This is a genomic window from Aquimarina sp. Aq78, assembly GCF_900299525.1.
GTDB lineage: Bacteria > Bacteroidota > Bacteroidia > Flavobacteriales > Flavobacteriaceae > Aquimarina.
The window spans coordinates 346,029-403,699 of sequence record NZ_OMKA01000003.1; the positions used below are offsets into that span (position 1 = coordinate 346,029).

The 57,671-nt window shown below is 33.5% G+C and carries 34 protein-coding genes (2 of these 34 cut by a window edge); 14 read left to right on the forward strand and 20 right to left on the reverse strand.

Annotated features, from left to right (window positions below; genetic code table 11):
• Both DG435_RS06470 and DG435_RS06475 read right to left on the reverse strand, forming a co-directional pair.
• Positions 1 to 1,818, reverse strand: the 5' portion of a protein-coding gene (locus DG435_RS06470; RefSeq protein WP_106794151.1) for a leucine-rich repeat domain-containing protein. The gene continues 6,576 nt to the left of window position 1, outside the view; the window shows 1,818 of its 8,394 coding nt (coding positions 1-1,818); its start codon is at positions 1,816 to 1,818; its stop codon lies off the left edge, out of view.
• A gap of 47 nt (positions 1,819 to 1,865) precedes the next feature.
• Positions 1,866 to 8,006: a hypothetical protein gene (locus tag DG435_RS06475; RefSeq protein WP_106794152.1), complete on the reverse strand. Its 6,141-nt coding sequence runs from the start codon at positions 8,004 to 8,006 to the stop codon at positions 1,866 to 1,868.
• 549 nt (positions 8,007 to 8,555) lie between these two features.
• Here DG435_RS06475 and DG435_RS06480 point away from each other — a divergent pair.
• Positions 8,556 to 10,262 (forward strand): helix-turn-helix domain-containing protein, encoded by a 1,707-nt coding sequence (locus tag DG435_RS06480; protein WP_106794153.1) that lies wholly within the window; start codon positions 8,556 to 8,558, stop codon positions 10,260 to 10,262.
• A 237-nt stretch (positions 10,263 to 10,499) separates the two neighbouring features.
• On the opposite strand, the gene DG435_RS06485 is transcribed toward DG435_RS06480, so the two are convergent.
• The 13 genes from DG435_RS06485 to DG435_RS06545 all read right to left on the reverse strand — a co-directional run bounded on the left by DG435_RS06485 (position 10,500) and on the right by DG435_RS06545 (position 29,663).
• On the reverse strand, positions 10,500 to 11,513 hold the full coding sequence (locus DG435_RS06485) for a hypothetical protein (protein ID WP_106794154.1): 1,014 nt from the start codon (positions 11,511 to 11,513) through the stop codon (positions 10,500 to 10,502).
• A gap of 98 nt (positions 11,514 to 11,611) precedes the next feature.
• A complete protein-coding gene (locus DG435_RS06490) occupies positions 11,612 to 13,273 on the reverse strand; it encodes a cadherin domain-containing protein (protein ID WP_106794155.1) in 1,662 nt (553 codons plus the stop codon).
• Between the two features lie 71 nt (positions 13,274 to 13,344).
• On the reverse strand, positions 13,345 to 15,273 hold the full coding sequence (locus DG435_RS06495) for a cadherin domain-containing protein (protein WP_106794156.1): 1,929 nt from the start codon (positions 15,271 to 15,273) through the stop codon (positions 13,345 to 13,347).
• 94 nt (positions 15,274 to 15,367) lie between these two features.
• On the reverse strand, positions 15,368 to 17,284 hold the full coding sequence (locus tag DG435_RS06500; protein WP_106794157.1) for an NHL repeat-containing protein: 1,917 nt from the start codon (positions 17,282 to 17,284) through the stop codon (positions 15,368 to 15,370).
• 9 nt (positions 17,285 to 17,293) lie between these two features.
• Positions 17,294 to 18,955: a cadherin domain-containing protein gene (locus tag DG435_RS06505; protein WP_159025705.1), complete on the reverse strand. Its 1,662-nt coding sequence runs from the start codon at positions 18,953 to 18,955 to the stop codon at positions 17,294 to 17,296.
• Positions 18,956 to 19,751: 796 nt separating this feature from the next.
• Complete coding sequence (locus DG435_RS06510; RefSeq protein ID WP_106794159.1) at positions 19,752 to 20,912, reverse strand: hypothetical protein; 1,161 nt, start codon at positions 20,910 to 20,912, stop codon at positions 19,752 to 19,754.
• A gap of 37 nt (positions 20,913 to 20,949) precedes the next feature.
• Positions 20,950 to 22,635: a histidine kinase gene (locus tag DG435_RS06515; RefSeq protein ID WP_159025706.1), complete on the reverse strand. Its 1,686-nt coding sequence runs from the start codon at positions 22,633 to 22,635 to the stop codon at positions 20,950 to 20,952.
• A 259-nt stretch (positions 22,636 to 22,894) separates the two neighbouring features.
• Positions 22,895 to 23,752 (reverse strand): sensor histidine kinase, encoded by an 858-nt coding sequence (locus DG435_RS06520; protein ID WP_159025707.1) that lies wholly within the window; start codon positions 23,750 to 23,752, stop codon positions 22,895 to 22,897.
• 284 nt (positions 23,753 to 24,036) lie between these two features.
• Positions 24,037 to 25,284 (reverse strand): sensor histidine kinase, encoded by a 1,248-nt coding sequence (locus DG435_RS06525; RefSeq protein WP_108840572.1) that lies wholly within the window; start codon positions 25,282 to 25,284, stop codon positions 24,037 to 24,039.
• 37 nt (positions 25,285 to 25,321) lie between these two features.
• Positions 25,322 to 26,608 carry a sensor histidine kinase gene (locus tag DG435_RS06530; protein ID WP_108840573.1) on the reverse strand — a complete coding sequence of 429 codons (1,287 nt, stop codon included), beginning with the start codon at positions 26,606 to 26,608 and terminating at the stop codon, positions 25,322 to 25,324.
• 5 nt (positions 26,609 to 26,613) lie between these two features.
• Complete coding sequence (locus DG435_RS06535) at positions 26,614 to 27,357, reverse strand: LytTR family DNA-binding domain-containing protein (protein ID WP_108840574.1); 744 nt, start codon at positions 27,355 to 27,357, stop codon at positions 26,614 to 26,616.
• Between the two features lie 82 nt (positions 27,358 to 27,439).
• Positions 27,440 to 28,708, reverse strand: a complete 1,269-nt coding sequence (locus DG435_RS06540; protein ID WP_106792232.1) for a hypothetical protein — start codon at positions 28,706 to 28,708, stop codon at positions 27,440 to 27,442.
• 31 nt (positions 28,709 to 28,739) lie between these two features.
• Positions 28,740 to 29,663 carry a T9SS type A sorting domain-containing protein gene (locus DG435_RS06545; protein WP_106792231.1) on the reverse strand — a complete coding sequence of 308 codons (924 nt, stop codon included), beginning with the start codon at positions 29,661 to 29,663 and terminating at the stop codon, positions 28,740 to 28,742.
• Positions 29,664 to 29,895: 232 nt separating this feature from the next.
• Here DG435_RS06545 and DG435_RS06550 point away from each other — a divergent pair, with 232 nt between their 5' ends.
• Genes DG435_RS06550 through DG435_RS06560 form a run of 3 tightly spaced genes read left to right on the forward strand, consistent with a single transcriptional unit; the run spans position 29,896 to position 31,741 of the window.
• Complete coding sequence (locus tag DG435_RS06550) at positions 29,896 to 30,522, forward strand: trimeric intracellular cation channel family protein (RefSeq protein ID WP_106792230.1); 627 nt, start codon at positions 29,896 to 29,898, stop codon at positions 30,520 to 30,522.
• 56 nt (positions 30,523 to 30,578) lie between these two features.
• Positions 30,579 to 31,049 carry a PaaI family thioesterase gene (locus DG435_RS06555; RefSeq protein ID WP_106792229.1) on the forward strand — a complete coding sequence of 157 codons (471 nt, stop codon included), beginning with the start codon at positions 30,579 to 30,581 and terminating at the stop codon, positions 31,047 to 31,049.
• Between the two features lie 35 nt (positions 31,050 to 31,084).
• Positions 31,085 to 31,741 carry a class I SAM-dependent methyltransferase gene (locus tag DG435_RS06560; protein WP_106792228.1) on the forward strand — a complete coding sequence of 219 codons (657 nt, stop codon included), beginning with the start codon at positions 31,085 to 31,087 and terminating at the stop codon, positions 31,739 to 31,741.
• A gap of 109 nt (positions 31,742 to 31,850) precedes the next feature.
• Here the strand turns inward: DG435_RS06560 and DG435_RS06565 are convergent, their stop codons facing one another.
• Positions 31,851 to 32,246: a helix-turn-helix domain-containing protein gene (locus tag DG435_RS06565; RefSeq protein ID WP_082994864.1), complete on the reverse strand. Its 396-nt coding sequence runs from the start codon at positions 32,244 to 32,246 to the stop codon at positions 31,851 to 31,853.
• Between the two features lie 91 nt (positions 32,247 to 32,337).
• Between DG435_RS06565 and DG435_RS06570 the strand changes: the two genes are divergently transcribed.
• Both DG435_RS06570 and DG435_RS06575 read left to right on the forward strand, forming a co-directional pair.
• Complete coding sequence (locus DG435_RS06570; RefSeq protein WP_106792227.1) at positions 32,338 to 33,159, forward strand: MBL fold metallo-hydrolase; 822 nt, start codon at positions 32,338 to 32,340, stop codon at positions 33,157 to 33,159.
• A gap of 63 nt (positions 33,160 to 33,222) precedes the next feature.
• Complete coding sequence (locus DG435_RS06575; RefSeq protein WP_106792226.1) at positions 33,223 to 33,675, forward strand: GNAT family N-acetyltransferase; 453 nt, start codon at positions 33,223 to 33,225, stop codon at positions 33,673 to 33,675.
• Positions 33,676 to 33,758: 83 nt separating this feature from the next.
• On the opposite strand, the gene DG435_RS06580 is transcribed toward DG435_RS06575, so the two are convergent.
• On the reverse strand, positions 33,759 to 38,837 hold the full coding sequence (locus tag DG435_RS06580; protein WP_106792225.1) for a GEVED domain-containing protein: 5,079 nt from the start codon (positions 38,835 to 38,837) through the stop codon (positions 33,759 to 33,761).
• Positions 38,838 to 39,611: 774 nt separating this feature from the next.
• Here DG435_RS06580 and DG435_RS06585 point away from each other — a divergent pair.
• The 7 genes from DG435_RS06585 (at position 39,612) to DG435_RS06615 (ending at position 47,536) form a co-directional block, all read left to right on the forward strand.
• On the forward strand, positions 39,612 to 39,998 hold the full coding sequence (locus DG435_RS06585) for a hypothetical protein (protein WP_106792224.1): 387 nt from the start codon (positions 39,612 to 39,614) through the stop codon (positions 39,996 to 39,998).
• A gap of 332 nt (positions 39,999 to 40,330) precedes the next feature.
• Positions 40,331 to 42,664 carry a TonB-dependent receptor domain-containing protein gene (locus DG435_RS06590; protein WP_106792223.1) on the forward strand — a complete coding sequence of 778 codons (2,334 nt, stop codon included), beginning with the start codon at positions 40,331 to 40,333 and terminating at the stop codon, positions 42,662 to 42,664.
• A 53-nt stretch (positions 42,665 to 42,717) separates the two neighbouring features.
• Positions 42,718 to 43,959 carry a PepSY domain-containing protein gene (locus DG435_RS06595; RefSeq protein ID WP_106792222.1) on the forward strand — a complete coding sequence of 414 codons (1,242 nt, stop codon included), beginning with the start codon at positions 42,718 to 42,720 and terminating at the stop codon, positions 43,957 to 43,959.
• A 192-nt stretch (positions 43,960 to 44,151) separates the two neighbouring features.
• Entirely contained in the window at positions 44,152 to 44,586 is a 435-nt protein-coding gene (locus DG435_RS06600; protein ID WP_106792221.1) for a hypothetical protein, read from the forward strand.
• A 69-nt stretch (positions 44,587 to 44,655) separates the two neighbouring features.
• Positions 44,656 to 45,480: an OmpA family protein gene (locus DG435_RS06605; protein ID WP_024770303.1), complete on the forward strand. Its 825-nt coding sequence runs from the start codon at positions 44,656 to 44,658 to the stop codon at positions 45,478 to 45,480.
• A gap of 220 nt (positions 45,481 to 45,700) precedes the next feature.
• Positions 45,701 to 46,654: a bifunctional helix-turn-helix transcriptional regulator/GNAT family N-acetyltransferase gene (locus tag DG435_RS06610; RefSeq protein ID WP_106792235.1), complete on the forward strand. Its 954-nt coding sequence runs from the start codon at positions 45,701 to 45,703 to the stop codon at positions 46,652 to 46,654.
• Positions 46,655 to 47,089: 435 nt separating this feature from the next.
• A complete protein-coding gene (locus tag DG435_RS06615) occupies positions 47,090 to 47,536 on the forward strand; it encodes a hypothetical protein (RefSeq protein ID WP_106792220.1) in 447 nt (148 codons plus the stop codon).
• A gap of 88 nt (positions 47,537 to 47,624) precedes the next feature.
• Here DG435_RS06615 and DG435_RS06620 read toward each other — a convergent pair whose 3' ends face one another.
• Together DG435_RS06620 and DG435_RS06625 are read right to left on the reverse strand one after the other, a co-directional pair.
• Entirely contained in the window at positions 47,625 to 51,119 is a 3,495-nt protein-coding gene (locus DG435_RS06620) for an Ig-like domain-containing protein (RefSeq protein ID WP_106792219.1), read from the reverse strand.
• A gap of 218 nt (positions 51,120 to 51,337) precedes the next feature.
• On the reverse strand, positions 51,338 to 54,709 hold the full coding sequence (locus DG435_RS06625; protein WP_106792218.1) for an Ig-like domain-containing protein: 3,372 nt from the start codon (positions 54,707 to 54,709) through the stop codon (positions 51,338 to 51,340).
• 340 nt (positions 54,710 to 55,049) lie between these two features.
• On the opposite strand from DG435_RS06625, the gene DG435_RS06630 reads away from it, so the two are divergent.
• A complete protein-coding gene (locus tag DG435_RS06630) occupies positions 55,050 to 55,760 on the forward strand; it encodes a LytTR family DNA-binding domain-containing protein (RefSeq protein WP_106792217.1) in 711 nt (236 codons plus the stop codon).
• A gap of 356 nt (positions 55,761 to 56,116) precedes the next feature.
• On the opposite strand, the gene DG435_RS06635 is transcribed toward DG435_RS06630, so the two are convergent.
• A protein-coding gene (locus DG435_RS06635; RefSeq protein WP_106792216.1) for a glycosyl hydrolase family 18 protein crosses the window boundary here: on the reverse strand, positions 56,117 to 57,671 show its 3' portion. It continues 1,058 nt past the right edge of the window; the window shows 1,555 of its 2,613 coding nt (coding positions 1,059-2,613); the start codon falls outside the window, past its right edge — the gene reads right to left on this strand; it ends in the stop codon at positions 56,117 to 56,119.

Here is a 57,671-nt window from a genome sequence, read left to right on the forward strand (position 1 = left end):
ATTTCCCTGAAGGTGTAAATATCTAAGATCTCTAAGTTTTGATAAAGAATCTGGAATCCTTCCTGTTAACTTATTATGTCCTAAGTACAGAGATCTTAATTCTCCTAATAGTTCTAATTCTATAGGAATTTCTCCATACAAATCATTTTGATTTAGCGATAGAAACTCCAAATTTATTAACTGTCCCATCTCTATAGGGATAGTTCCTGTAAGCTGATTTGTTTCTAGGTTTAACTTGATCAAATTTGTGAGTCCTTTTACCCCCTGTGGAATGTCACCAACTAAATTATTACTCACTAATTCTACTCTTGTTACTTTATCATCTACTACAGTAACACCATACCAATCACAAACGGGGGTATTGGCATCCCAAGGCTTATTATTGGCTATCGTATTTTTCCAGTTAGGTCCATCTGTCGAATTGTATAAATCTAACAATGCTTGTTTTTCTGCAGCAGAAACTCCACATGTGTCCTGGCTAGTTATAGTAAGAGTTATTGGATGTCGTTCTAAAGCAAGTCCATTTACTACTGTGTTAGTTGTCCTAAAGTGGTATACTCCTGCATCAGTATCGGCAGCATTAGAAATGATCAAATTTTTGCTTGTAGCCCCCGTTATTGCAACCCCATCTTTATACCATTGATAACTATTATTTGTACTTATTAATGCGTTAGTAGTTAAAGTGATGGATTGCCCTGTATTAATATTTTTTGTTTCGGATTGATCTACTTTGGCTTGAGGCGAGTATCTGTATTTGTTCTGGACCTTAGCTTTATAGGATGAGTGATCTTCTTCTATATCAGAAAACACAAATTCATTATAGTGTATAGATAAATACTCAAGTGCTAACGAATTAATAATAGGAAGTTTTCCTTTGAAATGATTATTATTTATAATTAGCCTTTCTAGATTTGAGAGTTCTGAAATTCCTGAAGGAATACTTCCTTCAAAGTTATTTCTATCCAAAAAAACTTTCTCCAAAAGTTGAAGGGTAAATAATTCTGATGGGATTACACCAGATAATTCGTTATTAGATAAAGCTAAATAAGTTAGCTTTATTAACCCTTTATATTCAACAGGAATTGTTCCTGCGAGTTTGTTATTGGACAAAGAAAGATGACGTAGATTAGAAAGCCTTCCTATTTCTGGAGGTAGTCCTCCAGTTAGTTGATTTCCATCTAAAAATAATTCCCATAATTCATCAATCTGTGCCAATTCTTTTGGGATAGTTCCTGTTAATTGATTAGAACGAATTAACATAGAACTCATTTTTGTTAAATTACCTAGCTCTACAGGAAGTGTACCTGTTAGATTGTTTTGATTTAAGGTCAATCGAGTTAGATTCGTCAAATTCCCTATTTCTTTAGGGATACTACCAGATAGTTTGGGATTACCATATATTGCAAGCTGTTTCAGGTTTGTCAATTTACCTATAGATACCGGTATTTCACCTGATAAGTTCTCATTACCAGAAATTGTAAGGTTCTGTAGATAGGACACTCCCTCAATCTCTGAAGGGATATAGCCTGCCAAGTTATTATTCGAAAGTCTAACTGTAACCACTTTTCCATTCGATACAGTAACACCATACCAATCACAAACTGGGGTATTGGCATCCCAAGGCTTATTATTGGCTATCGTATTTTTCCAGTTAGCACCATCTGTCGCATTATATAGATCTAATAATGCTTGTTTTTCTGTTTCGGGAACTTCACAAGAGATTTGATACAGAATGTTTGATGTATCTCCAGAGGTGTGCCCATACATTTTAGTTACAAAAAGAAATAGGAGTATGATATACTTAAATACTGTTTTCATCTATATATTTTTTAATAGTCCTTTTGGATTATTGAGTAGTTATACTGTTATAAACTTGATGGAAATAAAGATTTAGCTCCATGCTCTCCTCCACTTCCTAAATTTCTATACCCTACGGGGTCTAGTCTAATAACTGGACTATTATATACTGGAGTAATACCATCTTGATGAAATACTCTAAAATCAACAGCAACGCGATTAGGGCTTCTCCAAAACCCTCTTCTTTGTGCTCTTGCTTCAAACTGTACAAATGCACGTCCTGTAGGTCCCAATTTTAATGTAATTACTTTATTTGTCATTTTAAAACCTTCTCCATTTACAGATAGCCACGCTCCTTTATTTCCGTAACTTTGTGGCGTAATCTTACAAACCACTTCGGTATTTGGTGTTCCTTGAATTGTAAAGGTTGCTTGTTCTCTCCATCCATAAAACTGTCCAGATTTCTTTATATCCGTAATAAGCGGCACCGCATTATCATCACACGAATCTCCAATCCCATCATTATCATAATCAGTTTGAGAACGATTATAAGTGTAAGGGCAATTATCTTCATCATCCTTCCATCCATCATCATCATAATCGTTATCTGGTACTAGATCTCCTTGTAATTGGGTGGTCATACTGGCTCCATTATTTTTAGGGATCCATAAACTAGTATTTCCCGTATGCGCATGAGTAGTAGAAATGGCTATACCTTTATCTCCATCGCCTGTAACTTGTTCTTTAAAACTATAATGCCCGTTATCGGTATTGAGAAAACTATAGTCTTCAAAATTATCTGCTCCCATATAGCGATATTTACTATTAGAAGTTACCACAACTGGTAGGGTGAAATTATATCCATATTGTGCAGATGAGTAACGACCCAACGCATCTTTATTTTCTATTTCTACTCCAAAAGGGCTGTATTGCGTTACTTCACTAGCAAAGGTCCAATTATCCTGAGCCTGCTCATGTGGTACCCATTTGTCATCTATAAGTGTATAGTAGGGAGTAAAATCTTTAAAGTATCCTTCTTTTCTGGTATTTTTCTTGTTTTCTCCTCCTTGCGTTACTCCAATCCTTTCTGTAAGATATGCATAGGATTGTTTCGCTTTCCAATCTCCTTTTACATTATTTAAGTATGGATTAAATCCATACTCTTCTATACTCAAGTCTGCCAATTGGTCTGAATCTGGAGTGGCAAAAGGAATACTTTCTAATCCATTTTCACACTGGCAGTTCCAGAAATCATCATAAGCTACAGCACTACCATTTATAATCTTTAACTGATCTGTTGGACTGCTATCCCCAGATTGGTAAAAGCTCTGATCTGTAATTTGATTCACCCAATTCCCATTTTTACTTTTTAATGGATTTTTCATCATCGTTATCGAGCCCATCTTTGCTTGCTGTAGGTTTCTGTATCCCGAACGCACTACTTTAAATTTCACTTTTTCTTGTATGGTTTTAGCACTTTTGTTAACTACCAGTCCTTTATCGTCCATTAGTAACACCGCCGTTTGAGTATCGTTAAAACCTACTACCCACAATCGTTCTTCTGTATCTTTACTATAAGATGCTAAAATTTCATCTCCCAACGTAAAGTATTTTTTCACATTAGGTAATGTAAAATAATCCCCAGATGGAGTTAAAACTCCTTTATTTCCTAAGTTTTTGGTAGCTTGCCCCATTCTATCATAGCTCCAATACGCAGGAAAATCAAAATTGTAATAACTATCATCAAACTCATTTACTGTTTTGGTCAGCAACACTTCTCCTGTTTCTGCATCCCAGGCTTCATTAGTTGTAGAAACTTTAGACCCTAAATCGGTTGCTATCTTTTCTTTTAAAATTCCTGTTTGATGTATTACCTTGGTAGTTATAGCACTATGCGCTATATTCTCATGCTCAACATAGGTAGGAAAAGCAGTAAATACAATCACTATAAATATTGGAACAAAAAATGTTACCACATTAACATTCCCTCCAATAGATTTTGAATTTGAATAATTCTCTCTGAAATCATTAATCACATCATAATCTATCCCAATCTGTTGATTATTTTGTATAGTCCCATCTTTATAAATTATAGGAACAGTATTATTTAATTTACTGTTGTCTGATATATTTGTGTGGTATTTATATCTTACAGAAGATATAGGTTTATCCATACCTTCCTGATATACATACTGTCCCTTTTGTTTACCGTCCATATCATTGGTATGTACTGCATACCCCTGAGTCATCGTAAATTCATTTTTAACATTTACCGGTGCTCCAAAAAGTCCTCCTATCAATTGTTTTAATATATTATTCTGATTACTAGGGAATCGTTTATCCATATCGGTATAATCTACCTTAGTAGGAAAATCCCTGGAGGTATAATGCTCTGTAATTATCTTACCTGTAGCATGCTTGGTGATATTTTTACGTTCTAAATTTTTTACGGTTACCCTGCCATAAGTTACCTTTGCATTAGGAAAAAATGCTTTTCCAAAAGGTTTTTCTACATAGCTAACTTCACGAGGTGCTATCAATCGTTTTCCTTGGTCATAAAATGGCTGTACAAAAGGATTTTCTGCGCTATCATTGGGTTCAAAAGTTGCAACCCCACTAGTAGTTCCATCTTCTAATGTATATTCATAGGTTTGACCATACGTTTGGGATTCATTTCCGCCCATTTTATCCCATTGATCGGTCATAACTAATTGTTTCACTCTTACTCCTCCTCCTAGTTTCCTTTTATTAGGTACAGATAAACGAATCCATGATTTTTGAGGAACAAAACGCTGAGCACATAAATGAGAATTACTTCTTAGTTTTCCATTAGGTCCTGAAAATATTTGTCCGATAGCACCAATACTAGAAATTAGTTTTTTAGCAATACTTCCTGCACTTTCTTGTGCTCCATAATCTGCTCCAAGTTCATCATAGACTACGCGGTTTAAATATTTTCTACCAAAATACCATCCTGCTTTAGAAATTGGGTTAACTTTCATTCCTCCATCTACTCCTCCTTCCATCTCACTATGCTTCATAGGGATTGAAGCGTATATTTTCCCATTAGCAGCTTTAAATACCTTTGATTCTCCGTTTCTTTCAAAATAACCAGTTACATAATCAAAATCTGTTTGACTAGCTCCTATGGCACCTGCCTTAGTCATATTTACTAAAAACCTAAAGTATATTGGCTTTTCTTCCTGCCCTTTTAGATATTTTGATCTAAAATCTATGTTAACATCATTTTCATTGGGTAATTCTACATATAAATATTTGGCCTCCCCTATAGCTCCCTTATATAAAATTTGATTAGCTTTAGGATCTGATGTAGTTGAATTATCTTTATTACCTACACCCACTACTTTAAACATCTGCATAGGATCTTTATCCTGTACATATTGATAATCATCACTTTCATAACTTAATGACAAAGTTCCACCAGATGGTAAACCAATATCGCTTAATGACCAAGCTGCGGTGTATTGATCTTGTAGTGCCTTATCGTTTTGATCTACAAAAGGAAATTCTGGTGCAGTTAGTGTAGTATCTGTTGGGATACAACTTCCTTTATTAGGTTTATAATTACCCCAAACATCATATGATTTAAGGTTGTAATCTGGGTTCGCACCATTATACTCAAAAGTATAAGGTGTGTATTTGCCCATTTTAGACCCTCTGTATGTAAAATACACTTTTTTAAGGGTTAGTTTTCCTTTATTTTTTTTCTCTCCTTTCTTATCAAAATAATCTAATTCGTTATCATCGAGATCACCTTCAAAATTATTTTCAACTTTCTGGCATTGAGAATAATCATACACAAAATGTGCAGTTTTAATAGGGGCTAATTGTTGTATTGTTGGATCATTTGAATCCTCATCATCTTCTAAATCTTTCTTATATTTTTCGTATTCAGGTTTGGCATATAATCTAATTTGATCAATTTTGTACATATGTTGTCCTGCAACTGGTTCTCCTCCATTATGATCTTTTACTCCCCTGGCGTCCTTACGTTTGGATAAATCAAAAACTGCTACATGAGTTTTGGTTGTGATTTTACGAATGTATTTAATTTCCTTCTCGCCATAGATATAACTTCCTTTTTGATCTAATCTATGCGAATTGAGTCCTGCGTTATAAGAAGCTTCTTTATAACCATAAGGAATTCTCCATCGATAAGGATCTTTTTCTTTTACCTCATATTCAAATAAGGTATAACTTCCTAAATCATCTTCTGTAGGACCATCTCCTGATCTATCTTCATAATCTGCAGATAAAACCGAAGATAACAAATAGGTATGCGCATAAGCTGGAGTTTCTACCTTATCATAAAAATGATCTATCCCGCTGGTATTGTTAACCGTATTTTCATTAGTATTATTAGTATTATATTTAACAATTCCCTTTACACAATCATATTGAGTAGAATTGGTAGCAAAAGTTACTTCTTGCTTTTTAATATTATAAGCCGTTTCTCCAAAAACATACGTATTCCCATCAGGTTTTAATACTCGAAGTTGTGCTGTATGATGATCTTTTGCATATGTACTAATCCGATCTTTATAATAAGAATCTTTATACAGAGCTTTAACTTCTTTTTTTGTTAATTTTTGAACAGCTTGATTACGAACATCTCGTTTTGTTCTTTTAAAACTGTTCTGAAAACCTAGTTCTTTATCATATTTTGGTTTTTGAGATACTGGATCATAGGTTTTTATTCTAAATTTAGTATCTGCATAGCTATTAAATCCACCGCCACCAATTTTTAAAGCAATTGGTGAATCTCCTCCTAAACGTTCTTTATAGAATTCTGCTTCCTGATCTACTTTAGAAGTTCCTACGTATTTAAAATATACGGGTTCGTTATCTACTGCTTGATTTGGAGCATTTTCGTTTTCATTTTTTAAATATTTTGACGCAGTAGTTTTCCATACACCTGTATGACTTTTGGAGGGCGACATTACAAAATTTGCCCCTACATGAAATCCTGTACCTGCCTCTATTTCACCACCTAAGCTAAACCCTAAACTTTCATCTTTAACATATTCGTCATAAATCTGACCAATCTGTGTTCTGTGCGGACGAAACATACCCCCGATTCCTTGTGCATTAACGCTATACAGATCATACGTGTAGTTGGTATAAGGCAATGCTAATAAACTCTTACTAATTTCCCGGTCATTTTCTCTATTATAATCTAAAACATCATGAGAACTTGCCTGTCCTGTATGCTCATATCCATATGCTTTTTCTATTTTTTGTTTATCTTTTATTTTTTGTACCGAAGCTGATGCAGATAGTTCTACTTCTCCGTCCAACCCCCAGATATCTCCTCCTACAGAAAACGAAAAATTACTATTAATATCCTTAAAAGATGTTCTTTTTCTGGGAGTTACAGTTATATCGGAAAAAGAAAGACTACCAGAAGTTCCTCCTAAAGAATAATTATTTCCTTCAACCCAGTTCTTTACATTAACCCCCGAAGAAGCGCTTAAACTAAACGAAGACAAACCTTTATTAGAATTAAACGAAACCCCAGCGTTTAAACTTCCATTTAAAGCTTGTCCCTCGATGCTTCGAATGTTTTTTTTAGCACTTATATTTGGTGAAATTGTTGCTCCATCTAAAGTAGAAGTTTGTACATTCATCCCCACACTTACATTATCTGATACCGCAAAAGATAACCCATAAGAAGGCTTAAAGGTAATTCCATGATAATTACTATACTGGATACCTAATCCTAGTGAAGCATTTACATAATCCCCTGTTTCCAATCCAAAAACCTGAGGATCAACCTTTGCATTAAGCCCAACAGTTACATGTTTTTTAAGGTTTTTTTCATAATGCAGTGTATCTCCTTTAAAGTCATCAGGAATTCCTCGTACCTGCCTTCTAATTTGTCCTACATTAAGATTCCACCCCAAACCTACCCAACTGGCTTCTTGATCCATAGTTACTCCTGAATCATAAGCAAGATTTAAAGGGTAACCTCCTACATCCATAATTGGAATATTATAGTTAAAATCTCCGCTGGTTAAATCTACCATATCTGATGTACCAATAGGAGTAAAAGAATTAAACTCTGGTTGTGAAGGACCACTGGTTAAAGCATATAGAAAAGTAGGCTGAATTATAGTAACCACAAGTTGTATTGCCAAATAAGTTGCTAGAATTTTTGATGTTTTGCTTTCTCTAATTTTTTGAATCATAATGGTTCTTATAAAATCTTATAAACCTTAAATATTTATTCGTTCTTATTTTTTTGGAAAACACTATACTATCCAACTACAATACTTTATAAAATATATTATATAAAGAAGTGCTTGTAACTTCGTTTCTCGATAAACTAAAGGATTCTCACTCTTTTTCCAAAAGCGAATATACTTTGGTATATATGGTATTAAAATCGCAAGTAGTTAAGATTTATAAATGTTACCCTATATATTACTAAATCTTAACTTATAAACTCAACTCCCTGTTACTATCAGAACCCTTTGTTACACAAAGAGTTTAAGAATTAAACATTAAGACAAACCACAAAATCATGAAGCCTTTTCTTTTAAGAAAAAAGAACGGCATGTCCATTTATGAATAAACATCTAAAAAGATGTAAAAATCAAAATATTTATGTGATTCAGAGTTTTATAATTATAAATTATTACCATAATTTATTCATGGTAATAATTCATAAAAAACATAAAAATTTCTTGTTGTATTCTTTTCTAATTCTATTAATTTTGTCCTGAATTTTACTTTATATGAAATTACTTTACCTTGTATTCTTTTTGATTTTTTCTGCCTACTCGCAAGCTCCATCTAAACCATATTCTTTTTGGTTAAATAAAACAAATGAGTTTTACAGAATACATAATGACAGTACACTATTTTATGCTAAAAAAATGCAATTGTATGCTGATTCTCCTTGTGATTATCTAAATGGATTGATGTTTGAAGCGAATGCTATTTATTTTAAAAGAGATTGTAGTAAATCTAAAGAGGTATCCTTAAAAATTCTAAAAAAATTAAATACTGAAGATTCTACCTTGTATAAAAGTTGTTTTTTAAATATTAAATCTCATGTGCTTGGGCGTCTTTCCTATATAGAAAAATGTTTAGGAGATTACTCTAAAGCTCTAGAATACATAGAGCTAAATGAAAATTTATGTGAAAAGAATAATTTCTATTCTGAAAAATATAAACTAGCATTACAATATCAAACTGCTTTAATTTATATAGAACTTGAAAAATACGAATCTGCGATTAAACTATTAAGCCCACTAAAAAATATCTCGACTGTAAATGAAAACAAATTAACTCTTCCTAGTATAAATGTTGCATTGGGAGATTCCTATTTAAAATCTTATGAGAAATTTCTTAAACCAAATTTTCTGGATTCTGCCAAAACATATTATGGAAAACATTATAAATCGGCTATCCAAATAGAACAGCAAACGAATCACACTCAGAAATTATTTGATATAAAAATGGGGGTTATTGCATTACATCAACAAAAATACGAGCATGCATTATCTCTTTTAAGAAAAGCAAAAAAAATAAAACTTACTGAGGAAAAACATTTTACAAATCAAGAAACATATCTTTATCTAGCTAAAGCATTTTATAATCTAAATCGTCAAGACTCTTGTTTGTATTATGGAAACCTATTTCTAGAAAAAAACATATTGCACCCTAGAAACAATAATCTACTATTAAAAGGGTATACTATATTGGCCAATTCATATAATAAAACGCAACAATTAGAAAAAGCTTACAAATATTCTACCTTGGCATTATCTGAAATTAAAAAGTTAGATACTCTTAAAATTAACGGAATCGAACAGTTAAGTTTTATTGCTTTAAAAAAAATAAACAATACCAATCAAGTACTTTTAAACCAGAAGAAAAACAGATGGTTTGTTTATAAGATATTTTTCATTCTTTTATCTATTTTTTTACTAGTTGTACTAATTCGCTCTTATATTTTACGAACAAAAACAGATAAAAAATATCAAGCTCTTATTTCTCTTGAAGCAGAAAAAAAAATACCTACTCCGCAATCTACAGAAAATAATAGTGCTCCGAAAATTGCTATTCGAGAAGATATTATTAATAAAATTATTTCGGGTTTAGATGAGCTAGAGTTACAAAAAGCCTTTTTAAATCCTGAATTTAGCTTGAAATATGTAGCAAGTAAACTAGATAGTAACACCTCTTACATATCAAAAATTATTAACTCTCATACAGGAGTTTCTTTTACAGAGCACACCAACAATCTTCGTATTCAACACATTACAAAAAGCCTTACAGAAAATCCAGAATTACGAAAACATTCTTTAGATGCAATTGCAAAAGATTTTGGATATTCTAGTGCTTCTTCTTTCTCAAAAATTTTCAAAAAAACCGTTGGCATGAACCCCTCATGTTTTATTAAGAAATTAATTGAAGAAGATGATAAAAATTGCTGATATATCCGAAAATAATTGATTTTCTTTTCCAGTAAATTCAAAGCACAACTAGTACTTTTACAATAGTATATCAACATAAAAGATATGAATATTTTATTATAAATAACAAAAAGGCAGACTATTATTAGGTCTGCCTCTGGTTATCCATCTCAATTACTTTATAGGAAAATTTTATCTCTAATAAGTAAATTCAAATCAGGGTAGGATTATCAATTATAAAAACTATTACTGTTATCTTTAATTTACATTTACAGTTGTACCACAGCTTTGGTTTGCTCCAACAATTAAGGTTCCATTACTTGCAGACGAATTTCCACTAAAACTATAATATTGGTTTTTCTTACAATTAAAAGTACCTCTTCCATTTGCCGAAACTCGTGATCCATTGCTAGAGCCTTCTGCATAAATATAAATGTCCTTTCCTGTATTATTGTTAATAGTCACTTCACTTTCTAGGCTGCTTTGTCTTGCAGATGCATTTCTTTCTTTAATACGCTTATACTCTGCAGAATTATACCAATCATCTCTTTGCTTATTAATAGCTCCTATTATAAATTCTCTAATCTGATCTATATTTTCAATAAGTGCTGCGTTTTTAGGATTCTTTATCCATTTTGCATATACTTCTTGTTGTTTATTATATGCATTATCCAAATATTCCTGAAGCATCTTATGTGGCTGCATTGCCTTCATTTTTTTAGGAGATTTCATCACTTCCTTCATCTTTTTTAAACCTCCCATTTTTTTTACTTGATACTCTAATACAGCTTCAAGTTTGTAATTATCTTTATCCACCCAGTCTTCAATCATAAAGATTTTTCCATCAATAAAAACTATTCGATTTCCATCAGACAGTCTATTAATCCTGGGAGAATATCCTATCTCTTTTTGCATTGCCGGGCTTCCTTCATAAACTTTTTGAACATAGGTTATCGGGAATGCTTCATTATCTGGTAAAAACATGGTTTCTTTATGATCATCAGGACGATCAGGATCTTCTCCAAATAACATATATACCTCCTTATGAACACCAGGTTGAACTGTATACTCTTTAAAATTGGTGATTTTATATAGTAATACATCCAAACCTCCTTCATAGTCACCACTACTACTTTGCTGTGTTAAATATGCTGTATAATTTCCTAGCTGTATAGATTCTAGTTGTTGGGTTTGATGTTTTATTTCTCCCTGTGCTTTTAGGCTATGGCTAAAAAACAGTATGCATAATCCCAAGAGTGTTATTTTTTTCATTTTAGTTTTCTTTAAATAATTAGTGTGTAAAAATGGTATGGTTACATAATAACACCATCCCAAGTTCTATGATTTGGGATGGTGTTTTATTATCTTTTTTAAGGAGTATTAGAAATAACAATTTTACGAATACGACTACTTCCATTATCGGTTACATAAAAAATTCCTGAACCTGCAGAAGCGATACCATAAGCTGAATTAAATGTTGCAACTGTCCCATCACCATCTGTAGAACCTGTAGATCCATTACCTGCTAAAGTAGTAACTACTTTAGCAGGAGTAATTTTACGAACTCTACGATTACCAAAATCTGTCACATACAAATTATCATTGGCATCTACGGTGATATCTCTAGGGTAGCTAAATCTTGCAGAAGTACCTGTATTATCAAGAAAACCTGCGGTACCATTCCCTACAATAGTAGCTACTACTCCTGCTGGAGTAATTTTACGAACACGATGATTAGAGTTATCACATACGTATATATCTCCGTTACTGTTTACTGTTAATCCAGATGGGTGATTAAACCTTGCATTAAGTCCTGTACCATCTGCAAAACCTGGAGATCCTCCTGCAAGATTTGTTACTACTCCCGTTGGAGTAACTTTACGAATACGATGATTACCATAGTCTGAAACATAGACATTTCCTGAAGCGTCAACTGCTACCCCTCTAGGACCATTAAATCTTGCTGCTGTACCTGTACCATTTGCAGAACCGGATATCCCAGAACCTGCAAGCGTGGTTACTACTCCTGCCGGAGTAATTTTGCGAATACGATTATTATTAGAATCTGCGACATAAAGGTTATCATTTGCATCTATAGCAATATCATATGGAAAATTAAATTTTGCTGCAGCACCTGTACCATCGGCATATCCAAAAGTACTCCCTGCAAAGGTAGTAACGACTCCTGCTGGGGTAATTTTACGAATACGTTGATTAGATACATCTGCGACAAAGAGATTACCATGGCTATCTATTGCACACCCCGAAGGAAGGGCAAATCTTGCCGCGGTACCTGTAGCATCTACATACCCAGAAAAGCTCCCAGCAAAAGTACTCACTGTTACGGTACTTGTTTCTACGACATCCGTAACATTAATAGTAATCTGTGCAGATGCAGTAAGTGTTCCATCACTTGCTGTAATGGTTACAACATGGCTAGTTGTAGTTTCAAAATCTAACGACTCTCCTTGGGATAGTTTTATTTTATCATCTTCAATAATAAATGCCGTTGTAGGATTATCTGGGTTAGTGAGTGTATAAGTCAAATTATCGCCATCTGGATCAGTTGCTACAATAGTACCTATTACATCTGTTGCATTTATATTTTCTGCCACACTAAAAGTTTGATCTGCAATAACAGGGGGCATATTTTCATCTACATCGATAACCGTAATTGTTATTTTTGCAGCTGCTTTGGCTTTATCATCGGTTACTTCTACAGTGATTTCATGTGTAGTTTTGGTTTCAAAATCTAATGTTTTTCCTGTTACCAGGCTTAATGCTCCTGCTTTAGTGATTTCGAATAGATCATCACTGTTTGCAGTAATGCTATAGCTTAGCTCCTCTTTATCTGCATCGGTAGCTTCTACAGTACCTAATACATCTGTATCTGTTACCGACTCTGAGGCATTAAAAGATTGTGCCTTGATCTCCGGGGCATTATTAACCGGTGTAATAGCAGGGTCATCATCTTTACTACAGGATAGTAGTAATATTGCTGTACATAGCAACAGTAGTTTTATAGTTTTCATAATATCATCTTATTTAAGTTAAATAGGGTTTGTTGTAAAACTTTTACAGTAAACTCTATTTGTGTTATTATTTATTGAACAAATATTTTTCGGATATAATCATTTTGATAATCGGTGACATAAATAGTTCCCGAACCATCTATACACAGATTAATCGGCTCATTAAATTGAGCAACATTAGCATTACCATTGGTAAAGCCCATAGTACCAGAACCCGCATAGGTAGACACGACTCCTGCAGGAGTAATTTTACGAATACGATGATTATCTTTATCGGCTACATATATATTACCGTTTGTATCTCGAGTAACTCCATACGGAGAACTAAATTGAGCCACAGTACCTATACCATCTGCATATCCCTGAGTAGATCCTGCAAGAGTGAGTACAGATCCAGTATCGGTAATCTGGCGAATCACATGATTAGAAGCATCTGCTATATATAGGTTTGTGGATAAACCTATTATCACATCTATAGGTTCATTAAACTGGGCTGTGGTAGTGTTCCCATTAATCAAACCACTGATACCAGTACCTGCATACGTAGATACTACACCAGCAGGAGTAATATGTCGAATACTATGATTGCCTGTATCTGCTACATATAGATCACCATTTGCATGCACATCTATCCCATACGGAGAATCAAACTGAGCTACAGTACCTGTACCATTTACAAAACCGCTAACACCCGACCCTGCAATAGTAGATACTACTCCGGTAGGGGTAATTTTTCTAATTCGATGATTATCAGTATCTGCTACATAAAGATTTCCTGAAGCATCTATGGCCAAACCATTAGGGTTATCAAACTGAGCGGTTATACCGCTACCATCTGCAAACCCGGCAACTCCTGATCCTGCAATAGTCGTAGTTCCTCCCGAAGAAAGGTATTTAAGAATACGGTGTTTTCTAGTGTCTGCTACATATATATTTCCCGAAGCATCTACCACTATTCCTGTTTGCAGTTTATTAAGAGCTAAAATGCTCCCTACATTTACATCAGAAACATTAGTTATGTTTATGGTTACTGTAACGGGGGTTGCGTTTAATGTTCCATCACTTACATGAGCTTGGAATGAGTAACTTGTCCTGGTTTCAAAATCTAAACTCCCTCTGGATTTTAGGCTTATTTCACCAGTATTCACATCAATTTCAAAATTATCACTGTGTACATTATTAGCCAACCTATAGCTAACCGCATCAGCCTCTGGATCTGTTGCACTCAAAGTACCTATAACAACAGTTTCTGCTATATTTTCGGCAGCAGTAAATGTAGTAGAGCTATTCCCAAAAACAGGGGCTTCATTTACATCAGTAACCGTAATAGTAACCTCTGCAGATGTTGTAAATGTTCCATCGTTTACAGTAACTGTTACCGTATGTCTTGTAAGAACTTCGTAATCTAAAAATCCTGATTTTAGTTTGATTTCATTACCTGTAATTTCAAATTTGGCCAAAGCACCGGTAAGATTCGTAATTGTATAGGTAAGATCATCATTATTAGGATCGGTAGCAACTACAGCTCCCAGTACAATACTTGATGTTGGATTTTCTGCCACACTAAAAACCTGATCTGCAATAACAGGTGGCATGTTTTCGTCTACATCAATAACAGTAATCGTTATTTTCGCAGCTGCTTTGGCTTTACCATCGGTTACTTCTACAGTGATTTCATAAGAGGTTTTGGTTTCAAAATCCAATGTTTTTCCCGCTACCAGGCTTAGTGCTCCAGCTTTAGTAATTTCAAATAAATCATCACTATTTGCAGTAATACTATAGCTTAACTCCTCTTTGTCTGCATCGGTAGCTTTTACAGTACCAAATATATCTGTATCGGCTGCCGATTCAGATACGTTAAAGGATTGCGCTTTAATTTCTGGCGCTATATTGGCTGGAGGAATTACAATCGTTGTTGCCTCATCATCTTTGCTACAACTATTAAGGAGTAATACTACACCAATAGTAAAAAGCATGAAGATTTTATATCTATTTTTCATTTTGTTATGGCTATTTTGGGTATATCATTGTTTTATTAAACATCAACCTCATCTCAGGTCCTAAAACCTGAGATGAGGGTTGCTGTACGTATGTTTATTGAATGATGATCTTACGGAGGAAGTGATTGCGTTCATCAGCAACGTATACAGTTCCTGATCCATCAACAACTATTCCTGAAGGAAGATTAAATTGTGCTACTGTACCTATCCCATCGGCCCAACCTCTACTAGATCCTGCCAAAGTAGATACTACTCCAGCTGAAGTGATTTTACGAATACGATGATTTATCCTATCGGCCACATATAAATTACCTGATCCATCTATAGCTACTCCAGTAGGTTTAAAAAACCGGGCTGATGTACCCGTACCATCTGCATACCCATCATTAGATCCTGCTATTGTAGATACTACTCCGGATGGAGTAATTTTACGGATGCGACTATTACTTTCATCGGCTACATATATATTTCCTGAACTATCTACAGCCAACCCTGCAGGATTATCAAATCGAGCCGTAGTACCTGTCCCATCAGCAAAACCTTCATTTAATCCTGCAAAAGTTGAGACTACTCCTGTTGGAGTAATTTTACGAATACTATGATTAGACCAATCCGACACAAAAATGTTCCCTGATCCATCAACAACTATTCCCGTAGGGTGATTAAATCGAGCTGTAGTCCCTGTACCATCTGCATATCCCTGAGTAGACCCAGCCAAAGTAGTTACTACTCCTCCCGGAGTAATCTTGCGAATACGATAATTGTTTCGATCGGTTACGTATACATTACCCCCTCCGTCTACTGCTACTCCGTAAGGAAAATTAAAGCGAGCTGCAGTTCCTGTACCATCCGCATATCCCTGAGAACCTCCTGCAAGAATAGTTACCGTACCATTTGTATTGACCTTACGAATACGATGATTAGCATAATCCGCTACATATATATTTCCAGACCCATCTATAGCAATTCCAATTGGAGTATTATAAAATTGAGGAACACCTCCGTTAGGTAATGCTCCTACAGTAGTTACACTTACATCAGTTACATCGGTTACATTAATTTGCACTCCATGCTGCAAGGCAGTAAGGTTTCCATCGGTTGCTTGCACTGTTATGGTATGACTGGTTTGGTTTTCATAATCTAGAAACTTCCCTGTTGATAAACTAATTTCTCCAGCACTGTTGATCTCAAAAAGACTGCCCGGGTTATTATTAAGCGTATAAATTAGATTATCCCCTTCAGGATCTGTAGCCGTTACCGTAGCAATAATAACCGTATCATCAATATCTTCTGGTTGACTAAAAGTATAATTCCGATCCGGGAATGTTGGCGCTTCATTTACATCTGTAACATTAATAGTAATCTGAGCAGATGCCGTAAGTGTTCCATCGTCTACAGTAACAGTAACATTATGTTTTGTAAAATCTTCATAATTTAAAACACCTGATTTTAGCTTGATCTCATTACCTGTAATTTCAAATATGGCTACTGTACCAATAGAGTTAGTAAGTGTATACGTTAGCGTATCACCATTGGGATCTGTAGCAACTACGGTTCCAAGTACAGTACTTGATGTTGGATTTTCTGCTACACTAAACGTTTGATCCACAATAACGGGTGGCATGTTTTCATCTACATCGATAACTGTAATCGTTATTTTTGCAGCTGCTTTAGCTTTACCATCGGTTACTTCTACAGTGATCTCATGAGAAGCTTTGGTTTCAAAATCTAATGTTTTTCCTGCCACAAGACTTAATGCTCCTGTTTTAGTAATTTCGAAAAGATCATCACTATTTGCAGTAATACTATAGCTTAGCTCCTCTTTATCTGCATCGGTAGCTTTTACAGTACCAAATACATCTGCATCTGTCACCGATTCTGAGGCATTAAAAGATTGTGCCTTGATCTCAGGAGCATTATTAGCCGGTGGAGAAGTTGTTGCATCATCATCTTTACTACATGATAGTGCCAGTATTGCTACAAAAAGCAACAGTAGTTTTATTGTTTTCATACTATGTTTTTAATTATTTGAAAAAGGTTCTATTTTACGAACACTGTGATTTGATTCATCTGTTACATAAAAAACTCCGGATGCATTTACTGTAATCCCGGCAGGTTGTCTGAATCGCGCTGTTGCTCCGGTACCATTTACAAATCCAAAATCATTTGACCCTGCAAGAATACTTACCACACCTGTAGATGTAATCTTGCGGATACAGTGATTACTCCTATCGGTTACATATAGATTTCCTGAATTATCAATAGTTATACCTTCTGGGGTATTAAACCTCGCTTGCGTACCTGTACCGTCTGCAAAACCTTGATTTGTTCCTGCAAACGTAGTAACTACACCTGCTGGAGTGATTTTACGAATACGGTGATTAAAGCCATCTGTTACATATACGTTATCATTATTATCTACTGCAACATCATGTGGGGCTTTAAACATCGCTGCAGTACCTGTGCCATCTGCAAAGCCACGAGAGCTTCCTGCAAGGGTAGTCACTACACCAGCGGGGGTAATTTTACGAATACGGTTGTTTCCATAGTCTGCTACATAAACATTGCCATTACTATCTACATCCAACCCATAAGGTTCATTAAACTGTGCAACGGTACTCGTACCATCTGCAGAACCTACAACACCAGAACCTGCTAGCGTAGTGACTACACCTGCTGGAGTTATTTTACGAATACGGTGATTAAAGTAATCTCCTACATATATGTTATCATTTGCATCTATTGTTATACCGTATGGAGCGCGAAACTTTGCTGCGGCACCAGTACCATCTGCATATCCATAAGTACTTCCTGCAAAAGTACTCACTACCCCTGCAGGGGTAATTTTGCGAATAACATTATTGTTTCGATCTACTATGTAGATATTACCATTACTATCAACATCTACCCCTATTGGAGTCGAAAACTGTGCTGATGTACCTGTACCGTTTGTAAAACCAAGTGTGCCATTACCAGCTAGAGTACGTACTCGAAATCCTTCACTCCCTGCTTCTAAAACATCTGTTACATTAATGAGTATTTGAGCAGAACTTTCTCCTCCATTTCCATCAGAAACTGTTATGGTAATTGAATGGTTAGTATTTGATTCGTAATCCAAAACCTTATTAGGGGCAAGACTTAGTATCCCATCTCCTGTAATTTCAAATAAGTTATTATCATTACTTTCAACTCTATAGGTTAATGTATCCCCTTCCGGATCTGTTGCGGTTACGACATCAATAACAGTATTTGTAATATCTTCGGCTACTGTAAATGTTTGATCGTCAATCACTGGTGGTTGATTTTCGTTTACATCTGTCACGGTAATCGTTATTTTTGCAGCTGCTTTGGCTTTACCATCGGTTACCTCTACAGTGATTTCATGAGTCGTTTTGGTTTCAAAATCTAATGTTTTTCCTGCTACCAAACTTAGTGCTCCCGCTTTTGTGACCTCGAATAGGTTATCACTGTTTGTGGTAATACTATAGCTTAATGCATCTTTGTCTGTATCGGTTGCTTTTACGGTACCAAATACATCTGTATCTGTTGCTGATTCTGATACGGTAAAGGATTGCGCCTTGATCTCTGGGGCTTTATTAACTGGTGGTACTGCATCATCATCTTTACTACAGGATAGTGCTAGTATCACTATAGATAGCAATAGTAGTTTAATTGTTTTCATAGTACAGTTTTTCATTATTATGGGTTACTTTTTTTGATGTTTGTTTTCGATGTATCCTTGAGTGTGTTAGAAAAGGAAGGGATTCCTTCTAATAGTTTTTTAAGAATGTTTTGTTTCCAAATAGTTACCAATTACTAAAACATTGATATAGCTATGTTTTGGTTTAGAAAAGTGCAATACATTCTGAAGTAAATATTCAAATCGGAGTAGTTGTTTTACCATATTTTATTTTTTTGAATTACTAATCATTGGCAAGAATACAGACAACTGGGCAGAAGCAAACAAATGAGTTTGTGAAACGCTATTTGAGTTTGTGAATGGAAAATTTTGCTATAAAAAAAAAGGTATGCTACTGATAATATGAAGTATATCATTCTATAAATGAAGTGGCAATCTATATTTTGAAAGCTATAAAAAATGAAGTCGTTTAAACTTTTTTAGGATAAAACAGTATACCAGGGGGTACTTATCAAGTACCCTCCCCCTACTGCAGAAGTACCCCTCCCCGTGTGCAAACACAGGGACATCCAATGTTCAACACAAGTACTACCTCTGTTCAACATAGGACACACCTCTCTTTTAAGTACCCCCTCCCACTAATCGAAGTACCTCTAACCAGAGTTACAGGCAGCAGCACCCACTACCATAAGTCCCCCTCTAACGTATATACCATCAACTTACCCACTTATATAAGTACCCTCCCCCACTTAGGTAAGTGGGGTTTAGCCCATTTTGTATGGTATAATACCATTTAGTTCTTATCCTGATAATGCGTGTACATACCTCCAAGCTGATTTTAATTTTCGGTAATCAGTTTTTCAATTATTGAATTAAAATTATTTTGGTTGAGCCCTATTAATTCGTTTGTTTTCTTTAAAAAGCTTTCTAATTTATTTTGTCTTCCTGCATTGATTAATTTTAAAACTCCTTCAATACCTTGTTTCTTCTGCACCAAGTTAACTATCAAACCCGAAATGGTAGAACGAACTGAGACTTCGGGTGCTATATGATCAAAGATTTTTACATTTTCACTAAACAGTTCAAAAAGATTTGTATTCGTATTTTTTGACAGATACTCTTTTAATTCATCTACAAGTCTATTATGAGTAATCATTTCCCCATTTGTATCTGTATAATAGGCATTACCCCAGCTATATGCCACTCCTTCTTCTGTAATCCAATTTCGGTTTTTTCGTTCATTTATTTTTCCCGAATAGTAATGTAACATATCATGTGAGAAATCTTCGTTATTCATTACAGAAAATATTGTTTTGTCGACAACACCATAACCATCTTTATATTTACCTTTTTCTTTAACCGAATATACTATCCCTCGTAGGTTTAAAATTTCTTGAAAATTATCACACATATAAAAATCAATCTTTTCAGGTTTCAAACCTAAATTATTAGCAATTTGAGTATTCTTCTTATCAAATAACTGAGCTCTTTCTTTATTTATCTTACCTCTATAATGATATGTGATATTACCGATTTCTTCTGTATGCCAATATTTTGTTTGATACTCTAATGGGATTGAAAATGTGATTTTTTTATCCCTTTCTGTTGCAACAAGGTTTACAACATATACAATTGTTGGCAAGGAACTGTTCTTTTGCAAAGTATAACTAATAGATAATGCATATTCATGATTCGAAATTGGATACATATTAATCAATTGTTTGCCCTTAACATTAGAAGTAAGTGTATCCTTTTGTAATTCATAATTCATCAATTTATGAAGGGTTACCATTGTTAAGGTCTGTTTTTTAGCTGTAAGAAAATCAGGGTTTATGTTGCCTTGCTCGATTTCTGAAAAAAGCAACTCTAAAGTATTGCTAATCTTCTCTTTTGTTATAGCACCAATTGGATATTTTGCAAACTCAGATTTCACAATAGTTTCCTGAGAAATTACAGTAGAAAAAGTAAAAAGCAGGCTGGCTATTATATATTTTTTCATCATTTTTTTATTACAGTACATAGAACTACATCACCAATTAATACTCTTTTTGATATGGCATTCTGATCTCTACTCGGGTACCTATAGCCAATTGATCATTATATAAATCAAATATCTGGTATCCCACATCTGTACCATACTGATCTTTTAGGATTTCTAATCGCTGTTGTATAGCATTTAGGGCAAAAGATTCATGGTGATTACCTTGTCGCTCCTGGATTTTCTTTGCTCCCTTCCTACCAATACCATTATCAATAATAGTACATAACAAGTGATCTGTAAAAGTAAAATCTATAGTAAGTTGTTTTTTACCTGCTTTATGTAGCAAGCCGTGTAGTAATGCATTTTCTATAAAGGGCTGTACTATTAAAGAGAGTACAGATAAGCCCTCTGTATTTATGCTTTGTATAGTGTATGTAAAATCATCTTCGAATCTCAATTTCTCTAATTGAAGATATACATCTAAGAACTCTAGTTCTTTTTCTATTGCTATAAAATTTTTACTAGAATAGTTTAAGGTGTTTCTAACCAACTGCGCAAACAAAACGATATAATCATAAGAAGAATCTGTATTTTGCTGAAGGATTAAATCCTGAATAGAATTGAGAGAATTAAATATAAAATGAGGATTCATTTGAGATTTTAAAGCTTTTAATTCGCTTTCTTTATATTGCTTTTCTATCTCTAATCGTTTTTGGGTTTCTTGAAATTCTAAGGTTATTAATTCCATTTTCTTTCTGGTACGTAATCTTCCAATTAAAAACAATGCACTCATTAATATTAAAATTGAAATAATAATGGCTCCAATAAGGTAATTTTTATTTTGTCTTGATGTAGCTTCAGCAAGTTTGGTTTTGGCTTCTGCAGCATCTTTTTGGGCTGCTATTTTATCTGTTTCGTAAGCTACCTTTAGTTTTTCGGTAAGTGCTTTACGTTCATTCGAATCTATAGAATCCTTTAACTTCTTGTATGCCGTATTAAACTCTGTAGCCTTTTCCTGATCTTGCAATATGCTATAAGCTATAAATAAATTTTGAAGGATATGCTTTTTAAAGTGTAAACTAGCTCCCGAATCTTCATAATTTTGTAATGCATTTAAATATATAGGGACAGATTCTTCATGTTTTCCTTGCAAAGATTTGATTTGTGCTATCTGCATATAAGCACTGCCTATACGCACGATCTGTTTTGTTTTTATATAATATACTAACGGTTCATTAATAAACTCCAATGCCTTCTCATATCTTTTTTGCCTTTTATATAAGTTGCTTAAAGACATTTTCATTACCATTTCCCCGGGTTTAAACCCTACTTCACGACACATTAGAACACCTTTGGTATAATATTCTTCGGTTTGATCTAATTTTCTAAGTTTTAAATAGAGATTTCCAATATCAAAATATGTTCTGGCTCTTGCAGGAGAAGGAGGATCTTTCTCGGTTAATGTCAAATTTTCTAAAGCTAATTCTATACTTTTTTTATCATCTCCAGAATTGGCATATACAATTTGCAAACCACTATTTGCTATTAGTTTTTGCTGTTTTGTACCAAAAGCATCTGCTTCTTTTTTAGCAATAATAGCTTGTTTCATCGCATTATCCCATACTCCCTTAGCTCTATAATATCGAGCCATTTCATTTTGTATACTTATGCTGTGATATTTAGCATCTATAGTTTTAGATATTTTGAGTGCTTCCTGAAGATAAGGTAGTACTTTCTCCATATCTCTATCTATATAATAATAGGCTATTTTGATCAAGGAATTAACCCTTACAGTATCTTGTTTAACATTATTATTTAGAACGGTAATAAGGCTGTCAATCGATTTTTCCTGAGAAAAAACATTGAACGAAATTAGGATAGCCAGAAGGAAGTTGCTTTTTTTGAACATCTTGAATTAATAATCACCGGCAAGAATACAGATGACTATATAGAAGAGTACAAATGAGTTTGTGAAACTCAATTTGGGTTTGTGAACAGGATTAATATTTCTTTTTGTAGGGCATTCTGATTTCTACTTTTGTACCTGTGGCGAGCTTATTATCATATAAATCTTGTACATGATATCCTACCGCTATACCATATTGTTCTTTTAAGATTTCTAATCGTTGTTGTATAGCTTCTAGGGCAAAAGATTCATGATGTCCTCCTTGTCGCTCCTGCATTTTCTTTGCTTCTTTTCTACCAATACCATTATCGGTTATAGTACATAAAAGATGGTCTGTAAATGTAAAATCTATGGTAAGTTGTTTTTTACCTGCTTTATGTAGTAAGCCATGGATCAGCGCATTTTCTATAAAAGGTTGTACTATTAATGAAGGAACAGATAAACCTTCTGTATTGGTATGTTGAATAGTATATGTAAAATCATCTTCGAATCTTAATTTCTCTAATTGAAGGTATATTTCTAAGAATTCTAGCTCTTTATCAATAGTAATAAAGTCTTTATTAGAATAGTTTAACGTATTTCTAACCAGTTGTGAGAACAAAACCACATAATCGTATGATGAATCAGTGTTTTGCTGAAGAATTAAATCCTGAATAGAATTAAGGGAGTTAAATATAAAATGTGGGTTCATTTGAGATTTTAAAGACTTCAATTGTAAAAATGCCAACTCATTCTTTTTACTTAGCTCTAATTCTTTATAGGCCGCTTCAAGATCTTGTTTGTTTTTTTTTAATTCAATTTCCTTTTTCCTATTTAATGATTGCGAATAATTTAATATAACATAACTCGCAACAAAAATGGATAATATCAAAATAGGATTCATCGTTTTCTCTGGATACAGACCTGTAGTTATCACAAAAGGGACGTAATATAATCCCCAACAAAGTAACATGATTGATAATGTTATCCACTTATTATCAATTAACACAAGAGCTATCAAAGGACATAAGAAGTAAAAATTCTCCATCAAAATAGAGGACTCAATAAAGTTTGCAAAAACGAATATGACCAAAATGAGCACCAAAATAAATAAGACACGAGCCATGTTAAACAAAAAGCATTTAATAATCGTATTCTTTTATGCTCTACCTTATTATCTTGATAGATACCCGTATTTATAAGTTGTTTATATAGCCTCTTTATTTTAGTCAATTTATACATGATTATAAAACCTCATCAATATCTCTTTTGAAAAGGCATCCTGATTTCTACTTTGGTACCTGTACTTATTTGATTATCATATTCATCAAATACGGTATACCCAACCTCATTTCCATATTGTTCTTTTAGGATTTCTAATCGTTGCTTTATAGCTTCCAGGGCAAAAGATTCATGACGACCTCCTTGTCGCTCCTGGATTTTCTTTGCTTCTTTTCTACCAATACCATTATCGGTTACTGTACATAATAGATCATCTGTAAATGTAAAATCTATAACGAGTTCTTTTTTACCCTCTTTGTGTAATAAACCATGGATCAGCGCATTTTCTATAAAAGGTTGTACGATTAGTGAAGGAACAGATAAACCTTCTGTATTGGTATGTTGAATAGTGTATGTAAAATCATCTTCGAACCTTAATTTCTCTAGTTGAAGGTATACTTCTAAAAACGCTAATTCTTTATCAATAGCAATAAAGTTTTTATTAGAGTAGTTTAAGGTATTTCTAACCAGTTGTGAGAATAACACTACATAATCGTATGATGAATCGGTATTTTGTTGAAGGATTAAATCCTGAATAGAATTAAGCGAATTAAATATAAAATGAGGATTCATTTGAGATTTTAAAGACTTCAATTGTAACAAGGCTAATTCACTCTTCTTAGATTCTTCAAGTTTTTGATATGCCTGGGCTAATTTTTCTTCATTACGTATATTTAGTTTTTTAAAATAATTAACTATTGCGTAAATACAATAAAATAAAATTATGACCACTACACCGTTCATTCTGTTTGGGTGATCTACTGGATATATATCGAGATAATAGTAAGGAATAAAAAAGCAAACTATACTTACCAATGTAAATATTATAGGTAAAGTTTTTTTTTGATAAATCGATAAACAAATACCTGGAATTAGAAGGAAGTAATACTCTGTATAAATCCCAGGGTTAACCATTACGGTAGATAAATTTATAAAAATGAATAAATATAAAATCCACAACATTTTTGCGAACCCAAAAAACCTTTTCTTATTACATACCAATACAGAAATTAAATAAAACTGGGATATATAACTTATGATATGCGAACTTAGAGGTTTTTGAATAAAAATTAAATCTCCTATATAAAAAAGTATACTGGTATGTAAAGCAATCAGTATATAAATATTTACCAGTCTTGTATGCTTATTTTGTATCGCACTAAATTCATCGTGGGTACCAATAGCTATTATTTTTTTGTACCAGGCTGTTATTCTTTTTATCATCCTTTATCCCTTTATAAAATCAAATATCCCTACCGATTCAGTATTTTTTCTGAAAAGGCATTCTAATTTCGACTTTTGTCCCTGTAGCATACCCATTATCATATAAATCAAATACCTGGTAACCTACCGCTGTACCATATTGTTCTTTTAAGATTTCTAATCTCTGTTGTATAGCTTCTAACGCAAAGGATTCATGACGACCTCCCTGTCGCGCCTGAATTTTCTTTGCCTCTTTTCTACCAATACCATTATCGATAACCGTGCATAGTAGATCATCGGTAAATGTAAAATCTATAGTGAGTTGCTTTTTACCAGATTTGTGTAGTAACCCGTGAATCAGGGCATTTTCTATAAAAGGTTGTACGATTAGTGAAGGAACAGACAAACCTTCTGTATTAGTATGTTCGATAGTATATGTAAAATCATCTTCGAACCTTAATTTCTCTAACTGAAGATATATTTCTAAAAATTCTAATTCTTTATCAATAGCAATAAAATCTTTATTAGAATAGTTTAATGTATTTCTAACCAATTGTGCGAATAAAACGATATAATCATAAGAGGCATCTGTATTTTGCTGAAGAATTAAATCCTGAATAGAATTAAGTGAATTAAAGATAAAATGAGGATTCATTTGAGATTTTAAAGACTTCAATTGTAAAAATGCCAACTCATTCTTTTTGCTTACTTCTAATTCTGAATACGCCTTTTCTAACAGTAGTTTTTGCGTTTCTATAATACTATTTTGTTTCTGTAATTTATCATTATTCTCTTTTAATGCTAGTTCATTCTTTATGTTTAGATTTTTAAAGAGATTCACAATAAAAAATACTCCAACAAACATAAATACAACATTGGTGTATCCAAAGTATTTTTCAGGGTAAATAGAATATAAATAATTAGGAAGATAAAATGCTATAATAGATAGAATTAAAAATATATAATGAATGTTTTTTTTATCAAAAAATAATATAGAAAATAAAGGGATTACTATGTACTGATACTCTGCATAAAATCCTTTAAAAGTAACATTAGAGTGCAAAAAAAGGATAAGCATTACAATAGATATAAATACTAACCTAGATAGAAAAAGGTATTTCCGTTTTTGTAGATATAATATCCCACAAAATATAACAATTTCGGCCACTAGAATAATCATTCGAGAAGTAGTTAATTGTTGTATTGCAAAATCAAAACATAAAAAGAACAACGAAGCAAATAAAGAGATCAAAGAACATAAATTAAGAACTTTAGAGCGTTTTTTCTCTAATGGAGTACTATTTTCAGTTATCCCAAGATTAATTAATTGTAGTAATATATTCATAAAGTCTATCGTATGGTATTCTCAAAAGAACTAAAACGGGTTCTTGATATTTTGGCAGTTATATTTTGTGCCAATATTATAGTTAAGCTAGATTTATTAATAACCTCAATATACTTTAAATTTATCATCCAGGTTCTGTGAGAGCGAAAAAAAGAGGTGTCTTCGGGTAGTAAATTTTCAAAGTATTTCAGGTTCTTACTTGTAGTTACCGGTTTGTTTTCGGTTGTATAAATCTTACTATACGATCCATCTGCTTCAATAGCAATTATAGTATTAATAGCGATAATACGTCTATTGCCTAATTCGGGAAGTATAATTTGTTTAAACTCTTTTTCTTTTATGGTGTTTAGTAAAATCTGATAATCTTCTATCTTTTTTTGTTTTTCTATTTTGCTTTGCAGTTTTTCTACGGCTTCTATTAATCGTTTTCTATCTATAGGTTTTACCAGGTAATCTATAGCAGATAACTCAAAAGCTTTTATAGCATACTCATCAAAAGCAGTTACAAAAATGATATCAAAATTCATTTCTTCAAAGAAATTTGCGATCTCATATCCTGCATAGTTAGGCATCTGAACATCTAAAAATACGACATCAGGTTGTAGTTTTTTAATCTCTTCGACAGCATCTTCAAGGCAACTGCACTGAGCAAGAATATCTATATTCAGATTACAACGCTTTATCAAATTAGATAAAACATTTCTAGCTCTTTGCTCATCATCTACCAGTATTGCCTTAATTACATTCATGTAACAAAAATAGGTAGTTTAGAATTAGTGATCATAAAGCAGTTTGTGAATCACAATTTGAGTTTATAAGTCTTATATAGTTTCAGTTAACATAGGTACATTCTAAAACATTCTGTCCTCGAGCGATACCTTCTGTAAATACTTTTTGGTAATCATTACCATTATATTGTTGAGCAAACGTCGCATACTGAAAACTGCATTTACCATCTTTACGTCTCATTACAATAACACCCGAAATTCGTCTACCAAGCTGTACACCGGTTAGCGTATTTCTGTAAATACTCCAGTCGTTATCAGCAAAGTATGCTTTGGTTATAGTTTCTTCCCAACCATATTGATTTGCCCATAATTTTGCTGCTAGTGTCGCTTGTTTTTCTAATGCTGAGTTACTTAACCCTTTTGATGGTAGTCGTCTGTTTTTTATGTCTTTTGCTACTTTGGCTGCATAGGTCTTTTCGGCGTACTCTTTTGCTTTTAATGACCAATCTGCCAGTTTTGCATCTATTTTATCCTGACCTTCTTTACTTACCAGTAAATTTCGTATTACTTTTTGATCTTTATGGAAATAATTAAAGGTTTCGTATGTACCCCATGTAGATTTCCCTAAATCATTTCCCGAACTGTATTTTGCCCATATAATCGAAAGCGGACTTTCTACAAACATATATTCTCGCCTATTACCTCCAACATCATAAATATCAACTTCCAAAACCTTACTCAATTCTACCATATAGTTATAACGCTCACCATGGCCATTAGGAAAATTAAGATGTATCTCTTTTCCTTTTGTAATATCTATAGTAACAGAATTAAACGACTCTCCATTGTGTAGTTCTTTTGCTGCTGGATAATAAAGGTTACTTTCACTATCAACAGGTTGTGCACCAACTCCTCCTGTCATAATCTGTTTTGAAAAATTTATCGCCCAATCTTCTACTTTCTTTTTAGTCATACTAGCAATCTTAGCTTTATCTGCACTAAAGAAATTAGCATATAGAAAAGTCTCCCAAATACCTTCTCCTATGGCCACTGCTGGTGATTTAGGAGCTACAGACACATAACTATTTTCATCATAAGGTATCACATAGATACCCGAGGTGCCATAAATAGTTTTCCCCGATGCTTTACTAGCCTCTGGATTATAAGTGTAAACAGCGGGCATACATTGTTTACAAGAAGCCATCGCTAATAACTTTACACCATTGTTCTCACCAATTTGCAAAATCTGTTGTTTTTTTCCATCTCGTGAGGGTTCTAATAAATGAACCATTTGATCTTGTGCAAAGAGCTGATTAAAAAAAGAGAAGTTTAATACTAAAACTAATATCTGTAAGTAGTTTTTTATTTTCATAATATACAATTTAAATAGGCAATGGAATATGTTATTCCTTTATGACTTTTTTTCTTAGTGTTTTGCTTTTTGTCTCTATTACAAGCCAATATACTCCTCTATTCACCTCAGAGATATCTAATTTAGGAGTATTTTGTTTCTGTAAAACTTGCTCACCAACAAACGTGTACAAAGTAAGTTTCTTTATTTTTTCTTTAGATCGAATATTAACAAAGCTATTTGCCGGGTTTGGGTATACGATGATATCATTGCTTACTTCTTTACCTGATTCTGGCACCTCATCAGAAAGAGGCCCTAAATCTATCAATCCTCCTGTGCTACTTTGTACGCATATGTCGCTATAACTGGCAGATGTATCTTTTTTCCAATACCAATGGTTTATTGGTGGTGTAAATCCCGAATCTATGTTTATACATGTTAGTTTTGGATTGTCATTTGCCCAACAAAAAAAGTTACTTCCGTAATTATTTCCATTTGCTATATCCAATGTTTTAAGATCTGGATTATTGCGGCAATCCACTAAACTTAAAACAGGATACTTACTTACATCTATATCGACCAACTCATTAAATGAACAATACAATGCTTCTAAAACAATATTGTTACCTAAATTGATTTTGCTTATTCTATTATCATCTACCTGAACTACTCTTATATTTAGGTTATTGCTTAGATCCAATTCGGTTATTAAATTACTTCTCATGTATAGACCGGATATATTTACAAAAAATTCAATTCCTGTTAGATCAGATATATCCTGTCCGCCACCAATAAAAAGATTTCCATGATAATTTTGTGCTTCTGTAACATCAATCTCTCCATCATTATTTGTATCTATTGAAGTAGAATAATGTGTTAAATCATATTTAAAGTTAGGGTCAGGAAAATTAATAATCTGGCAATAACTATTTATGGCCATAAAAAATAGACCTAGCGTAAGTAATTTTTTTTTCATTTTTATCGTGTTTTAAGTAGTATATTATTTACTAAAAGTAACAGTTAAAATTTCATACCAATAAAACGATTTGTGAAGAGTAATTTGAGTTTGTAAATAGTACAGATCGCTATCTTAGATATCCTAAATGGTTTCTAAAACAATATGTTTTTTCTTATTACTCAAACAACATAAAATTTTAATGTTTTAAAATCAGACAAGATATATTACATTTAACCACAAAATAAACGAGATGACAATTTTTAATATCTTAGATATTTTAGGAACCATTGCATTCGTAATATCGGGTTCATTAAGCGCAATGAATCGAAAATTAGATCTCTTCGGTATTTTTATCATTGCATTTGTCACGTCTATTGGCGGAGGTACTATTCGAGATATCCTTATAGGCAATACTCCTGTTTCCTGGATGCAAAATACGACCACCATGTATTTGATAGGCGGAGTTACTGTATTTTCTATCATTTTTAGAAACAAACTCGATTATCTTAAAGGATCAATTTTTTTATTTGATACCATTGGTTTGGGAGTTTTTACTATCGTAGGAGTCGAAACAGGGATTAATGCAGAATTAGAACCTATTGTTTCTATTGCTCTTGGAGCTACAACCGGTTGTTTTGGAGGAGTAATTCGTGACATTTTATGTAATGAAATCCCTGTACTCTTCAGAAAAGAAATATATGCCACAGCCTCTATCGCGGGTGGGATATGTTTTATGGTTTTATATTCATTTGATTTGGATCAGAATATCACATATATCTCTACTGCCTTGTTAATCATTTTAATTCGATTACTAGTAGTAAAATATAAAATATCATTACCATTATTCACTACAGCAAACAAAGATCTCACTAATTGATTTTTTTTAGATAATTAGTATTTTATCAGGCATAATTTTGTTATTTTTCACATAGAATGAAATTTGAACCTAAGTCAGATATTTACAAGAAAAAAGTTAAAGAAAGCTTTGAGCGTCAACAGTTCATGAAACTAATCAATGCACAATTGATAGACGTTCAACCGGGATATTGCGAGATCCATGTACCTTATCATTCGAGTTTAACACAGCAACATGGTTTTTTTCATGCAGGCATAATTAGTACAATTGCCGATAATGCAGCTGGATATGCTGGATTTTCATTAATGGAAGAAAACTCCTCTGTTTTAACAGTAGAGTTTAAGATCAATTTAATGGCACCGGGAGATGGAGAATTGTTAATAGGAAAATCAAGTGTCTTAAAAAATGGAAGAACATTAACTATCTGTAAATCTGAAGTATTTATCATTAAAAACGGAAATAAAAAGCTATGTGCTGCTGCACAACTAACATTAATTGAACTCAAAAACAGTAGTGATCAGAAAAGTAGTAGTACAGACAAGAAATAGATTAAATTATTACACACCTTTTTTTAAACCCAAAAATGACAGAAGAACAACTTAAAAACATAGCCCTACAACTACGAAAACCCGAAGGAGATTGGGGGATAGAAATGGGAGAAAAGATGAATGTCGGTAATAAATTTATCAACCTTCATACTATTGATGTATTGAACCCAAAGGCAAACGATGTTATATTAGAAATCGGTATGGGAAATGGTTTTTTTGTGAAAGATATTTTTAAACTAGAAAATACAATTCAATATAAAGGTTGTGATTATTCTAAGGAAATGGTGAGCAAGGCAACTGCATTGAATGAAAAACTAATAAAAGAGGGAAAGGTTAATTTTTTCATAGCCAATGCAGATAAAATACCTTGTGAAGACGCAGAGTTTAATATAATTTTCACCATTAACACTATTTATTTCTGGGAGGACCCTAAACGTGTTTTAAAGGAGATTAGAAGGGTTTTAAAACCTAAAGGAAAACTGATCATTTCTTTAAGGCCAAAATCAAGTATGGCAGCATACCCCTTTGTAAAATATGGATTTGATATGTTTAACAAATCAGAAGTTATCCAATTATTACACAGTAATAACTTCGTAGTTACAGAACATATTGAAAAAGAGGAACCAGGGCAAGAAATTAATGGAAAAACAATGAAAGTGGAAACCTTGATTATTTGTGCTCAAAAAAACTAATACATGGTATAATGAGTATCATTCAATCCATAAAATTATTTATCGCAATACATCAGGGAATAGTAGGTAGGTCTAATAACAGAAGGTTTCTTTTAATAAAACACATAAATTATCGTAAAGATTTAGAATTATCCATAAACCAATTGCTTAAGTCTATGATTTTATCTGATAACTCAAAACCAAATTTCGTAAGAGAATATTCGACTTTGGGAGGAATTTCTGGATAAACCTTGCGTTCTACAATATCATATCCTTCTAATTTCTTCAAGGTAACGGCTAACATTCTTGAGGAAATTCCATCTATATTTTTTTTTAATTCATTAAACCTAAGAACTTCATAATACCCCAAATTAAAAACACATAACAAGCTCCACTTATCTAAAGTAGTTGCTAGTAGGTTTTTTGTCGGGCAAAACCCTTCTTTTAAGTATGGAGCAGTAGAAACAAAATATTTTTCAATTTTTTTCTTCAATCTAACCTGTTGTTTATCAGTATTAGTTATCATAATGTTACTTAATTACTAATTTGTAAGTTATTGTTTATCAGTGTATTTTAAATTATTTTTGGTTACTTAAAGTAACTTAAAATGTAAATATATGAAAAATTTGAACATAGATTTTAAATGGATTGGTGCTTCAACATGGATATTAAAAGTTGGAGATCTTAAAATTGCTTGCGACCCTATTCTTTGCGACATAAATACTATAATTGATTTGAAGTTTTTTAAAGCTAAAAGACGGACAAAACCTCAATTTGTAAATTCGGATTTTGAGAATATTGATATTTGGTTATTAACTCATAATCACTCAGATCACATTGATGAATTGGGAATGTCTAAAATATCGTCGAGCTCAAAAGTATATTCGCATAAAAACATAAAGCCTTGGTTTATGAATAGGTCTTTAGAAAATGTTTCGTTCATGAACTGGGCAGATAAAACACATACAAATAGTAAAGGTTATGAGATTGAAATTGAAGCAATAACTTGTGTTCATGGTTCTAACTATATATCAGCTATATTATGTGGAGGAGTCAATGGTTATTGGATAAAAATAAGGAAAGATGGTCAACCTCTAGAGATTTATGTAACCGGAGATACTATCAATCATTCTAAAATGAAAAAACACATTAAAGCACGTAAAGCAGATATTTTGATTCCCAATATGGGAGGAGGAGGTTTAGACAAATTTGGTGGTCCTTTTTCATATACAGCCGATCTTTTAAAAGACACCGTAACAATCACCAGGCCATCTGTTATCTTACCTGTACATCATACATCATTTTCATTATTTAAGGAACCGATTGAAGAACTATATAAATGGAATGATGATAGAATTATAAAATTTGGTGAAGGGCAAACTATAAATCTTCAAGAGTATATATTCAAAAACAATACCCGTTTTACTTCTAAAATATAAGATAGTATTACTTTTATAAAAGGATAATTATATGAGCCAAAGTGTTCTGTATATACACATACCATGAATTTTAGAAAAGCAACCCAACAAGATGTTCCTTCAATCGTACAAATGATTGCTAATGATGAACTAGGAAAAACCAGGGAGAACTATCAAATTCCTCTCCCAAAAGAATATTTTGAAGCTTTTACAGCTATTAATACTGATCCAAACCAAGAATTGATCGTAATAGAGAATAATGATTTTGAAATTATTGGCACTTTACAATTATCTTTCATACAATATTTAACGTATCAAGGAGGAATACGAGCACAAATTGAGGCTGTGAGAATTAGAGAGGATCAAAGAGGTAAAGGAATTGGGCAAAAAATGTTTGAATGGACCATAGAACGGGCAAAACAAAAAAAAGCACATGTACTACAACTTACTACAGATAAAAAGCGCCCCGAATCCATACGATTTTATGAGAAACTAGGGTTTATAGCTTCTCATGAAGGTATGAAACTTCATTTTTGAGATTGAGTCTTTTAATTTATAAAAAAAGGTTGCTTTTTCAAGCAACCTTTTTATCAATAACACTACCTATTAATAACTCCTTATTAATATTTAAAAACCCTTAATGTTTCTGTTTTTGTATCTGTCATTATTTTTACAAAATAGCTTCCAGACATTTTAATCTGCTGTCCTAAAGTTATTTGCCCAGGATTTTTTCCATACTTTTTATGGATCAACAATTTTCCTTGTATGTCATAAACTTTTACCACCAAGTCTCTTTTATCCAATGTTGATGTATTGATCACAAAGTTCTCGGTAAATGGATTAGGAAAAATAGTAATGGTATTACCTAAGCTATAATCATTGCGATTTTTTAAGTTCATTACTTTTGTAGTAATGGTCTGATTTGGATTTGTATTATATGCATAATCCAAAATAGTATAGGATAGGCCATTATTGGCTACTGATATATGAAACCAACCGTAATGTGTATTACCGCTAATTTTAAAAGTAAACCCTACAAAGCCAGATTTTCCTTTCCAATCGGTATAATCAGAAGAACTTATGATGTAGCTATTAGATTCTGCTCTAAAATTACTGGCACTATCAATTCCTACTCCTTCTCCTATTAATGTTACATTTTTACTAGTACCTACACATACAAGATCCTTATCGTAAGTAACCAATCTCACAGAGTTGCTAGTATACCAGGCACCATAATCTTTATTATCTCCCGTTTCTATTCTAAAGAACTCCCAGGTATTTGATGAGGTCACCGTTATATCATTAATATCTACATAAACTACTCCTGTATCTGTATTACAAGGAGTACAAGAACCACCGCAATCTATTCCGGTTTCATTTCCATTCTGGATACCATCATTACAAGTAGGTGTTGAACCTGTTCCTATAGAAATAGTATAATCTTCTACTTCTCCATAATCAAAAGAACCACATGATGATGGGATTGTATTGTATCTCATTGATACTCTCATTCTGGTATTTCCATTTTTTGCACCATCAGGAATTGTGAAGTTTCCATTTACAGAAGTGTCTTTTGATGCCGCTTTGCTCAACACTTGTTCATTAGCATCTTCAAAATCTCCATCCTGATTATAATCTATCCATACACTATAAGCTTCTGTATAAGTAGTGCCTGTCCAAGTTGGAGTTATAGTAATCGTATGAGCAATTCCTTTAGACAAAGCTGTAGATACAGAAGTAAAGTCATTATATCCTCCACTTCCCGCTGTAGATGTATTATCAATAGTTCCTAATTGAACTCTGCTAATATATTCATCAGATACACTATTTCCATTTGCAGCACAGTAAGTTAAAGTAGCACAGGGAGCACATGAACCGCCACAATCTACTCCAGTTTCATCTCCATTTTGGATACCATCACTACAGGTTGGTGTAACCTGACAAGGAGTACATGAACCCCCGCAATCTACACCGGTTTCATCTCCATTTTGGATACCATCATTACACGTTGGCGTTGTGCTATTTCCAACATACACCGTATAATCTTCTACTTCACCCAAATACGTATCATTTCCGCAAGGATTTATTTTATCTTTAGATCCATATCCCATTCTTACTCTCATTCGTAATGGAGTCCCTGTTAATGCTGAAGAAGGTACAGTTACTGTGCCATTATAGGGCCCAGGGCCGTAAAGAGAAAACACTTCTTCGTCTGTATCTATAAAATCTCCGTCCTGATTCCAATCGATCCAGGCTCCAATTGCATTATATGACCAGTTCTCATTTATAGTCTTTATAGTCAATGCAACTTGTTCTCCTTTTTGAACAACTGTAGATAAATTGGTATGATCCGAATAGGGATTATGAGCTGTACTATTATTAATATCTCCAAAAATTACCTGAGTAATGTGTAGCGAACTATCTTCATTAGATGCATCACAAAAGGTTATTGGAGCTTTTTCTATATTTAGCGTTACCGATTTAGAATCTGTTGCTCCATCATTATCATATGCTATGATCGTTAATTCATGTTGTCCCGGAGACAGAAAATTTAATTTATTGATATGAGTCCATTGATAAGGAGCTACATAATCTGTAGAAATTAATTCTCCATCTACTTTTAATTCAGCTTTTTCGACTTTTTCATCATCTTTTATAACAGTTTCTACAGCTATATTTTCTTTTTGAACAAAATTCTGTCCGTTAGAAGGTTTTAGCAATGTAATTACCGGTGGAGTATTAACAGGAGCTGGATCATTTGTTACTATAATTGAATAATCTTCAATTTCTCCAATACTGTTTTGCGTTCCGCAAGGGGTTATATTATCTTCTGCTCCATAACTCATTCGTACCCTCATTCGGGTTGTGCCTAATTTTGCACCAGATGGAGGCGTAATTTGTTGATTATATGGTCCCGCAGCATATTTATGAAAAACTTCTTCTCCAGCATCTACAAAATCTCCATCTTGATTCCAATCAATCCATACTCCTAATGCATTATAACTCCAATGTCCGTTTTGTACTGTAATATCTAATAGAGTACTTTGGTTGGTTCGTATTATTGCTGCCAACGAGGTATAATCTACATAGGATGTTGTATATCCCGAAGTATTTTCAAAATCACCTAATTGAATTTTAGTGATATGTACATCATCTCCTCCTTCTTTATTGGTGGCGCTACAATATGTATTCGTACCAGAAGGATATACTTTAATATAATTCTGAATTGTCTTTGTATCACTGCTTCCTGCAGTTCCTTTTGCCGTTAAAGTAACATTATACTCTCCTGGAGAATTATATGTTATCTGTGGCGTCTGTTGATCGGTTACACTAGAAGGAGATCCAGATGGAAAAGACCAGTCAAGACCTGTAATATACCCCGTAGATTCGTTTACAAAATCTATTTTTCCTCCTGCAATAGTAGTCACATTTGCAGCCGAAAACTCTGCTACCGGATTATCACTAATATCGGCATCCTTAAGTGGCCCTGTGATTATAAAATCGGCAGAACGACTACCTGATGAATTTAAATTTTTAAAATACCCTACAGTATATTTAAAATTATTTACGAGTTCATTTTCTCTAAGCTTCAATATAACATTGTCTAGCTGTTTAGCAATATCTTTAGGAGCAGCTCCTGATCCAGAACCCGTAACCTTACCTTCTATTTTAAAACGACGATAGGATTTTTCGGCATCTATCGCAACCGAAATATTACTGGTATTGGGTAGGTTTCCTATTTCATTTTGAATTGCAGAAGGGCTTCCGATACTAATTTGATTATCATCAGACCAACTTGTCGTAGGTTGCCATCCAATTACTTGTTCATTTTTTACGTCAAGTAAAAAATTATTATACGAAGTTTCTCCATTATTTCTAAGTTCACTTACAAAATTATCAAATCCGGTAATATCATTATTTCTGGTATACTCAAAAAAGCGTTTTAAATAGTCAAAATTGTTAAGATACCAATTGTACCAGGCCGCGTTTCCGTAGGTATAATGGTAAAAATTCCCACTTGTATAGCTTGAGTTAAAAACAGTATTTAGTGTAGGCCAACCCGATCCCTTATTGATAATAGCCCTGGTATTTTGCGCTAACATTTGTACCCCATTAGTATCTGTAGATCCGGCAAAAAAATCAGCCATACCTTCTTCATACCAAACTAGTCTACTATTATTATATATATCTGATGATCCCCAATTACCTGGTACCAAATACCTTCCTTGTAAATAATGACAATATTCATGTCTAAATAACGATTCCAGAGATAAAGAGCTTTCTACTCCAACAGTTCGGTCCCAGGTATAAAAAGTCGCAATCCCTTCGAGATACATTCCTCCATTATCAGTACGAATACCAAATAACAATGGTGCATAATCATCATATTGTTGTTTAGAACCAAAAACTATCATATTAATGGTAGTATTAGTATCTCCTGCAACCGGTTCATCTGTTTGTAATAATCTAAAAAACTGACTTTGTACTTGTTTAGCAGCATGATACAGGTTTTGTATTTTTTCATCACTAAGAGGAGTTCGAATGATCATTTTATCATCATCATACGATACTGTCTTTGGAAACAAATACTCTTCTACTTCTTGTCGTATAGACAATGGATGTTGACAAAGGTTATACGCACTACAATCTCCATATTGATTTAGCGCCATTTTTGCTTTTGCCCAATTAGGAGATAGCTTTGGGAAATAATTGGTTATAGCAGCCAGGTGTCCTTGTATATCACCAATAAGCTTATCAGATTTTGCTAGTATAGCCAATGCACCGGTCGCATTTTGCCACAAATATTGAAAATCCCCTCCTTTATTAATCAATGCACTATTCACTGCTGCTTTTGCTAACAAATCAATAGATTGTTTGTCACTAACCAGTCCGTTTACAAAATCATCAGTTACACTATTGTAAAAAGCATTATAAACTGTATTCATCCCTTTTGTATACGCTTTTTCTATATCTGGATCTGTAATAGATGTCCAGGTTTCGTTAACCGCAAAATCTCGTAACACTCTTTCAAAAAGATTAATAGAAGCTGGTTTATGACGTGATTTTAAATCTCCTGCCACTATAAGTATTTCCTGTAATACATCCATAGCGTATACACTATGTTTAAGAAGTGACGAGTTACCTCCTAAACCAGAGATAGCTTCATGTATTGCGCTATACGTATCTGGTGTTAAATCAATTGAAGTTTGATTAAAATCCAGATAAATAGCAATGTGCAGATAAATTGTTAATCCATACATCCCTGTACTGTTGGTTCCATTATATGAGGATGCCAGACCTCTTACTTCATTGGCGACTGCTTTTACTTTGGCATTAGAAAAAATACTTGTTGAATAGGAACTGTAGTTAAATAAATCCCTGTAACAATCATAATCACCAGCCTGCCTCATAGCATTAATTAATGCAGAAGTAGATAAACTACCCCACTGTGCATTGGTACTATATTGACATACCGCTTTTTTAGCTATTCCAAAAGAATTGTCTTTGGCTTTAGCACTAGGAATAATGCTCTCATTTTGATGAGAAGCTCTTGAACAATGATCTGATGAATGATTTGATGATGATGATATTGGTATGGGGTTCTGATTTTGAGCAAATGATAATTGAATTATCATTATTAGGCCAAAAAATAGCCATATTGTTTTTTTCTCATAAAGAGAATACTGTGAAGATTTCATAAGATTTGTGTAAATAAAATATCCCTCGATCTATTATAGGTCTATCGATCAGGATAAATAAGTTAGGTTTTAAATAAATAAGTATACTTCGAGGTCATAAAGAATATCCTTTATACTCGAAAATAGATAATAAGCCTTTTATGATGTTGTCTATTAATACTACAACGCCATAAATCAATAGTCTTTTAGCATCTATATAAACGAATATATCATGTACGTTTACTAGATGCTTCTTTGCTTCTTAATTGTATGTAAAAACCAAAGTATGTGTGTCTTTAAAAAAATAAATCACGCCAACAATTATGTTGAGCCCGTATCTTCATAGACACCTCGAAGTGCAGAAATAATCTTGTTCTTGTGTTCAGGAAAAATTGAACGTAGTTGATTGTTTTTCATCGTTTTAAAGTTTGTGTTTCTTAGTTACCATAAAATTAATTGATTTAAAAAATGAATATCAATAGTATATTATCCAAAACTGATCCTATGTTAACTTTAATTTGATCATTTATCTTTTTTAATGGTATAAATAGTATTTCACAAACCAAATAAGTTTAAAATCAGGAGAAATACGATCAACGAAAAATATCTCTCCCAAAAGCTCAAAACAGCTTCTAAACAATAATAAAATGTCGTTAAAGTGGCTCATGCAGATATTATACTATTCTTATAAAACTTTAAAAATCAGCTAATAACCTTTTTAACAACAGCTTATTGGTTTTTTGGAATAAAAGAACAATCCAAATTTGTATTTTTGCACGAAATTTATGCGTACTGATGAGAATTCTATTCTCCATACTACTATTTGCTTCTTTTGCCATACGCCCTGCTATGGAAATCAGTACTGTACTCTACTACCAACTTAATATTGATACTATTGTAGAAAAATATTGTGTAAATAAAGAACGCCCTCGTCTTAATTGTAATGGTAAGTGTTATTTAATGAGTCAAATGAAGGCTAAGACACAGTCTTCAAAAGAAAATTCTGATACCACCATTATAACAGAAGCTTTTATTCCTTTATTTTTTCAAGAAAATACAATGCAAATAAAAAATACAAATCCGTTTGTTTCAGAAAACACTCAGAATTGGAAATTAAAAAACTGCCGTTTAAAAACTATCTCTAAAGATATTGATCACCCTCCTGAGTATATCTTTTCTTAATTACATAACATATTTTGAATTTAATTTTTGAATAGATCATCGGTTCTTATTCAAAAATTACTATTACAAAAAATTCAACATTTTTTAATATCAAAAAGACGATATTTCCTGGTATACATACTTAGGTTTTTAGTTGAATAAACACCTAGTAAGGTTCAATAATCATCAGTCAAAATGCTTCGATAAAGAAAAGTAAAGCTCTTTGTCTAGTCCTGTATAAAAAGATTTTTGAATTCAGATTATTTGTTTTCGACTTACCATACCTTAAAAGTGTGGTATTCTAGGTCATACTCTATATAGAGAAAAATCGTCATTGCAACTCATTATATACAATGAAAAACATATTAGTTTATGCTGTTACTCTATGTTTAGGGGTATACGGTTATACACAACAATCATATAAAGGAAAAATAGTAGACAGTGCTAATCATCCATTATCAGGAGCAACTATTATTGACTCTAATAGTACTACTAATGGAGTTATGAGTGACTCGGAAGGAGTTTTTAAAATCACATTAGAAAATTCTACAGAAGTCACTATTAGTTTTTTGGGATATATCTCCAAAAAAACAAGTTTAACAGATGCTTTTAATATCATTAAATTAACAGAAGATAATGTAGCCTTAGAAGAAGTTTTGGTAACCTCTGCCAGTAGAGAGGTTCAAAAACGTTCTGAGGTACCTGGATCTATTGCTTCAATACATACACAAGCTATTGCAGAAACTAAAGCTTTTGGTATTGATCAATTGGTAAACCAGGTGCCAGGAGTATTTATGTCTACTTCCCGATCAGCAAGTAATGAACAACATTTTATGGCTGTTCGTACTCCTATTTCTACAAAAGCGTTATTCTTATACCTGGAAGACGGTATTCAAATTCGACCTACATCGGTATTTAATCACAATGCTTTATTAGAGATGAACAACACTTCTTTTGGTCGTGTTGAGGTATTAAAAGGTCCGGCTTCAAGCATTTATGGTAGCGAAGCTATCGGAGGTAGTTTTAATTTTATTACCAAAAACCCAACGGAAAACCTTAATGGTAGTGTTGGTTTTCAAATCAATGACCTAGGACTAACTCGATATGAATTCGAAATTTCTGATCAAACCAGTGAAAAATTCGGTTTTTATCTGGGAAGCCATCATGTACAGCGTGAAGATGGTCCTATAGAACATAGTGATTATGAAAAGTTAGCTGTTACTTTTAAAACAGTCTATGATATTACCGAAACCGCAAGATGGACAACTGTTTTCGACCTTATAGATTATCGATCCGATATGTCTGGTTCTCTAAGTGAATCCAACTACAATGAAGGAAATTATGAAAGTGATCAAACGTTTACCGAAAGAGAAGCAATTACATTTAGAGCCAGAACTACACTAGACAAATTTTGGAGCAACACTAATAAGACTTCATTCAATTTTATTGTTAGAAACAATCGAATGGATCAAATTCCTTCTTATAGAATACGGCAATTTAGAAATCAGGGGCAGTTAACAGGATTGGGTTCGGGAGAAGTAAACTCTAACCAGTTTAAAAGCTTTGTGGGATTAATTCAACATAAGTTAGACTTCAACTTTGCTAATTCTTCTTTAATCATTGGTACTACAGCAGATTATTCCCCACAAGATTATGTGGCAGAGACCATACAAGTTGTTGTTGATCCCGAAACGGGAAGAAATCTGGGGTACGCTGTTAACTCCAGAGATTTTATCCTTAATTATAAAGCTAATATATTTAATTATGCTGGCTTTTTTCAATATGAGATATCGCCTATCGATGCCTTAAAAATCACTGCGGCATTACGTTATGATGGTTTTGAATATGATTATGACAATCAAGTTGAAACCACAGGCGTAAATGACGCTGTCGACAATTTTAATAATCTAACTCCAAAATTAGGTCTCAATTATAATTTTAATACAAAAACCGGAATGTATGCAAACTATTCGCAAGGGTTTGCACCACCCCAGGTTTCTACATTGTATCGTAATCGAAATGAACTACTAGGTATAAAACCAAGTCGTTATCATAATTACGAAGTTGGAGGTTATTTTACTATTCCTTCAAAATTAAAATTAGATGCTGCTATTTATCTTCTCGAAGGACAAAACACCTTAATTACTTTACGAGATGCAGATGATAATTTTTTTAGCACCAATGCTGGTAAAACAAGATCATATGGTATCGAGTATGGCATAACCTGGATCCCTATAGAAGGGTTATCCATAACTCATAATGGTAGTTATGCGCAGCATCGCTATGTAGAGTTTTTTGATAGAGGAATTGATTATTCTGATACCGACAGAGAAACAGCTCCTAATCTATTGGGAACTTCTTTAATTACATATCGTAAGAAGTATGAAAACAGTTTTGGATTCAGCTTAACGGCAGAACACGAATTGGTAGGTAAATACAATACCAGTTTCGAAAATCAGATAGCTAATGAAAATGGAACTTTTGATACGGCAACCTATGATGGACACTCTGTTTTTAACCTTAGAGCTACCATTCAATATAAAGATTTTGAAGTATGGGGTCATGCACTTAACATTTTTGATGAGTTGTATGCAGCGAGAGCTTCATTTAATAGATTTAGAGGAGAAAATAGTTTCACAATTGGTAATCCAAGAGCTTTCCATCTTGGAGTGAAGTATAACTTCTAATAACCAGCCTTCACAGGTTTTTAAAACCTGTGAAGGCCAATTTCACCTAAGAAATGAAAAAAAACAAAAAATTAAATCAATGGCTTTGGAAATGGCATTTTATTGCTGGATTAATATCGCTTCCGTTTATAATTGTACTTTCTATAACCGGCGGGATATATTTATTCAAAGCAGATTACGAGGCCTCGAAGCAAAAGCATATTAAAGAAGTCGTTGTACAAGGAGCCCCTATTTCTCTTCAGGAACAATGGGAAATCGCAAACAAAAATGTTATTAAAAAACCCAATACAATGGTTTTAACTTCTACTGCCAATCAGGCAACCGAATTTATATCAGGGCGTTTTGGCGGAAAAAGTAGTGTATACGTAAATCCATATTCAGGTGATATTTCCGGAGAAATTATTACCCGGGATACAGATATGTTTAAAATCAGAAAACTACACGGTGAATTACTAATGGGTACGTTTGGTACTAAAATCGTTGAGCTTATCGCTAGTTGGATGGTAGTTCTCATACTAACCGGGTTATACGTTTGGTGGCCCGAACGTGGCCGGAAAATAAAAGGTGTTTTTATACCCAGAACAAATCAGGGAAAGAGAACATTTTATAGAGATATACATGCTATTACAGGGTTTTGGGTTTCTGGATTATTACTTCTCATTTTAGCCGGTGGTTTTCCCTGGACAGATGTATTTGGTGATAACTTTAAACAACTTCAAAAAATAACAAATACTGGCTATCCAGCTACATGGAAAGGACATCAATTGCAGTCAAATGATAAAGGAGATGCTTTAACATTAGATCAAATGGCAGCCAAAGCAGAGGCACTTGACCTTCCGGGAACAGTACTGGTTCACTTTCCAAAAGGACCAAAAAGTATTTTTAGCGTATCTAATTTAAATCCATCGGATCTGAATACTCAAAAAAAGATTCATTTTGATCAATATTCTGGTAGGCAAATATTATCTAATAATTGGGATGACGTAGGGATTTTAATGCGTGGTCGAATGTGGGTTATGGCATTTCATCAAGGAGAGTTTGGAGCCTGGAGCTGGTGGTTGATGTTACTAACCGCAATAGCATTAACTATAATGAGCATCTCTGCTTTGATTTCTTATATCATGCGAAAACGTAAAGGAGATTGGGGGGTTCCAAAAGTGCCTGTGACCTTCAAAATCGGATATGGAGTCATCGTACTGATAGGAATCTTAGCTATAGTTTTTCCACTATTCGGAATAAGTCTTATTTTGATCATTGGTACAGAATATCTAACAAAAAAAATCAAGAAATCTTAATCTAATGTATATGTTAACTTTTATTCTAATCACAGCAATTTCATTTTGCCTGCTTTGTATTATTATACAAATGCATAAAATGAATAAAATCGGACAGCAATACAAAGCGGCTAAACTTCATAAGAAAAAGGAAAAACAATATCTTTGAAACGTTTAGACTAGCAACAAAACAAAAACTTAAAAATTACAATTATGAAATTATCATTTTTATACGCAACTTCACTACTACTATTAGTATTCACATCCTGTAATCAACTTTCTAAAGAAGAACAAGAATTTGACGTTCTCATGCAAAAAGTAATTGATGTGCATGATGAAGTTATGCCAAAAATGGGTGAAATGAGTAGCCTTATAAAAGATCTAGAAACTAAAATTGATACCACTGCCCAAGGGAAATCATATGCAAAAGCGCAACAAGAAGTAAAAGATGCTTATGATTTTATGATGACCTGGATGAGTGATTTTAGTGATAAATTTCCTCATGAAGAAGAAGGCAGCAAAACAGACCCTGAAAAAGTATCTTCGCAAATAAAACTGCTTAAGGAAGAAGAAATTAAAGTGAATTCATTAAAGGATCAAATCAATTCTAGTATTAAAAGTGCAAAGCAACTATTAGAAAAGTCATAACGACCAGTTGCCATGTTATTTATAAAAATGTTTTACTTTAGCAATTGCAACAAATCATATTAAAGATCGATGAAAAAAATTATTTTATTTGTTTGTGTATTGTTTATTTCGACTTTGTCTATTCATGCACAGAAAAAAAAGGACCTTCTTGAAGAAATAAATAAGCTAAGAAAGGAATTAAAAACTACTGAAGCTGAGTTAAATGATTCTCGTAAAAAAGAAAAAGCAACATTAACTCAGGTTGAAACAATGGAGATACAAGTAAAAGATCTAAAAGAGACCAATGCTTCTCTTTTGACCAATATGAGTAGTTTTACCCAATTATCTAATCAGAAAGCTAAAAACTTAGAAACTTCTCTTGAAAGTCTTCAGGAAAAAGATAAACAGATTAAAACGATAAACGATGCTATTGGCAAAACCGATTCTACCAAACTGGCAACGTTAACAGTTTTAAAAAATGCACTTGGTAGTGATGCTAATATTGCCGTACAAAATGGAGCTGTGCTAATTACTTTGGCCAATACATTACTGTTTGGTGAAGATGATAATAATTGTGTTATTGAAGATAAAGCAAAAGGTGTCTTGGAAAAGATAGCAAATGCTTTAAATGCGAAACCTGATTTAAAAATCATTGTCGAGGGAAATAGCAATGCAATTAATTTTAAAGATAAAAGTATTAGCGATAATTGGGACCTTAGTACCAAGCAAGCTGCATCGGTAGTAAGGACTCTACAAAATGATTTTAAAGTGGATCCAAAAAGAATGGATGTTCTGGGAAAAAGCGAATATGGTTCGCAAAGTATAGAAACTGCTACCAGAATTATAATTGATCCAAAATTTGATGAGTTCTATGGACTTGTTAAAGAAAACATGAAAAACGGATCCAAAAAGTAAAAAACATTACTGTTTTATAAAGAGAGAGACCCGGTTCATGTATGTGACCGGGTTTTTTTATGAAATAATCCAACACATAAACTACAAATAAAATATAAGGTTTCAAATTGCTTTGTAGCCCTTTACCCCTATCACAATATCTTCGGAAAAGTGAATCCATTTTGAAAAAAGAAAGGAAATCATTATATTTACGTAACTGATTACGTAATTAACTATGCAAATGAATTTTTTTGACAATATTGGTATAATAGCAATTGGCACCAGACTTAGAATGTTAAGTGAAAAGATGACAGAAGATGCTACAAAAATTTATGAAATGTATGACGTGGATTTAAAGCCAAAATGGTTTCCTGTGTTTTATGTTTTGTCTCAGAATAGCGAGAAATCTATTACCGCAATAGCCAATGAAATTGGTCACTCTCATCCCTCTGTAAGCAAAATTGTTCGGGAGATGGTTAAAGAACAAATTTTACGTGAAAAGAAAGATAAAAATGACGGGAGAAAAAATAATATCGAACTGGCTCCCAAAGGCCGGCAGATAGCAAATCATATTAAAGAACAATATACCGATGTACAAAAAGCTGTAGAAGTTACCTTAAATCAAAGCAGGCACAATATGTGGCATGCTATTGAAGAGTTTGAATTTCTTTTGGATCAAAAATCAATGTTTCACCGTGTAAAAGAAGAAAAGAAACTTAGAGAAATAAAAAAAGTTGAAATCGTTCCTTATGAGGCCAAATATAGAATCCCATTCAAGAACCTCAATGAAGAATGGATCACTACCTTTTTTAAGATGGAAGAAACGGATCGTAAATCTCTGGATCAACCAAAAGAGTACATTTTGGATAAAGGAGGCGAGATATTAGTTGCATTATACGATAAAGAACCTGTTGGTGTATGTGCCTTAATAAAAATGGAAGATCCTCATTACGATTTTGAACTTGCCAAAATGGCTGTTTCTCCACAGGCAAAAGGTAAAGGCATAGGTTGGTTATTAGGGAAAGCTATAATCAAAAAAGCGCAATCATTAAATGCTCAAAAAATATATTTAGAAAGTAATACTGTATTAAAACCTGCCATTAATCTGTATCATAAACTGGGGTTTAACAAAGTAGTGGGACATTCAACTCCATATGAGCGATGTAATATCCAAATGGAATTGATATTAGACTAAAATATGGCTATAATCTCGGCGTTGGCAGGAGTTGAATCTAAAATCCTTTCATAATGGATTTGTTTACTTGTTTTACCTCAGCTCCTCCACGCCGAATCATAGCCTGATATTTCTTTAGAATATTCAATTCAGATTTTAAAAATAATAATTTGAATCCGCATTCCTATTCAGAAATTAAAGATTTAAATACACCGAATATATCATACAGGTCAGAAAAACAATAATTACAGAACCATTTTTCTATAAATAGAAGTGTCAATTTCTTTGAAAAACCAATACATCTCAAAAATGTTGACAGAATTAAAACCAACTACCTCATCATATATAATTTATTTAAAATCAATATCTTAACACCATCACAAAAGTTTATCCAGCTCTTTTTATCTCACCATTTTTTTGTAACTTAATAAGATACTGATTTAAAACCTCTCAATCATGAAAACCTTAGTACTGATTCTATTAGGGGTGTGCTTTTTTTCTGCCTTTACACATCAGAATAAAGCTACCGTTACTGAGCCTTATAACCTTGAAGGTGTTTGGGAACTTAAACATCAATTTCTTTATGAAGATAATCAAATAAGCGATACTATTTTAAATCAAAATGGATATCGCCAGGTAAAGATGTACAGCAAAGAAAAAGTGATGTGGACCCGGTTTGATCCAAAAGACAAAAACGAATGGTTTGGCTATGGTACCTATGCAATTAAGGATGGTATCCTTGAAGAACGCTTAGAATATGCTTCAGGGCCAATGATGAAAATCGTAGACACTATTCAAGTTTTTAGATTTGAACTAATGATGGATTCTAACTCTTATCAACAAATTAATATCGATAAAAACGGGCAATATACACTTGCCGAAAACTACAGTAGAGTTGAGTAAATCCTTTTCAAGAAAATTAAATCAAAAATAATGGAGTCCAGATATCTGGACTCCATTTTAAGTAGTATACTTAGAAAATTAAAATAAATTACTCTCTAATTATTTTGCCTGTTGTTTTGTTTTTGGAAACTGAAATCGTATAAAAATACATTCCTGATTCTAGTTCACCTATATCAAAACTCTTAACACTTTCTCCTCTTTGAAGCTTGTCATTTTGAAAATTATAAACTTCAACTCCATTAGTATTAAATATCTGGAATCTGAAATAATCAGAACCTGATTTAGAAATAGAACCATCTAAGGCAACATTAATTATATTTCCAGAAATAGGATTAGGAAATACTTTCCCTACACTACTTTGTGTATTAATTACAGCAGTTCTGGCACCTAATCCATCCAAATATGCTCTATGACTTGAAGAGAAAGCAGAATTATTTACCAAATCCCAATTTATAGACCAGGTCATTAAACCTCTAAAACTAGGATACGTAGAACTGGTTGTATACGTTCTTCCTGGATAAGAGGTTCCTTTAATCAAATAATCCAGTGCTTGTTGCACAACAGCTTCAGAAGTATATCCGCTTCCTGCTGCTTGTGTAGTAGCAGGTAATCCAATAGCAACCTGATCTGCTCTAAGACCAGGGAATGTAAGCCCTGTTTGAGCAACCGGGAAACCAGTAATTAACATTTCTGCCATAGCCACATGAAAATCTGCAGTAGCTGGCTGGTATATTTTTCCATCTCCCCCAAACATAGAACCTGTATTATAGTGCTGTACATGAATATAATCCATTTCATTACGTAATGCATGAATTACAGGTAAATATGCTCCAAAAATTCCAGAATAATTTCCATAAGCACCTTGTACATACGCTGTTTCTGGAGCCATACTTAATATAAATCTATTTGCACCTATATTGGTTCTAATGGCTTTTGTGGCAGCAATAAGATTCTTAATCTTTGTTGTAGTCGGATTCCTGAAATCCGAATCTCCGCTACCTAATGAAAGAGAACTTCCTTCTAAATCTATATCCAATCCATTAAAACCATATGTATTGATGATATTGGTCATAGAACTTATAAATAAATTCTTTTCAGTGTCATTATTTAATTCTACTCTGGCATTGGCACCTCCAATAGAAATTAGTACTTTTTGTCCTCTACTCTTTACAGTAGTAACATCATCTATAAAAGCCTGAGTATTTCCATTATAAATACTATATGGACTAAATAGCATATCGGCTGTACTTCCTGCTTTAGGCTCTGCAAATGCAATACAAATCACATCCCAGTCTCTGGATACTTCACTCAGTCTTGGCGTAGTAGATCCATTATCAAAATTATGCCAGTACCCAACCAAAATCTTACTTGGTAAGTTATTATTTCCACCATCTACTCTTTTTCTTACAGTAACAACTTCTGAAGTGGTTTGGTTATTCTCATTATCTGTTGCTACGGCTGTTAAAGAATAGCTTGCAGATTGTGCATTGGAAATTGTAAAAGAATACGGATTAGTAGTATCTTCTCCTAGTTTTGTAGTTCCATCAAAGAATTCTACTTTAGTAACAGTTCCATCATCAGTTGCTGTAGCATTAACAACAACAGAACTACCAGCGGTATATGTTGCACCATTTGAAGGAGATGTGATATTTACTACAGGAGAACCTCCTGTTCCTCCTCCGCAATCACCTGTTTTAGACCAGGCATCCTGCCAATGAGCTCCAGTACCAGGTGCATATGCCCATGCCGCTGCAGAAGAGCACCATCCCGGAATATTACATTTAAATTTTTCGCCTTCATTTTGTACTTCCTGATCTTTGCTATATGAAGTACCCGCAACATATTGTGGTAATCCATCGCAATTACCATTTCCTACTGTAGTAACCGAAATTGATACTACAGAAGAAGTTGAAGTAGCTCCGCCATTATCAGTAGCCTTAGCAGTCAACGTATAACTTCCTACAGACGCATTAGAAATTGTATATCCATAAGGGCTAGAAGTATCTTCTCCTAGTTTTGTAGCTCCATTATAAAATTCAACTTTAGAAATAGTTCCGTCACTATCAGAAGCATTTGCAGTGATAGAAACTGAAGTCCCTTCATTAAAAGAATCATTATTATTTGGAGAAGTAATTGCAACTGATGGAGGAGTATTATTAACTCCATTAACTGTAATGTTTATTACAGAAGATGTGGTCGATGCTCCTTGGTTATCGGTTGCTTTGGAAGTTAGTACATAATTTCCTGCAGAAACATTTTGCCAAACATATTCATAAGGAATAGAAGTATCTTCTCCCAGTTTTGTACTACCGTTATAAAATTCAACTTTAGACACTGCCCCATCTGTATCTGCTGCATTAGCAGTTATTGTTACAGATACTCCTTCTTGAAACGAGCTATTATCGTTTGGTGAAGTAATACTTACAGTAGGACTGCTGTTAGGAGTACCGCCACCGCAATCACCTGTTTTTGACCATGCATCTTGCCAGTGAGCTCCGGTACCTGGTGCATATGCCCAAGCTGCTGCAGAAGAACACCATCCCGGAATATTACATGTAAATTTTTCTCCTGCATTTTGTACTTCCTGATCTTTGCTATAAGAAGTTCCTGCTACATATTGTGATATTCCTGCACAATTTCCTCCTCCTGTATCAGGAAGTGTAGTTGCAGTTGTGGTATTACTAAAATCAGATTGATTATTTGCAGCATCCTTTGCTTTTATTCTAAAAGAATACGAGGTGTTTGCTGTTAATCCAGTTACTTGATGAGAAGTACCAGTTGCGGTAGCAACAATAGTATTTCCCTGGTATATATCATATCCCGTTACAGCTACATTATCGGTAGCTGCATTCCAGGCAAGATCGACTGTAGTTTGTGTAGCATTTGATGCCCCTAAACCAGTAGGTGTAGAAGGTGCCTGTGTATCAGTATCTCCTCCATCAAAATTGATATCACTAGTCGAATAAAATGCCTCTGGACTGTCTGATCTTTGCCAAATACTATAAATAACATGTCTACCTGTTCTAGCAGGAAGTGTTACCGGAATATTAACAATCCTTTCTGGTGCACTTGGAGATGTTCGTACCAAAAGTTCAAGACTATCCCAAGTTAATGGTTGATCAGGTGTCCAGCTTGCTTTGGTTATATAAACTTCATAATAAGCAGTTGCATGAGGAGCATGATTTGTCCAAGTAACTGTAAATGGGCCTGGAGAAACTTTTGTCGACACCCAATCAGATCTAACTTGATCCATGCCTCCATATTTATCAGGCCTGCCACCACTAGCCAGATTTCCATCCATCACATATTGCTGATGATTACCATTAGCATTAGCTTGATTAATTTCACTCCAATCATATAATGGCTGCGTACCATGAGAGGCTACTGCTGCAATACAAGCAGCAGAATCTGGACTTTCGGGGTTTTCCTGAAAACAATTCCAAACACGACTTGGCGGGTATGTTACTGTGCCATGGGGAAAAACAGATAGAAATACTGTTAGAAATAAGGTCGTACAAATTAACTGCCTCCATGAGCAATTAATTGTAATAAAATTTACTGAGTTTGTTCTTTTTTTAAACATGGTTTTAGTAGTATTTAAGTGTTATATTGAAATATACAAGCACTCGAATTGACGAATTTTGAGATTCAAAAACATCAATACGCACAATGGGTTGATAAATAGTATTCTATTCAACCCATCAAAAAATCTGTAATCGTAATTTATATAATAAGATTCTTAATAGTAACCATAAAAGGGTAGAAGAAACTCCCTTTTATGGTTTCAAAAACTATTTTAAATTAATTTGATACTTTCATCTTACCATATTCCTTTTCATTTCCTATAGTAATCGTATACAAATACAGGCCAGATTTTAAAGAACTGATATTGAATGTTTTACCATTCCGTCCATTCATCACATTATTTTCAAAATCTAATAATGTAGCTCCGCTAAGGGAATGTACTTCAAATCTAAAATTAGAGTTAGACTTTCCAGAATTTATCATCACATTTATGATACCATTTTCAGTAGGATTCGGAAATACTCTAACCGCAGAATTTCTTACTGCACAGTCTCCTGTTTTAGACCAAGCTAATTGCCAATGAGCTCCTGTACCAGGTGCATAAGCCCATCCTGCTGCTGAAGAGCACCATCCTGGAACATTACATTTAAACTTTTCGCCTTCATTTTGCACTTCCTGATCTTTGCTATAAGAAGTACCTGCAGTATATTGTGGTAATCCTTCACAATTACCATTTCCTACTGTAGTTACTGAAATTGATATCACAGAAGAAGTTGAAGTAGCTCCACCATTATCAGTAGCTTTAGCCGTCAATGTATAATTTCCTACAGATGCGTTAGAAATTGTATATGCATAAGGACTACTAGTATCTTCTCCTAATTTTGTAGCTCCATTATAAAATTCAACTTTAGAAATAGTTCCGTCACTATCAGAAGCATTTGCAGTGATAGAAACTGAAGCTCCTTCATTAAAAGAATCATTATTATTTGGAGAAGTAATTGCAACCGTTGGAGGAGAGTTATTAGTCCCATTAACCGTAATGTTTATTACAGAAGATGTGGTCGATGCTCCTTGATTATCAGTTGCTTTAGCAGTTAGCACATAATTTCCTGCAGAAACATTTTGCCAAACATATTCATAAGGGCTAGAAGTATCTTCTCCTAGTTTTGTACTACCGTTATAAAATTCAACTTTAGATACTGTACCATCTGCATCTGCTGCATTAGCAGTTATTGTTACAGATACTCCTTCTTGAAACGAGCTATTATCGCTTGGCGAAGTAATACTTACAGTAGGACTGGTATTAGGAGTCCCGCCACTACAATCACCTGTTTTTGACCAGGCATCTTGCCAGTGAGCTCCAGTACCTGGTGCATATGCCCAAGCTGCTGCAGAAGAACACCATCCCGGAACATTACATTTAAATTTTCCGCCTTCGTTTTGTACTTCCTGATCTTTGCTATATGAAGTACCCGCAGCATATTGTGGTATATTTGCACATCCCCCTGTATCACTAGTAACTGTTATAGAAATAGTAGTAGAAGTTGTCGTTGCATTTTCATTATCTGTTGCTTTTGCAGTTAATGTATAATCACCTGCTAATGCATTAGAAATTGTATAGCCATATGGGCTGCTAGTATCTTCTCCTAACTTTGTGGTTCCATTATAAAACTCGACTTTAGAGATCGTTCCATCACTATCTGATGCATTAGCTGTTATAGCTATTGACACTCCCGCTGTAAAAGAATCATTATTATTAGGTGAAGTAATATTTACTGTTGGCGGTGTATTTGTACTATTACCAACAGATACAGAAACGGCAGAAGAAGTCGTGCTAGCATTACCATTATCTGTTGCTCTGGCCGTTATTGTATAACTCCCGGCTGGAACATTAGACCACGAATACTCATATGGTGATGTAGTATCTTCTCCTAATTTTGTGGTTCCATTATAGAATTCAACTTTAGAGATCGTTCCATCACTATCAGATGCATTAGCCGTTATAGCTATTGTTGCACCTTCGGCAAAAGTAGAATTATTTGCTGGTGCTGTTATACTAACCGTAGGAGAAACATTTCCTCCTGTACCACCATTGGCAAATACTTCATTTATTTTGTTAACTAATGGAGATTTCACATCTGACCATCTTTTAAGTTTTCTACCAAAAGAAGTAGCTGTACCTCCAAGTTCCAAGTCACCATAAACTGTCCATACTATAGTTCCGGCAAGCCCATTATCATTAATAAATTGAGCTTTAATAGCAATAGACTCTTCATCATCATAGCTTAAAAAGTATTTACCATTTACCAAATAAGGAACCTTAGCTTCATTATCCCATTTTCTGGTCCAACCACTATTAGGAGATAAGGCTTTTTGTTTGATAAAAAAGTAATTAGGAGTACCATCATACACTTCTTTTGGCCAATTTGTATAATCTGCAGCGGTTTGTATTGGTCCATCGGGTTGTACAGTTTCTGATCGTTTTACTGTTGTTGCATTAAGATCAGCTGTTCCTTCTGTTACTACACCCCTACCGTAGAATGGGGCTCCAAAACATATTTTGTTTTTAGGAACACCCACTTCAACAAGTTTTTCTAATGTAGATTGCCAGTTAAAGAAAGGCACTTCTGCTCCTGTATACGGATATACTGGTGCATTATGTCCTGCTTTATTAGACCAACCACCATTATAGTCATAAGTCATCATGTTAAAATAATCCATATTAGCAGCTACTCCAGACCAATTAAATCCATCCAGTTTTCTTGGATCTGCAGCCATAGCCGATGTAATTAATTTTGAAGGTCCTATAGCATTACGAATTTCTTGTAATAAAGATTCAAAATTCGCAAAATCTGCCTGACTACCTGTAAAATTCATTCCTGAAAATGGCCCAGGATATTCCCAGTCTAAATCAATCCCGTCGAAACCAATATTGATTAATCTTTTACAGTCTTCAATAAACTTTGCTCTTTTTACAGGATCGGCAGCCATTTCTGGGAAATGTTTACACATACTCCATCCACCTATAGATGCCATTACTTTTACTCCTTTTTGGTGGGCAAGATCTAATAATCCTAATGCTCCATTTTCTTTTTTAAGAGGTAATGGCAATCCGCCACTTAATCCCCAGACAGGATGTGTCCATGTACTAGCCCCTACTTCTACTTGAAAGCCTTGAGCTTCTGCACGTGCTTTTATATCAGCATTTACATAGTTTACATATTCTAACTCCCCGAATAAGAGGTGTAAATCCCAGCTACTATATAAATCTGTAAAAAATAGATCTGCTGGTGCTTGTGTTGCTCCATCCTGATAAATATTTTTATTTCTGTGATCTCCACTATGTAATGAACCATCTCTGGCTACTCCAAAAAATGAATAGTTAAGAATCGTGTATTTAGAATAATCAATATTAAGATGAGTTAAAGCTCCCGGAGCAGGAACTCCTGCTGTAGTGGTTTTCCATGCATCCCAGTTAGTTATATAGCCAATAACTTGTTTCTGATGATTAGAAGTCGTAGCGCTCCCTCCTGTGTTCACTTGTGCAAAAGCAATGCTCGAAATGCACATAAAGATCAAAAGCAAAGACGTTTTCAAATGCAATTTTTGAAAACACCAGGCCTTAAAAGTTTGGTTTAATTTTCTCATAATTTTTACCTTTAGTTATAAATGGTTTGTGTTATTATTTACGAAAACGTTGTAGTTTTCAATGAAAAAGTAGAAATAACTGAGGGTTTAAAAAAACTAATTAGCTGAATGACTTAAAATTGTAGATTTTCAGAAGGAAAACAGGAATAAGATGCAAATTGATTCTATTCTATAATTTCTATAGGCAAAAGAGGTTATTCTATAAAAGCCTTTACAAAAAGAAACAATAAAATAGAATAAATCTGGTTACATACCCAAATAGAAAGTATGATTTATTCAATAAAAAAAAGAATAAACTACCTCTATTTAACCATAGAATAATTGCTAAAAAACCTATAGAATGAAAGTAAAATGTTTACTTATTGATGATGATCCTCTGGCTATCAATATTTTAAAAAAACACTTAGAATATTTTGAGCATTTTGAAGTGGTTTTCTGCTGCTATAATGCCGTTGATGCATTTGATTTTATTCGTAAAAACACAATTGATTTAATATTTGTTGATATTTACATGCCCATGGTAAATGGGTTAGAGTTTATTAAAAGCATAGACAACCCTCCTTTAATTATTATAACTTCGTCTGATGAAGATTATGCTGTACAAGGGTTTGAATTAGGAGTTATAGATTATTTAATAAAACCAATCTCATTGAAGAGGTTAGTAAAATCTTTACATAAAATATCCAGAACATTAAATAATATAAATAAGCTATCACATTCATCTCAATTAGAAGATCACATTTTTATTAAAGTAGATAAAAAAATGATCAAAATTTATTTTGAAGACATTTTATATATAAAAAGCCTTAAAGATTATGTCATCATAAAAACGAATCATAAAGATTATGTAACACATTATAATCTATCTGCAATTACCAGGTTACTGCCCGAGTATCTTTTTATAAGAATCCACAGATCATATACTATCGCCATTAATAAAATTAAGGCCATTGATAAAAACTGTATCGAAATTGCTGATAAATCACTTCCCATAGGAAGAAACTATATAAAAAAGGTTAAAGGTAAAATCATAGATGGCGTTACCATTTAAGCAAAAAAAAGATCCGGGATATATACCCCGGATCTTTAGTATGTATAAATGACTAGCATCTATTCACAACATAACAAACAAAATTTTAAACGGTATACCGTTTAGTATCATATTTTCTAGCTAAATCTTCATTTTTATCACCAACTAAATCTGCAATAAATCGAACTGTTGTTTTCATAATAATGAGGTTTTAGAGTTTATATTACAATCAATGAATCTGCCAAATCAGGGCCTTAGAATACGCTGATAAAAAAAATGCTGAGTTTGTGTTAGCCAATCAATGCTTCAAGACCCTTTATTTGGCAATTTTCTATTATTCAATATATTTCTGAGATTCTTTAACTGCTTTTTTGGATTTATTTTTTAATTATTTTTTTGGTGATTACCTCTCCACCGATATTAATTTTATAGATATAAATTCCACTTTTCAGAGTAGATAAATCTTGTGTAAAATCTCTACTTCCACTATACTCTTTTAAAGATTTTGTATCCATTAATTTACCATAGATATCATATACATCAATTTTCACCCATGATACTTCTGGAACTGTTATCTTATACTTTATAACATCATCCACCAATGTTTGAAATGCAACAGAAGACATATTTGGATTATTATTGACACAATCTGAAACAAATTCCCAAACAGAACTACTACCTGGAGTTTCGCCTTCTGTCCACCATTTGGCTTTATAAATTTTTTGGCTATGGTATATTTGATCTCCACTATTATAAGCAATAGATGCTACCCATTGTGAAGATCCACAAAAATCTCCACTACCAGAGCCTCCACCACAACTAGAAACAAACCCCCATACAGAACTGCTTCCCGGAGTCTCTCCTTGTGTCCACCATTTATTGGTATAGAGATTACCGTTATAACTTACTTTTTGTCCCGCTGTCGCATATATTTGATCAGATCTCCATGCAGCTATCCCATCACAGTTACCTCCTATGACTTTTTCTTTCACAGTAAACATAACAACTGTTTCTGTAGATAATCCTTCATTATCTGTAGCCGTAATTTTATATGATACATCACCAAAAGCACCAGGAGTCCAATCTGTAACGTATTGAGTACCATTTGCAGATGGAGTAATTTCAACATTATTTACAATAAACCTAACAGAGCTAACCTGATTATCATCTGTTACAGTAGCTTTTAACTGAATTGATGACAGTGTTGTTTGCTCTATAATATCTGAATCTTTTGGTTCGATTAGAGTTATTGATGGAGGTGTATTACCTCCTACTACCTTTTCTTTTACAGTAAAGACAATTGTTTTTTCTGAAGTTGCATTTTTATTATCTGTTGCAGAAGCAATGAGCGTTACTTCACCAAATGCTGCAGGAGTAAAACTGGCTGTATAATTACTTCCATTTGCTGTAGCACTAATGTTAGTATTGTTATGCTTAAACGTAAAAGATTGAATGGTTCCATCAGAATCTGTTGCACTAGCTTTCAATGCTATCGCAGACAATTCGGTTAATTCGATAACTTGCTCATTTGTGGGAGCTTCCCATACTACTGTTGGTGAATTGTTTATAGGATCTGTATTTCCTGCAGCCTCATTTACAGCTTTAAGAATACTTGAAGACGAATTATAATCGACATCTTGTGTAAGTTCCCATATAATTAACCCCTGATGCCCATACTGCTTAGAATATTTTATTTTTTCTCCAGCTAATTTTGGTGTGTTATAATATATTTTTTTCCCATTCTCTCCTATGTACCCTCTTAACTTTTTAGGATCCTTAGGGTCATAACTTGTAGCTGCATTAGCAAAATCTTTTATGATATCCTTATAAGGAACAAATTTGGCTCCGTTACCTCCATTAGGTTTCTTTTCAGAAAAATCATAGCCATAAACGGGCAATCCAAAAGCTAATTTGGCTTTTGGTACATTAAAT

What these genes read in the sequence shown, in the direction of transcription:
- DG435_RS06475 (WP_106794152.1), bottom strand. Translation starts at nt 8,006, where the DNA reads ATGATTCAAAAAATTAGAGAAAGCAAAACATCAAAAATTCTAGCAACT.
- DG435_RS06480 (WP_106794153.1), top strand. Translation starts at nt 8,556, where the DNA reads ATGAAATTACTTTACCTTGTATTCTTTTTGATTTTTTCTGCCTACTCG.
- DG435_RS06485 (WP_106794154.1), bottom strand. Translation starts at nt 11,513, where the DNA reads ATGAAAAAAATAACACTCTTGGGATTATGCATACTGTTTTTTAGCCAT.
- DG435_RS06490 (WP_106794155.1), bottom strand. Translation starts at nt 13,273, where the DNA reads ATGAAAACTATAAAACTACTGTTGCTATGTACAGCAATATTACTACTA.
- DG435_RS06495 (WP_106794156.1), bottom strand. Translation starts at nt 15,273, where the DNA reads ATGAAAAATAGATATAAAATCTTCATGCTTTTTACTATTGGTGTAGTA.
- DG435_RS06500 (WP_106794157.1), bottom strand. Translation starts at nt 17,284, where the DNA reads ATGAAAACAATAAAACTACTGTTGCTTTTTGTAGCAATACTGGCACTA.
- DG435_RS06505 (WP_159025705.1), bottom strand. Translation starts at nt 18,955, where the DNA reads ATGAAAACAATTAAACTACTATTGCTATCTATAGTGATACTAGCACTA.
- DG435_RS06510 (WP_106794159.1), bottom strand. Translation starts at nt 20,912, where the DNA reads ATGAAAAAATATATAATAGCCAGCCTGCTTTTTACTTTTTCTACTGTA.
- DG435_RS06515 (WP_159025706.1), bottom strand. Translation starts at nt 22,635, where the DNA reads ATGGAGAAAGTACTACCTTATCTTCAGGAAGCACTCAAAATATCTAAA.
- DG435_RS06520 (WP_159025707.1), bottom strand. Translation starts at nt 23,752, where the DNA reads ATGTTACTTTGTTGGGGATTATATTACGTCCCTTTTGTGATAACTACA.
- DG435_RS06525 (WP_108840572.1), bottom strand. Translation starts at nt 25,284, where the DNA reads ATGATAAAAAGAATAACAGCCTGGTACAAAAAAATAATAGCTATTGGT.
- DG435_RS06530 (WP_108840573.1), bottom strand. Translation starts at nt 26,608, where the DNA reads ATGAATATATTACTACAATTAATTAATCTTGGGATAACTGAAAATAGT.
- DG435_RS06535 (WP_108840574.1), bottom strand. Translation starts at nt 27,357, where the DNA reads ATGAATGTAATTAAGGCAATACTGGTAGATGATGAGCAAAGAGCTAGA.
- DG435_RS06540 (WP_106792232.1), bottom strand. Translation starts at nt 28,708, where the DNA reads ATGAAAATAAAAAACTACTTACAGATATTAGTTTTAGTATTAAACTTC.
- DG435_RS06545 (WP_106792231.1), bottom strand. Translation starts at nt 29,663, where the DNA reads ATGAAAAAAAAATTACTTACGCTAGGTCTATTTTTTATGGCCATAAAT.
- DG435_RS06550 (WP_106792230.1), top strand. Translation starts at nt 29,896, where the DNA reads ATGACAATTTTTAATATCTTAGATATTTTAGGAACCATTGCATTCGTA.
- DG435_RS06555 (WP_106792229.1), top strand. Translation starts at nt 30,579, where the DNA reads ATGAAATTTGAACCTAAGTCAGATATTTACAAGAAAAAAGTTAAAGAA.
- DG435_RS06560 (WP_106792228.1), top strand. Translation starts at nt 31,085, where the DNA reads ATGACAGAAGAACAACTTAAAAACATAGCCCTACAACTACGAAAACCC.
- DG435_RS06565 (WP_082994864.1), bottom strand. Translation starts at nt 32,246, where the DNA reads ATGATAACTAATACTGATAAACAACAGGTTAGATTGAAGAAAAAAATT.
- DG435_RS06570 (WP_106792227.1), top strand. Translation starts at nt 32,338, where the DNA reads ATGAAAAATTTGAACATAGATTTTAAATGGATTGGTGCTTCAACATGG.
- DG435_RS06575 (WP_106792226.1), top strand. Translation starts at nt 33,223, where the DNA reads ATGAATTTTAGAAAAGCAACCCAACAAGATGTTCCTTCAATCGTACAA.
- DG435_RS06580 (WP_106792225.1), bottom strand. Translation starts at nt 38,837, where the DNA reads ATGAAATCTTCACAGTATTCTCTTTATGAGAAAAAAACAATATGGCTA.
- DG435_RS06585 (WP_106792224.1), top strand. Translation starts at nt 39,612, where the DNA reads ATGAGAATTCTATTCTCCATACTACTATTTGCTTCTTTTGCCATACGC.
- DG435_RS06590 (WP_106792223.1), top strand. Translation starts at nt 40,331, where the DNA reads ATGAAAAACATATTAGTTTATGCTGTTACTCTATGTTTAGGGGTATAC.
- DG435_RS06595 (WP_106792222.1), top strand. Translation starts at nt 42,718, where the DNA reads ATGAAAAAAAACAAAAAATTAAATCAATGGCTTTGGAAATGGCATTTT.
- DG435_RS06600 (WP_106792221.1), top strand. Translation starts at nt 44,152, where the DNA reads ATGAAATTATCATTTTTATACGCAACTTCACTACTACTATTAGTATTC.
- DG435_RS06605 (WP_024770303.1), top strand. Translation starts at nt 44,656, where the DNA reads ATGAAAAAAATTATTTTATTTGTTTGTGTATTGTTTATTTCGACTTTG.
- DG435_RS06610 (WP_106792235.1), top strand. Translation starts at nt 45,701, where the DNA reads ATGAATTTTTTTGACAATATTGGTATAATAGCAATTGGCACCAGACTT.
- DG435_RS06615 (WP_106792220.1), top strand. Translation starts at nt 47,090, where the DNA reads ATGAAAACCTTAGTACTGATTCTATTAGGGGTGTGCTTTTTTTCTGCC.
- DG435_RS06620 (WP_106792219.1), bottom strand. Translation starts at nt 51,119, where the DNA reads ATGTTTAAAAAAAGAACAAACTCAGTAAATTTTATTACAATTAATTGC.
- DG435_RS06625 (WP_106792218.1), bottom strand. Translation starts at nt 54,709, where the DNA reads ATGAGAAAATTAAACCAAACTTTTAAGGCCTGGTGTTTTCAAAAATTG.
- DG435_RS06630 (WP_106792217.1), top strand. Translation starts at nt 55,050, where the DNA reads ATGAAAGTAAAATGTTTACTTATTGATGATGATCCTCTGGCTATCAAT.